Raw genomic sequence first — 56878 nt, 5'->3', positions numbered from 1 at the left:
GCGGCGGTGCGGTTCCCACTGCACTGGCCGAGGCTGTCGCCGATGCAACGGCGCTTGCTGCGGCCGAGCTTGTCGGCCTGAGCGAGCGTGCCTTCGAGATCACGCTAGACTACATCAAGACGCGGGAGCAGTTCGACAAGCCGATCGGGTCTTTTCAGGTCATCCAGCACCGTGCCGTCGACCTCAACGTGATGTGCGAGGTCGCGCAGGCCGGAGTGCGGGAGGCGCTTGCGCAGATGGACAGCGAAACCGATCCGAAGGTTCGGGCCCCGATTGCCAGCCGTGCCAAGGCGCGGGCGGTTACGGCCGCCAAAAGAATTACCCGTGATGCGATCCAGTTGCACGGGGCGGTCGGGTACACGGATGAGTTCGATATCGGGCTCTACCTGAACCGGGCGCTGGTGCTGTCGGCCTGGTTGGGCGACGATGCCTATCACAGGCGGATTTGGTTCGAGGCACGCGAAGCAGAGGGGGCAGCACAATGACCGACTGGAATGCAATGAGCGATGCGGAATTCCGCAAAGAAGTGCGCCAGTTCTTCGAAGCGGAATATCCCGAGGAGCTGCGTCACCTGCCGCACCGCCCGAAGTTCGCCGAGATCGAACATTGGCACCGCAAGCTTCACGCCAAGGGCTGGGTTGCGCCAGCTTGGCCCGCTGAATTCGGCGGTATGGGCCTAAACGCTGCTAAGCTGCTGATCTTTTATGAAGAGCAGCAGCGCTGGGGCGTCAATCGCGGTCGCGACATGGGCGTGCAGATGGTCGGTCCCCTGATCATCAAATTCGGCACCCAGGAACAAAAAGACTACTGGCTGCCGCGTATCCTGAGTTGCGAAGACATCTGGTGCCAGGGATACTCGGAACCCGGCGCCGGGTCCGATCTGGCGAACCTGCGCACACGCGCAGAGATTGACGGGGACGACTTTGTCATCAACGGACAGAAGATCTGGACCACGATGGCGCATGACGCCACGCATATTTTCATGCTGGTGCGCACCGATCCGGATGCGCCCAAGAAACAACAGGGTATCAGTTTCCTGCTCGCTCCGATGGATCAGCCCGGAGTCGATGTGCGCACTATCACGACCCTGTCGGGCGAGACCGAGTTTTGCGAGGTCTTCTTTGACAATGCACGGACGCCCCGCGAGAACCTCGTGGGCGAGCTGAACAAGGGTTGGACGATGGCCAAGGCGCTCTTGAGCTTCGAACGCATTTTCATCGGTTCGCCAAGTCTGGCCCAGAACGCTCTGGGACAGCTTGAAAGCTTTGCCCGTGGCCGTGGCGCGTTTGACGATCCGGTGTTCCGTGACCGCTTTGCCCAGGCGGCACTGGATGTGGAAGATCATGCCGCGCTTTATGCCCGTTTTGCAGATCAGCTCAAACGTGGCGAGACGCTGGGTGCGGATGTGTCCATGCTGAAGATCTGGGTGACTGAGTGCTTCCAGCGCATCACCGAGCTGATGATCGAAGCAGCCGGTCCCGATGGCGGCTCCATCGGGCCGCTTCAGGTTGGCAATGTTAGCGTCGACGTTTTGTCGAGCTTCTACAAGGCCAGACCTACCACGATCTACGGTGGATCGAACGAAATCCAAAGAAACATCCTGTCTAAGGCCGTCCTGGGACTGCCTGGCTGAACCCATACCGTGAGGAGGAAAAGACCTATGTCGGAGCGTTACGCAAAGTACGACAAACTGAAATTTGACTACCCGGCGGATCGCGTCCTGCGCATCACGTTCGACCGGCCCGAGACATTCAACTCGGTCGATGCCGAAACCCACACCCAGATGACGGACATGTGGATCGACATCGACCGCGACCCCGACATCAACGCGGTCATCGTGACCGGTGCGGGCAAGGCGTTTTCCGCCGGTGGTGATTTTAGCCTGATCGAAAACATGATTGGCAATTCGCATGAGATCATGAAGACGTGGAAAGAAGCCAAGGATCTCGTCTACAACATCATCAACTGCAACAAGCCGATCATTTCCGCGATCAATGGTCCCGCGGCGGGCGCGGGCCTTGTGGTTGCCATCCTGGCCGACATCTCGATCGCCGGAAAACGGGCCAAGATTGTCGATGGTCATCCCCGCCTTGGTGTTGCCGCCGGTGACGTCGCGGCGATTATCTGGCCGCTGCTGACCTCGATGGCCAAGGCGAAATACTATCTGATGACCTGCAAGCCGGTGTCGGGCGAAGAGGCCGAGCGGATCGGTCTGGTATCAATGTGCGTCGAGGATGACGAGCTGCAGCAGATCGCGCTGGATACAGCCGTCGAACTGGCCAACGGCTCGCAAAGCGCGATCCGCTGGACCAAGTATTCGCTGAATAACTGGCTGCGCCAGGCCGGGCCGATCTTTGATGCGTCGACTGCGCTGGAGATGCTTGGCTTCATGAGCGAGGACGTCAAGGAAGGTGTGTTGTCGCACCGGGAGAAGCGCGCGCCAAACTTCCGCAAGGACTGCCCGCTCTAACGCCTGACTGTACGAGGAGGCATGGAAATGTCTGAAGATATCTACCAAGATATAGCGCAAGCCTATGCCGCTGCGGCCAATAAGGCTCCTGGCCTGAAATCGCGATTTGCGGCTGCCGGATTTGATCCGGCAGCCGTCACATCGGTGGCGGACCTCTCGCGTCTTCCCGTGATGAAGAAGGAAGAGCTTCTGAAGATCCAGCGCGAGAACCCGCCTTTCGGCGGATTCCTTGCCTCGGATCTGAAGGATATTGGACGGATCTACGTGTCCCCTGGCCCAATTTTCGAGCCGGCCCTTTCGGGCGGGGGAGGTCATGGCCTGGACCTGCTGTTCAAGGCGGCAGGCGTGGGCCCCGGAGATATCATCCTGAACACCTGGATGTATCATCTTGTGCCGGCTGGCCTGCTGTTCGACGAAGCGGCACAGGCCGCAGGTGCCACGGTGATTCCCGGCGGCGTGGGCAATACCGAGCTTCAGGCGCAGATCATCGTCGAAACCGGCGTGACTTCGATCTGTGCTTCGACTGCGTTTTTCCTGACGCTGGCGGACAAGGTGATCGAAACCTATGGGCGCGACGCCTGGAAGGTGAAAACAGCCTTCCTCGGCGGAGAGATGGGCGACTGGATGGCCAAACGCCGCCGGATCGAGGAAGACTATGGCGTGTCGACTTGGGCTGCCTATGCCACCGCGGATCTGGGCCTTGTCGCATATGAGGATGGCGGCGAAGGCTATGTGGTTCATCCCGACCGCGTGGTGCAGATATGCGATCCGGTCAGTGGAGAACAGGTCGCTCATGGGGAACCGGGCGAGGTTGTTGTGACCGCGCGCGATGCCACTTGGCCGATGATCCGGTTCGGCACCGGCGACAGTGCCTTGGCGCTGGAGAGCAACGTGGATGGCACGGTCAGCCGGATTTCAGCGCTGCAGGGCAGGGTCGGCGCAGCGGTCAAAGTGCGCGAGATTTTCGTTTATCCGCGTGTGGTTGAAGAAGTTGTCATCGGCACGCAGGGCGCGAAGGCCGCGCAGGCTGTGGTAACGCGCGAGAACGATCGCGATATGATCCGCCTCTCGCTTGTGCTGGAAGACGGTGCCGATACTTCTGCTGCGGAAGCCGCCGCCGCTGAGACCTTCAAACTGCATGCACGAATTCGTGCCGACGAGGTGAACATTGTTTCGGAACTACCCGAAAATGCAGAACTGATCGTCAACCAAAAGGACCGCTAAGATCGGGTCTCGATCATTCGCGACAACCGCAGAAACAGATGGGCGGCCGGGCAACTGGCCGCCCTCTTTCGTCATGAACAGAGCGCATCTTTGGCGGCCTGGTATTCCCGGTCGAGACGGTCGACGTAGTCCGCCGTGGTCATCACCTCTTTCACCGCTCCGATCCCCTGACCGCTGCCCCAGATGTCACGCCAGGCCTTGGGGCGAATGTCGCCGGTGGCCAGATCGAGTTTGTTGCCGATCCCGGCCAGGTTGTCCGGATCGAGACCGACCGCCCGCACCGACGGTTTCAGATAGTTGGCATGCACGCCGCTGAAATAGTCGGTATAGACAATATCATCGGCCCCGCCTTCGACGATCATTTGCTTGTACTCCTCCGACGCGACCGCCTCGGTCATGGCAATGAAGGGGGATCCGATATACCCAAAATCCGCACCCATGGCCTGCGCCGCCAGAATTGAGCGCCCGGTCGCGATGGACCCGGAGAGGGCAAGCGGACCATCGAACCATTCCCGGATTTCCTGAACCAGCGCAAAGGGTGACAAGGCCCCGGCCCGGACACCAGAAACATGGGCGAGCAGATCACAGGCAGGCGCAAGCGGCCGAGAGGGGTGTCAGAGTACATTGTCTATTTCTTCTTTGCTGTTTCAACAGGGGTTGCCGAGGCCCGTAGCCTTGACGGGCGTGCATGGGAAGGGAAGCCGAAGCAAACGTGCCAGCAGACCGCAAGGAAATACACAGAACGGGTGAATTTTACACATGTCTGATTTTCCGCACCGGACTAGGGTGAGGACCCATTGATTTCTGGCCGGGCGCGTGATTCACGGCTCCGAAAACGGAGCGGTGACATGTCTGATCTTTTCTGGTTGAGCGATGCGCAGATGGCGCGTCTGGAACCCTATTTTCCGAAGTCCCACGGCAAACCTCGGGTCGATGACCGCAGGGTTCTGAGTGGGATTATTTTCATCAATCGCAATGGGTTACGATGGCGCGATGCGCCCAGAGAATATGGCCCGCACAAGACGCTCTACAACCGCTGGAAGCGATGGAGCGACAAGGGCGTCTTCGCCCGGATCATGGCCGGCCTCGCTGCGGAACATGTCGAAGAGAAGACTGTCATGATCGATGCAACCTATCTGAAAGCACACCGGACAGCGACCAGCCTGGCCGCGAAAAAGGGGGGCGTGGACGCCTGATTGGCCGCACCAAAGGCGGCATGAACACCAAGCTGCACGCCATCTGCGACAGCCAGGGGCGGCCTCTGAACCTGTTCGTGACTGCCGGACAGGTCAGCGATTACATCGGCGCCCGCGCTCTGCTGAGCAGCTTGCCCAAGGTCGACTGGCTGCTCGGGGATCGCGGCTATGACGCCGACTGGTTCCGGGAAGCGTTGAAAGACAAGGGGATACGCGCGTGCATCCCCGGTCGAAAACAGCGCAAGAAGACCGTCAAATACGACAAGCGGCGCTACAAACGCCGCAATCGTATCGAGATCATGTTCGGCAGGCTAAAGGATTGGCGGCGTGTGGCGACCCGATACGACAGGTGCCCAAAGGTTTTCCTCTCCGCAATCGCTCTCGCCGCAACCGTCATCTATTGGCTATGAGTCCTGACCCTAATTCAGAGGTTTGCCTGGTCTATTTACCAAGTCTCTCCGCGCAGCCTAACAGATGTTAGAAAAATTGGTCAACAACTGAATCCGCTACCAAAGGAAACCGATCAGACAGCCGCGTACTCTGCGGAAAAGCTTCGAAGACCGTTTTGATCCTGACACCAGACTGTCCCGGAGGTGCCGGTCTCTTCATTGTGCAGTTGCAATTCGCAGGGCAGGGTGAGTGGCGCGAGGCCGCGGAACGAAAACCGGTGGGGCGATGTTTTCAACGCATCCGCCGCCAGATTCAGAAGCAGCGTGGCCTGCAATGGGCCATGCACAACAAGTCCGGAATAGGCTTCGGTTTCGGTGGCGTAGAGGTAATCATAGTGAATGCGATGGGCATTGAACGTCAGCGCCGAATAGCGAAACAGAAGAACAGGATCCGGTGTCAGCGTCGATCTAAGCGTGGTGGGGTCACCCGCGTCAGCTGCGCTCTCGCCCGTGCGGGGGGTGGAAATCTCACGATAAACGATCGATTGCTGCTCCCGGATACAAAGCCGGTTGCCACTCAGATACTCATGTTCGACGGTCACAAAGACCAATGGTCCACTACGGCCCTGCTTGGCCACAACATCCCTGATCGAAGAGTGTCGGGTGATGGTTTCGCCGATTGTCAGCGGCGCGATATGCGTAACATCGCCGCCCGCCCACATGCGGGCGGGCAGCGGAACAGGGGGCAGAAATCCACCCCTCGCGGCATGGCCGTCTGCTGAAAGGGCGGCAGCTGGCACGGTATCAAGGGCAATGCACCAATGAATTCCCAGCGGGACATCGCCCGCTCCGTCCCAAAGATGCGGACCGAGCGTGGCGCGGAATTTGTCGATCAGCCCCTGCGTCAGAACATCTTCCTTAGTCTCGGTGCGTCCCATCCAGGGCGCCAGCGCGTCAAGTTCAATCTCACCCATGTTTCTGGTCTTCAGAAGGATCGCGGCATGCCGAGGATATGTTCGCCGACATAGGACAGGATCAGGTTGGTCGAGATCGGGGCCACCTGATACAGCCGGGCCTCGCGGAACTTGCGCTCGACATCGTACTCCCGTGCGAAACCGAAGCCACCATGGGTCTGGATGCAGGCATTGGCCGCTTCCCAGCTGGCCTCCGAAGCCAGCAGCTTTGCCATATTCGCCTGTGCTCCGCAATCCAGCCCAGCATCGAACCGCCTGCAGGCTTCAAAGCGCATCAGATTGGCGGCCTCGATGTTCACATAGGACCTGGCGATAGGGAATTGCACGCCCTGGTTCTGGCCGATGGGGCGGTCAAAGACCATGCGGTCGCCGGCATAGGTGCGGGCCTTGTCAACGAACCAGTATCCATCACCGATACATTCCGCCGCAATCAGGGTCCGTTCGGCATTCAGCCCGTCAAGAATATGGTAAAATCCGCGCCCCTCGGTCCCAATCAGGTTCTCGGCGGGGATTTCCAGGTTGTCGAAAAACACTTCATTGGTTTCGTGGCCGGGCATATTGGCGATGGGGCGGACCTCCATCCCGTTGCCGATGGCCTCTTTCAGATCGACCATAAAGATCGACAGGCCCTGCGACTTTTTCGTGACCTCGTTCAACGGCGTGGTGCGTGCCAGCAGGATCATCAGGTCAGAATGCTGGATACGGCTGATCCAGACCTTCTGGCCATTGATCTCATACCGGTCACCCTTCTTGACCGCGGTGGTCTTCAGTTTGGTGGTGTCGGTCCCGGTTGTCGGTTCGGTCACGGCCATGGATTGCAGGCGCAACGCGCCGCTGGCAATACCGGACAGGTATGTCTGCTTTTGCTCATCCGAACCATGTCGCAGAAGCGTGCCCATGTTATACATCTGCCCGTGGCAATGGCCCGCGTTTCCGCCGCAGCGGTTCACCTCCTCCATGATGATCGAGGCTTCCGTCAGGCCCAGACCCGAGCCGCCGTATTCCTCGGGGATCATTGCGGCAAGCCAGCCCTCGCGGGTCAGCGCATCGACGAATTCCTCGGGGTAGGTTTCGTTTTCGCCGAACTTGCGATGATATTCTGGCGGAAACTGCGCGCAAAGTGCGCGCAAGGCGTCGCGCAGATCGGTGTGAGTGTCTGGGGCTGACGTCTGCATCGGTTACTTCGCTCCCGGACCCGACGTTTCAAGAATTTCCTGCTCGGCACGCTGCCAAAGCTCATAGGAAATCGGGTTTTCGCTCTCTTCGAGGATATGACCGACCAGACCGATGGCGCGTGCCATGACGCCAAAGCCCCGCACGATCTTCCAGGGGAAGCCAAATTCACAGCAGATTGCTCCGATCGCCCCGGTGGCGTTAATCGGCAGCATCTTACCCGATTTTTCTTCGGCAACGGCCTGAACTTTCTGGATCAACTCGATGTATTCACCGGACTTGCCGTTCTCGGCAGCGATCTGGAACAGGCGAGGTGTGCGCGGATCGACCGGTTTGTGCACCGGATGCCCGAGCCCCGGCACGATCATCTTGCGGGCGCGGAATTTTTCCACCGTCTCGACGGCCAGCGCATCCAGATCGACACCGGTGCCCAACTTGTCCTGTGGCAGTGCTTCGTAAAGCATTTTCGAGGCACCTTCCATAGAACCGACAAAGACGGTGCCCAGCCCACACAAGCCAGCCGCCACAGCCGCCTGAAGCGATTCCGGCGCCCCCATATAGGTCATCCGCGCCGCCAGGGCCGACGGCGTGATGCCATGTTCGACCAGGGTAACGACGATGGCGTTGAACACCCGGCTTTCCTCGGGTGTGGCCTTGCGACCCGTCAACTGCAGAAACGCCAGATCGCCGAGGTTCATGTGGCCAAGGATCTCGTTGGGCAGATCGAGCCCGCGCACGCTGATCTTGTCAGAGGTGCTCCAGGCAATGTCGGAGCTGATTTTTTCTTTGCGTTTTCCCATTAGACCGGATCCCACGAAAAGACATCCGCCGAAACTTCGAGCGGCGTGAACTGCGATTTGAGCGCGGGAATGGCGCGATCGGCGATTTCATCGGCGGTCCAGCCATCACCGGAATGAACTGACCGCACCGGGCGGGGCTGGTTGAACAGGAAGATCTCGTTCTTGCGAACCGCAAAGATTTGTCCTGACACGTCAGCCGCGCGGTCGCTCATCAGGAAACAGGCCATCGGTGCAACCTTGGCCGGTGTCATCTCCTTGATCTTTTCGACCCGTGCCACCTGTTCCGGGGTGTCTGTCTTGATCGACGAGATCATCCGGCTCCAGGCGAAGGGCGCGATGCAGTTTGACCGCACGTTCCAGCGTTTCAGGTCGAGCGCGACCGATTTCGAGAAGGCCGCAATGCCCAGCTTTGCCGCCGCGTAATTCGCCTGCGCCAGATTGCCGATCAGCCCCGAGGTCGAGGTCATGTGCACCAGAGCACCGCCCTCTTGTCCGCGGAAATAATCGGCCGCTGCACGGCTGGTGTTGAAGGCGCCATAGAGATGGACCTTCACAACCGCGTCGAAATCCTCGTAGGTCATCTTGTGGAAGTAACCGTCGCGCAGGATGCCGGCGTTGTTCACCACCGCGTCGATGCGGCCGAATTCCTTGACACCCGCCTCGATCATCGCGCGCGCGGCGTCCGGATCGGTGACGTTGCCGCCATCGGCGATCGCATCGCCGCCCGCCGCCCTGATCTCGGCAACAACCTTCTGCGCCGCGCTTTCGGTCTGGCCTGTGCCTTTCAGCGACGCCCCCAGATCGTTAACCACAACAGCAGCGCCTTCCGCGGCTGCCATCAAGGCGATGTCGCGCCCGATCCCACCGCCGGCCCCGGTGACCAGAACCACCTTTCCGTCAAGTGCTTTTGTCATCTTCTTGCTCCCTCAGCGTGACTTGCGGTATTTGTCCAACCCGCCGGTATGCATGACCCGGCCCATCAGCGGCACGCCGATGATTTCTTCGGCCTTGAGCGCCGCCGCGATCAGCTTGTCCAGATCAATGCCGGTTTCGATGCCCAGTTCGTGACACAGGAACACTGCATCCTCGGTGCAGACGTTGCCGGCGGCGCGCGCGTGGCCGTGGCCCGCGAAAGGACAGCCGCCAAGACCGGCGACCGAGCTTTCGAACATGTCCACGCCCATCGACAGGGCGGCACAAACGTTGGCGATCCCCAGCCCACGTGTGTCATGGATGTGCATACCGATGCGCGCCTCGGGCGCCAATTCGCGCAGGGCGCCGATCATGCGTTTGACCGCCTCGGGGTTTCCCCAGCCCATTGTGTCGGCGATCACAAGGATCGGCACGGGGATGTCCTCTTCCTCGCACAGCTGAAGAATGAAGCGGAAATCGTCCAAGATGCGTTCTTGGGGGATGGGGCCTTCGAGGTTGCAGCCGAAGGCAGTCATCACATAGGCCGCGTCGACCGTATATCCTTCTTCCTTGTAAAGACGGACCCAGTCACGTTGTTTTTCCCGCATCTCCGCCGAGGAACAATTGTTGTTCGATTGGGCGAATGCCTCGGAGGGATAGAACAGCAGACGCGGGTCGATATCGACCTCATGCGCGGTCAGGGCCTTGCGAAACCCTTTGTCGTTCAGCCACAGCGATGTGTAATTCACGCCCGGTTCGCGCTTGATACGCTGGAACAACTCGCCGGTGTCGGCCATTTGCGGCACGTATTTCGGGCTGACGAAACTGCCAACCTGAATGCGCTTCAGACCGGTTTCGCTGAGCATGTCGATCAGTTCGATCCGCTCTTCGATCGGATAAATCTTCTTTTCGATCTGAAAACCCTCACGCGGGCCTTCTTCGCGAAACTCGACGAATTTGGGAAAGTCGCTCATTTCATCACTCCTCGGATGGCAGAATCTCGGCGATGACTTGGCCACGATCGACCATGTCTCCATTCGAGACGGATATATTGCTGGCGATCCCGGCCGCGGCCGCCCGGATCGAGATTTCGAGTTTCATGGATTCCATGACCGCGACCACTTCGCCTTCGGCCACGCTCTGACCATCGGAGACCTTGATTTCGACAATCATTCCGGTCAGCGGAGAGGTCACGGCGCGATCCGCCGCGGCATCGCCGCCGGCAAAAGCAAGGGGCGCGGCGGGGCGGAAGACCAGGCGACCTTCGGGCGTGTCCAGTTCGATCACGCCCGCGTGCAGGCGCGCGTCGATCAGATGGACGGTGTCGCCTTCGCCGACACGCCAACGGCCCGGGGTCAGTTCACATGCCGACAGTGTCAGCGCCTCGCCGTTTTCCGAATGGACGGTGTACTTGGCGCCCGGTTTGACAGGGCCGATGCGCAGTTCTTCGGATACCTCGTCAGAATCGGTAAGCGTCACGCGCTGCCCCGCTTCAATCGCATCACCGCCCAGGCCAAGCCGCCAGCCGGTAAAGGCATCACGGTTGGTCCAGGGATTGGCGTTTGTGTCGCTGCGCGACTGGGTCACGAAGAGAATGGCAGCGGTCGCTTTCCACAGATCGGGGCGGGTCAGTCCGGGTGCTTGTGTCAGCTCATCCAGCCTGCCGTCGATCCAGCGGGTATGCACCTGCATCCGTTCGAATTCATGGTTTCGCGCCAGCGCCGTTAGAAAGGCGCGATTGGTCTCGACACCTTCGACCGCGACATGATCAAGCGCCGTGGCCAGACGTGCCAATGCGGTTTCCCGGTCGGGCGCGTGCACGATCAGCTTGGCGATCATCGGATCGTAATAGGGCGTGACGGCATCGCCTTCCTCGACGCCGCTGTCGATGCGCAGGCCCGATGGCAGGCTGAGCGTGGAGAGCGTGCCCGTCGACGGAGCGAATTGCATCGCCGGATCTTCGGCGTAAAGCCGCGCCTCGACCGCGTGGCCGTTGATCGTCAGATCGTCCTGCACCAGTCCAAGGCCCGCGCCTTCGGCAATCCGCAGGTGAAGCGCGACAAGGTCCAGCCCGGTGATCGCTTCGGTGACGGGATGTTCCACCTGAATGCGCGGGTTCACCTCAAGGAAGAAATACTCGTCCCCCGCGACCAGAAATTCGACCGTGCCCAGACCGCGATAGTCCAGCGTTTCACCAAGGCGCACCGCGTCGCGCGCGATGTCGTCCATAAGCGTCCGGGGCAGACCCCAGGCCGGGGCTTCCTCGATGACCTTCTGGTGGCGGCGCTGAAGCGTGCAATCGCGTTCGAACAGATGCACCACATGGCCCTTGCCGTCACCTGCGATCTGCACTTCAACATGGCGCGCCTCGGGCAGGAAACGCTCCAACAGCAGCCCTTCGGAGCCGAAGGTGGATTTTGCTTCGCGCAGCGCGCCTTCGATGTCCTCGACCAGCGTGGTTTCGTCGGTGACGAGCCGTTGCCCTCGCCCACCACCGCCGCCGACAGCCTTGAGCAGCACCGGCAGGCCCATTTGGCGCACCTCCTCGGCAATCTGCTCGGGATCGGACCGCGCACCTTCGGTGCCCGAAATCACCGGGACGCTGGCCGCCACGGCGGCCTCTTTGGCGCTGGCCTTGTCGCCGAAACGTTCAAGCGTTTCCGGCGTCGGCCCCATGAAGATCATGCCGGCGGCTTCGACCGCGCGGGCAAAATCGGGGTTTTCGGCCAGAAAGCCGTAACCGGGATGGATCGCATCCGCGCCCACCGATTGCGCAGCGGCAATCACCGCGTCGATTTTCAGATAGCTCTCGGATGCAGGCCCGGCACCGATACAGACAGATTTGCCGATCTCGCGGACATGCAGGGCATTGGCATCGGCCTGCGAATGCACGCCGACAGGGGTGATACCGCTGGCCCGCGCGGTGCGCGCGATCCGGCAGGCAATTTCGCCGCGGTTGGCGATCAGAAGCGTTTTGATTTTCACGGTTCGCTCCTCACATCCTGAACACGCCGAAGTTGGTATCGACCTTGGGTCTGCGCGATGTCACATCCAGCATCAGCGCCATGACGTCACGGGTCTCACAGGGCTCGATCACGCTGTCGATCCAAAGGTTGGAAGCAAAATTATAGGCTCCCTGAAAATCTTCGTATTCCTTGCGGATCGGTGCCTTGAAGGCTTCCTCCTCCTCGGGGGTCCAGCTTTTGCCTTCGCGTTCGTTGATCTGCGCGCGGACCTGAGCCAGCACGCTGGCGGCCTGTTCCGGCCCCATGATTGCCGACCGTCCCGTCGGCCAGGCGAACATTGCGTCCGGCTGGAACGGGCGGCCCAGCATCGCCAGGTATCCGGCCCCGTAAGAGCCACCGGTGATGATTGTGAATTTCGGCACCCGGGCCGAAGACATGGCCGTGATCATCTTGGCGCCAGCCTTGGCAATGCCCATCTGCTCGACCTCGCGGCCCACCATGAAGCCGTTCACATCGGCCAGGAACAGCAGCGGAATATCACGCTGGACGCAGAGATTGATGAAATGCGTCGCCTTCAGCGCGGCTTCGACGAAAAGCACGCCTGTATTGGCGATGATCCCGACCTCGTGGCCGTGGATGCGCCCCCAGCCGGTCATGATCGTGTCGCCATAAAGCGGCTTGAATTCGTGAAAATCGCTCTCATCGACCAACCGAGCCACGATTTCGCGGTTGTCGGTCGGCACCTTGGGGTCGCGGCTGATGAGTCCATAAATCTCTTCGACCGGGTAGGCGGGCGCACGGGGCGCTTCGGGCGTCTTGCGGGGTTGGGGTTTTTCGCCAAGATGGCTGACAATTTCGCGCGTGATGGCCAGAGCGTGGGCGTCATCTTCGGCCAAATGGTCTGTCACACCGGAGACCGACGAATGCATCTTGCCGCCACCCAGTTCTTCGGCTTCGACCTTTTCGCCGGTTGCGGCAAAGGTCAATTCCGGTCCGCCCAGATACATAAAGCCCTGACCGCGCACGATCACCACTTCGTCACAGAGCGCGGGGATATAGGCACCACCCGCGGTGCAGGGCCCCATGACCACGGCGATTTGCGGCACACCATCGCCAGACATGCCGATCTGTTGGTGAAAGATGGAGCCGAACTGGCCTTCGTCGGGGAAAAGGTTGGCCTGGTCGGGCAGGAAGGCACCGCCGGAGTCCACGAGGGTGATGACGGGCAGGCGGTTTTTCCAGGCAATTTTCTGTGCCCGGACGTGTTTGCGGCAGGTGATCCCGAAATAGGTGCCGCCCTTTACGGTGGCATCATTGGCGATGATCATGCACTGACGGCCTTCGATCACGCCAATACCGGTGATGATGCCGGCGCCGGGTGGAACTCCCTTGTGCATATTCAGTCCGGCCAACTCGCCGAGTTCCAGAAATGGTGTGCCCGGGTCGATCAGCCGTTCGATCCGTTCGCGCGGCAGGATTTTGCCTTTGTCCACATGACGTTTGCGCGCCATTTCGGGGCCGCCGACGCGCTGTGAGAGCCGGAGGGCATGTAGTTCATCGACCTTTTCGCGGTAAGACACGTCGTTGGCGCGGAAGTCGTCCGATCCGCTGTCGAGAAGGGATTTCATTCTAGTCATGGCAGGTCTGGATATTTCCTGAGAACGAAGGCGACCTTAGCGGCGCCAGGTTTTTCGAAAGTGTCGGCCGCAACCAGGTGAACGTCGGCCTTGAAGACCAAGGAGTCGCGCAGCCGCTGCTCAATTTTCTTTTTGAGGGTGACGTCGTCGGCCGGATCGCGATTGGGGCCGCGTTCGACAATCACCGTCAGCGCGCCCTGCGTGGTGTGGCCCTCGAAATCGGCCACGATGCGCATGACGCCGTTGGTGTCCGGCACCATTTCGGTAATGATGCTGTTGATGGCCGACGGGAAGACATTGGCCCCGCGCACAATCAGCATGTCGTCGGTGCGGCCGGTGCAACGGATCTTGGGTCCGGTGCGGCCGCAGGAGCATTCGGTATCGATCACTTCGATATAATCGCCTGACCGGAACCGCACGAGTGGGCTCGCCTGGCGGCCGAGCGCGGTATAGACCATCTCGCCTTCTGCGCCTTTTTTCCAGGGAATGATCCTGCCGCTCTCCGGGTCGAGCAGCTCGGTCAGGACATAATCCATGTTGACCATGTGCATACCCGACTGGGCGTCGCACTCGGCCCAGTATGTCACGCCCAGATCGGTGCCGCCCAGCATCTCGGTGCATTTCGCACCCCAGGCCTTTTCGATCTTTGCCCGAATTGCGGGAATGCCGCCGCCGGGTTCGCCGCCGACGATCACGCGCTCGATACCCAGTTCGCTGGCCTTGCATCCCAGCACCTCGGGAGCCTTTTCGGCCAGGTGCAGCACAAAGTTCGGGGCGCCGACCACGCAACGCGGACGGGTGTCGGCGCAGGCGCGCAGCAGCCGTTCCGCACCGCCATCGGCGCCCACCGGCACATCGATCGTGCCCATGTACTGCAATCCCTGCATCACGGGGATGCCGCCGACAAAGCCCTTGGCGAGCGAAAACGCGTGCAGCACCATGTCGCCCGGCCGCACGCCATTGGCAAAGAAACAGCGCGCCGTCATCTCGTGCCACATTTCGGCGTCGGATTCGGTCAGGGCCACATATGAGGGGCTGCCGGTCGTGCCCGACGAGGCCTGCATCTGGATGATCTCGTACATGGGCGCGGCGCGGTGTTTGCCGAACGGCGGTTCGGCGGCCAGGCTTTCGCGGATCTCGGTCTTGTAGGTATAGGGCAGTTTCTGGAGGTCTTCGATGGTTCGGATATCGTCGAATTCCACACCGGCTTTCGCGAACTTCTCCTGATAGAAAGTCGAGTTTGCCTTGAGATAGGCCATCTGATCGCGCAGCCGCTCTTCCTGGATACGGCGCGTCTCGTCGAGCGGCGTGCCCTCGATCGCGTGCCAGAAGCGATCATTTACCTTGTCGGCGGCATCTTCCCGCCGGAAGCGCATTCCAAATTGCATGTCGTTCTCCGTTCCAAGCCGTGGCGATCAATAGGATCGTGGCAGGCCCATGACCTTTTCGCCGATAAAGCTCAGGCACAGTTCGCGGTTCACCGGCGCTGTGCGCAGCAGGCGGACCAGCGGGTACATTTCATAAAGCCCCGTATCTTCGGTAAAGCCCGATCCACCATGCGCCTGAAGCGCCGCGTCGACCGCTTCGATCCCGGCTTCGGCGGCGGCATATTTCGCCATGTTCGACGACGCACCGGCAGGCAGCTTGTTGTCGAACTCCCATGCCGCGCGACGGGTCATCAGGCTGGCCATCTCGACCGCTGTGTGCGCCTTGGCCATCGGGTGCTGCACGCCCTGGTGCGCACCGATGGGTTGGCCGAACACATTGCGCTCGGAGGCATAGGCCACGCCCTTGTTCAGGGCGAACCGGCCGATGCCGCAGCACAAGGCGGCCAGGATGATACGCTCGGGGTTGAGGCTGTCGAACAGGATCGAGAACCCTTCGTCCACCTCGCCGACCACATCCTCGGGGCCGAGATCCACATCGTCGAAGAACAGTGTCCACTGCTCCTCGGGCAGGGGGATCGAGATCTTCACCCGCTGCTTGTCGACGCCTTTTTTCTTCAGGTCCACGGCGAACAGGGTAAAGCCGTCGGTCTTGCGGCTGACCTCGGTATGCGGTTTGGTCCGCGCCACCACGAGGCAGTAGTCGGCCACTTCGGCCCCGGTGATGAAGGTCTTTTCGCCCGACAGGCTGAACCGGTTGCCTCGACGCTTGGCCAGCGTAGTCGCCTTCATCGTGTTCGACCCGGCCCCCGGTTCGGTGATCGCGAAACAGAACTGGATATCACCGCGGCAGGCAGCCGGCAGCAGTTCTTTCTTGTGGAACTCGCTCCCGTGGCTGGCGATATGGGCCAGCGACATGGTCGGCCCGACCACCATCATCAAAAGCGGAATGCCGTGATTGGCGGTGCCCTCCATGAACAGGGCCATTTCGGTCATGCCAAGGCCCGCGCCGCCATATTCCTCGGGCACCATGATGCCGAGGAAGCCGTCATCGGCGATCTGGCGGAACATTTCGTGCGGAAACTCGTGCTTGCGTGCGTGTCTCAGCCAGTAATCGTTATCGAACTTCTGCGCCAGCTGGCCGCCATAGTCGTAAATCTGGCGTTGTTCGTCGTTCAAAATGAAATCCATGGTTCGTCCTCAAGCCTTGAATTCGGGGGCGCGCCGGTTCTCGAATGCGTCGAGGCCCTCGGCCACGTCATCGCTGGGCAGTGCGCGCACGGCGGCATCGCGCTCAAGCCGCATCTGCTGGTCGATACCAAGGTCCGCGCCTTCGCGCGCCAACCGCTTCATCTCGGCGATGCCGGGACGTGAACGGGTGGCGATTTTCTCGCAGTATTCCAGCGAGATCTTGTGCAGATCCGCATCCGGCACGATGTAGTTGACCAATCCGGCCTCTTTGGCCTCGTCCGACTTGAGCCAGCGGGCCGAGAACATCAGGTCGAGCGCCCTGCGCTGCCCCATCAACCGTGTCAACCGCTGCGAGCCACCCCAACCGGGAATCAGCCCGAATTGCGCGTGCTGATCGCCAAACTGGGCGCTTTCGGCCGCAAAGCACACATCGCATGCCAGCATCAGTTCGATCCCGCCGGCCAGACACAACCCCTGCACTGCCACCACGACAGGGAGGGAGGAGGTTTCGAGCGCACGCAGGTTGTTCATGCCAAAGGCGATGAAATGGTCCAGCGCGGCGGGATCGTTCAATTTACCTTTCACTTCCACCAGATCGGCGCCGGTGCAAAAGTTCTTGCCTTGTGCCCGGATCAGGATCGCCCGAATAGCGGGGTTCGCCTCGAATTCCGACCGCGCAGCAGAAATGCGCTCATGCACCTCAAGTGATAGGCAATTGAATTTCTCGGGGCGGGCCAGTTCGATGATGCCGGTGTTGCCCTCGGAAGTGACGAGGATGGGGTCGCTCATTTCGAGGCTCCCTTCGCCTTCTTGTCATACTGCAGCGCCATGCGACCGACCTTCTCGCGGGCGATCACCAGCTTCTGGATCTGCGCGGTGCCGTCACCGATCTGCAAGCCGAGCACATCGTTGTAGCGCTGGTGGTGGGGCAGGTCGGTGGTGTAGCCGTAATGTCCGTGCAGGATCAGGCACTGGTGCAGGATCTCGCAGGCGGTTTTGGGCAGGTACCATTTGCACATGGCGGCCTGAGAGGTGTGGGGCAGGCCACGGTCGCGCAGGTCCAGCGTGTAATAGCAAAGCTGGCGCATCATGGTCAGTTGGGTCTCGGCCTCGGCCAAGGGAAAGCTGACACCCTGATACTGCACGATCGGGGCTCCGAATGCCTCGCGCTCCTGAACGTAGGCCCAGGTTTCATCCACCGACGCTTGCGCGGCCCCCAGGCACTCCAGCCCGATCAGTGCGCGGGAATAGTCGAAGCCCGCCATGATCGTGCCAAAGGCACGGTCCTGTTCCGCCATCATGTTTTCAGCCGGCACGAAAACATCGTCAAAGAAAACCGAGCCGCGCCCGACAGGCTTGGTGCCGATGTCGTCAAAATGGGTGCGCTTGATGCCTTCCTGGTTCAGATCGACGAAAAAGGCGCTGACCCCGCGTGAGCCGCCGTCAGGATCGCCGGTACGGGCAAAGACGACCGCCGCATCCGCCTGACTGGCAAAACTCATGGATGTCTTTTCACCGTTCAGCCGCCAGCCGTTGCCGGATTTCTCGGCCCTCAGAATCAGGTTCGCCGCATCCGAACCGCCGCGCGGCTCTGTCAGGCCCAGGCCAATGACCGCATCACCCGAAACAACCTTGGGCACCCATTCCGACGCGATGTCCTTGGAGGCATGTTTGGCAACCATTCCGCCCATGAGAGAGCCCAGAAGCTGCACGTAACTTGCGTTGAAATCGGCATAGGCGATCTCTTCGACGATCAGCCCTGACGTGACAGAGCTTTCGCCGAGACCCCCGAATTCCTCGGGCAGATCGGCCCCGATCAGCCCCAGTGCGCCCATCTCCTTGATCAGCGCACGGTCGAATGTATGGCCGCTGGCGCGTTCTTGATATGTGGGCGCAAGCCTTTCAGTTGCGAAGCGCTTTGCGGTCTCGCGAAACGCCTTCTGATCGTCTGTAGGCTGGAATTGCATCGGTGCTCCTCCCCGTGAGCGAAAATCTTCTTTCCAAAAATCTAACAAATGTTAGAATGTATATCAAGTGCAGTTTTGAGGAGGAGAACCAAAGTGAAAAATAGACCAGATGGAAGCTTTGAAACCATGCTCTCGCCCATCCGCGCAGGCCAGCATACATTGCGAAATCGTGTCATCATGGGGTCGATGCACACGCGGTTGGAAACCGAGCCTGACGGCATAGCCAAACAGGTCGCTTTTTACTCTGAGCGGGCGCGGGGGGAGGCGGCGATTCTGGTCACCGGCGGGTTTTCGCCCAATGCCGAGGGCATATTCGATCCAGAAGGTCCGAGAATCGATGACCCGGAAGAAGCGCTTGACCTGCGCCCGATCTGCGAGGCGGTGCAGGCCGAAGGCAGCCTGATCTGCGCGCAACTCCTCCACGCCGGGCGCTATGCCAAGATCGAAGGGTGTGTGGCCCCGTCGCCGATCCGCGCCCCGATCAACCGTTTCATCCCGCGTGAAATGACCGAAGCCGACATTCTCCGTACCATCGAGGATTTTGCCGTGGCGGCCGCCAATGCGCTGGCCGCAGGCTTTGATGGCGTCGAGATCATGGGGTCCGAGGGATACCTGATCAACGAATTCACCGTCACCCACACCAACAAGCGCCAAGACGGCTGGGGCGGCAGCGCCGCGAACCGCCACCGATTCCCGGTCGATATCGTGCGCGCGGTGCGCGAACGTTGCGGCCCCGAGTTTCTGGTCATCTACCGGATTTCGGCGGCCGATCTGGTCGAGGGCGGCGCGCCCGCCGATGAAATTGCCGCACTGGCCCGCAAGATCGAGGCTGCAGGTGCGGATATCCTGAACACCGGCATCGGCTGGCACGAGGCCCGCGTGCCGACGATCGCCTATCCGGTGCCGCGCGGTGCCTGGCGCAAGGCGGCAGCCAACGTCAAAGCGGCGGTATCGATCCCGGTAGTTGCCTCGAACCGGATCAACACACCCCAGCTTGCCGAAGACATACTTGCCTCTGGCGAGGCGGACATGATCTCGATGGCGCGACCGTTTCTTGCTGATCCGCATTTCGTGAAAAAGGCGCGCGAGGGCCGCGCAGACGAGATCAACACCTGCATTGCCTGCAACCAGGCCTGCCTGGATTTCATTTTTTCGGACCGGCCGGTCGGATGTCTGGTCAATCCAAGGGCCGGGCGCGAAACCGAATTCCAGGATACGCCAACCGACGCGCCAAAGAAAGTGGCCGTCGTCGGCGGTGGTGCCGCTGGTATGGCCACAGCCGCCGAGGCGGCGCGGCTGGGCCACGATGTCACCCTGTTCGAAACGCAGGACAAATTGGGCGGTCAGCTGAATCTGGCCCGCGCCGCACCAGGCAAGGACGAATTCGACGAAACCCTGCGGTATTATGCCGGTCAGATGCAGAAACACGGGGTCACGCAGCGTCTGGGACAGCGGGCAGAGGCGAGCGATCTTGAGGGATTTGACCATGTGGTCATCGCCACCGGGGTCACGCCGCGCATTCCCGACCTGCCGGGTATCGACCATCCCAGCGTCGCGACCTACGCCGAAATTCTGTCCGGTGACCGCGAGGCGGGCGACCGTGTCGTGGTGATGGGGGCGGGGGGCATCGGTCATGATGTGGCCGAGTTCCTAGTGACCAAACCCGCCGAGACCGCCAATTCCGACGTCTTTTGCGAAACCTGGGGTGTGGACCCCGAATTTGTCTCCTCGGGTGCCCTGGCGGGCGACCCTCTGGCACCGAAGCCGTCGCGCCGCAAGGTCGTCATGCTGCAGCGCAAGACCGCTAAACCGGGCGCGGGGCTTGGTGTATCGACAGGGTGGATCCTGCGCAACGCGCTGCGCAAACATGGGGTCGAGGCAATGGGCGGCGTGACCTATGAACATATCGACGATGCGGGGCTGCATATCGTCGCGGACGGAATGCCAAAGGTCATCGCAGCCGATACAATTGTGCTATGCACCGGTCAGGAACCGGAACGGGCCCTGGCCAAAGAGGTTGTAGCGCGCGGCGTCCCGGTTACGATGATCGGCGGGGCGAAGGAGGCCGCCGAACTGGATGCGCTGCGCGCCATTGATGAAGGCGTGCGCCTGGCGCAGGTTCTCTGAACCGAAGCCCGGGCAAGGGGTGGAAACCATGCTGACCGACGTCATCCGCGCGGGGCGCGCTGATCTGTATTCGATCTTTCGAACCCGCGCACATGACTGCGCCCGCGCCCTCGCCATCGAGGACGGCAGCAGGAAACTGACCTATGCAGAACTGCTGGAGCGGGTCGATCGTCTGGCGGCTGTCTTTCTGGCACGAGGCGTGGCGCCCGGAGACAGGATCGCGATCCTGTCGCATAACCGCTCAGAATACCTGGAGGTCGAACTTGCAGCGGCGGGAATCGGCGCGATTGTCGCTTGCCTGAACTGGCGGCTTGCCCCCGATGAACTGTGGCACTGCATCGATCTGGTCGAGCCGGTGCTCGCGGTTGTCGAACCGGAACTTTCAGAAGCGTATCGCGCCGTCGCGTCGACACCCTGTCTAACCGTCGGGCCAGACCTGGAAACGGCCATTGCCGGGGTCGAGCCGGACCCGCGCACCGGAACCATGGTCGACGAACCAGAAGCTGGTCTGACGATCCCTTTATACCTCGGGGACCACGGGCCTGCCCAAGGGGGCGCTTATCAGCCACCGCGCGCATATCACCCGATCCATGGTTTTTGCGGCCCAGCTGGCGCTGGATCCCGGCGACGGGTTCATCGCCTGGGCGCCGATGTTCCACATGGCCTCCACCGATCATGCGCTGGCGACGATCCTGCGGGGCGGGACCGTGGTGATGGTGGACGGGTTGAGGCCTGCCGTCATCAACGAGGCGCTGTCACGCCACAGGATCGGCTGGTTCGTGATGATGCCCGGGGCGCTGGAAGCTTTTATTGCCGAACGACGCGCCAACCCTTTGCCGGTAAAGGGCATCAAGGTTTGTGGGGCTATGGCCGATCTGGTGCCGCCGCATCAGATCGCGGAACTGACCGGTCTTCTGGACACGCCTTACCTGAATTCCTTCGGGGCGACCGAAACCGGCCTGCCGCCGGGAACCGCCGATCTGATCGCGCCGGGTGTGACCCCGGACCGGCTTTCCAAACGCATCAGCGCCTTTTGCGAGGTACGGCTGGTCGATCCCGACGACCGCGAAGTCCCGGAAGGAACGCCTGGCGAAATGGCTGTGCGGGGCCCGACGTTGTTTTCAGGCTACTGGAACGCCGACGACGCCAACGCCCGCGACTTTCGCAACGGCTTTTTCCACATGGGAGACTTGTTCCGGCGCAATGCGGACGGCACCGTCGACTTTGTGGATCGGGCGAAATACTTGATTAAGACGGGCGGCGAGAACGTCTATCCTGCGGAAATCGAGCGTGTGCTTCTATCTCATCCCGGCGTGGTCTATGCCGCAATAGTGCGGGCATTCGACGTGAAATGGGGGGAAAGCCCGGTGGCCTTTGTCGCCTGCAGCAAGGACGGGCCGAATGCCGAGGCGCTGATGAATTTGTGCCGCGAGAACCTGGCTGGCTATAAGCGACCACGCGAAATTCGCTTCATCGCGTTCGAGGATTTTCCCAGATCGACCAGTGGCAAGATCCAGCGGCATATCCTCGAAGCCCGGCTCGCAGATTAATTTTCGCTCCGACCCGATCGTCAGCCAGCCACGCCGGTTCGCCCCAATAGCGATAAAAGCGTTCTTGTCCTCGTTGCCACGAGCTTCTTATCCCCGCCCTTTGGAGTAACCCCCTGAAAGTGATCCACCATCTGGGATAGATTGACCCGCGATTGAAGCGCAGCCCTCTGTCGGACTACACGGCTAGGGTTTTCCGGGGGTTTGAGCTCAGGAGGATTCGTAGATCCCTGAGCCATTCATCAGTGCGATCGGTGGTTTGTTCCCGGTTGCGCTGTGGGGGCAGCAGTAACCCGGCGCATCGCACGGACGGGCATGGACTGCCGGCAATTGCCGGTTGGGGCTGCTGCGGGCCTTCAAGGGAAAGTCGGCGACTATCCGATGTGCGGGACAAAGCTGATGGGGTGGATGGCTCCTGCTTCAACCGGCGTCGCAATGCGCCATAATGCAGGTGTCTAAATCTGCTTTGAGAGGAGCCACCCCATGCAAGTTACCACAATCGGCGTTGACCTGGCCAAGAACGTTTTCCAAGTCCATGGTATCGCAGAGAACGACGTTGTGTTGTTCAACAAGCCCCTGAGACGGGCACAGTTTCTGCCGTTCTTTGCTAAGTTGGACCCCTGCCTGATCGGCATGGAGTCTTGCAGCAGCGCCCATCATTGGGCCCGCGAATTGACGGCCTTAGGCCACGAGGTGCGTTTGATCCCACCGATGTATGTGAAGCCCTATGTCAAACGTGGGAAATCTGATGCCATTGATGCGGAGGCAATCTGCGAAGCGGTGACACGCCCAACCATGCGCTTTGTGGCGATTAAAACGGTTGAGCAACAAGCCCTGCTGTCGCTGCATCGGGCGCGCGACCTTTTGGTTCGTCAAAGAACGCAGTTGATCAACGGCTTGCGAGGACTGGTTGCCGAGTTCGGCATCTACATCCCCAGAGGACTGGCCCGCGTGATTGGGTTTGCTGAGGATATCACACTGGGTGAAGTGCTCGATTTGCCAGACATCGCCAATGAGGTGATCCGCAACCTGTCAGAACAGTTGATGGCATTGCATAAACGGATCCGATGGTATGAAGAGCGCCTCAAGCAAGTGGCCAAAGAAGATGCGCGTGTCCGTTTGTTGCGCACGATTCCCGGCGTCGGCGCGGTGACGGCTTCTGCGATCATCGCCAGCATCGGCGACGGGCACCAGTTCCGCAATGGCCGGGAGTTCGCCGCCTGGCTGGGCTTGACGCCTGCAAATAAATCCAGCGGAGGCAAGGAAAAGCTGGGGCGGATCACCAAGATGGGCGACCAGTATTTACGCTCTTTGCTTGTCGTCGGCATGACATCCCTGGTCCGACAAACACGGTCCCACCCCGAACGTGCCAGCAAGTGGCTGACGTCACTGCTCGAACGCAAACCCGCCCGTGTCGCAACTGTCGCCATGGCCAATAAGACCGCCCGGATCGTCTGGGCTGTCCTAACCCGCGACGAACCCTACAGCCCCCGTGCGGCAGTCTGAGAAGAAAGGAACAACGAGTTAGCAAAACCTGCGAGATGATGGTGCATAAGTCTGCCGCCAAAACCAAGACACTCCGCCGAATGTCCCGGGCGTCATAGCCCGCTAAGCTGTAAGGAACTTGGTTTGCGGAACCCATCAGGGCCAGCGGTCAAAACCGCGCAAACAGGCCGGACACATGACTGCTTCTGACAAATGCACAAATCAAATCAAAAATGTCTTGCTATGCAGGAGCCATCCACACAGGACATTCGCCAAGCGACCTCAAACGTCCGGTTCTGTACTGCGGCCCGACAAAACGATATCAAGTGATCAGCGGTCAGCCGATCGCACCTGTGTAACTGTCTTCTTCGGCCCTCCTGTCTGCATGATCTGGGACAGGTAAGAATTGCGCCGTCTGATGAAGTCACGCAGAAGGGTCGGGTAATCTTCACTGACGGCATTCTTCACAGAAACCCGACGCTCCAGTTCATGTCGCCAGGCCCTTACACGGGCAAGCCCTGTGAAGACGCCAAACTCTCCGATGGTGTCAAAAACGTCGAAATAGCGGAAGACCGGGCCGAATACGACATCGACGAGGCTGAACCGGTGGCCATCGAACCATGGTCCCTCCCCAAGCTCCGCGTCCAGCCGAAGGAACTTTGCGCGGAGCGCCGCCACTTTTTCTTCCAACGCTTTCTCGTTCGGCGCCGAGTAGAACCCCGCAATGTCGTTCAAGACAGCAGATCCAAATTCAATCCAGGCACGGTGGCGGGCGCGATCGAGAGCGTCGTGCGGATGAAGCGCGTGGGGTTGTGTATCCTCAAGATATTCGAGGATAACCGCAGATTCGAAAATCGGCGTCCCGTCCACAACCAGGACAGGCGTCTTGCCCAGCGGAGATATGGCAAGAAACCAGTCGGGCTTGTTCGAAAGATCGATGTCAGTTCTCTCGAACGTGACACCTTTCTCAGTGAGCGAGATCGCCGCGCGCTGCACATATGGGCAGAGCGCATGGCTAATGAGGTGGAGGCTCATGTTGTCTCTCCCGCCATCTGCACGTTACCGGGCGCGAAGGAAGGGCTGAGGGCGAAACGGCCGTCGCCCAGAAGCCCTTGCACGATGGCAAGCAGCGTCAGATAGGCCGGGTATTCCCACCCGCCGTTCTCGTATCCGAACATCCAGCCGTTTCCGGAGTGAGCCCAGGTCGCACCGGCCAGGATGAGCACGGTCGCCGACGCGACCCACCGAGCCTGTACGCCGAGGACCAAAAGGGCACCGGCAATCGCCTCGACTGCAAAGACCATATAAGCAAACCAGCCGGGCAGCCCGATCGAAATGAAGAACTGCGCCGTTCCGGGAAGTGTGAAAATGAAGAGCTTGAGAAACAGGCTGTGCGCCAGGAACATGATCCCGAGTGCTATACGGAGCAGGAATATCCCAAATTCTGTGAGGTGCGATTGTGACATGATATGATCCTATATGTCGATGCAGTTGCATCTATATATAGCGCGTCACATGCGATGTCAAGGTTGATGCACTTGCATGTACATGATAGGTGCTGGATATGAACGAGATTGACCATGCTACTGAGGCCGCCTGGACAGCCCTCATGACTAAAAGCCGCGTTTTGCTTGAGGCTGTCGAAACGTCTCTGAAATCGGCAGGATACCCGCCAATTGCATGGTATGACGCGCTTCTCGAACTCGAGAAGGCAGGCCCGGACGGACTCCGGCCATTCGAACTCAAAGACCGGATTTTGTTACCCCAATACGGTACATCGCGGTTGCTGAACCGTATGGTGAAAGCAGGGCTGGTGAACCGACAGGACTGCTTGGAAGATGGGCGAGGTCAAAACATTTCTATCTCTGAAAAGGGTAAATCTGTCAGGAGGGCGATGTGGCCGATCTATGAACGGGTTCTGTCGGAAAGGATCGGCGCAAAGCTGAAACCCAAAGACGCCGCTCAATTGGCCTCGCTACTCTCAAAGCTCTGAAGTCTAGGGTGAGGACCCATTGATTTCTGGCCGGGCGCGTGATTCACGGCTCCGAAAACGGAGCGGTGACATGTCTGATCTTTTCTGGTTGAGCGATGCGCAGATGGCGCGTCTGGAACCCTATTTTCCGAAGTCCCACGGCAAACCTCGGGTCGATGACCGCAGGGTTCTGAGTGGGATTATTTTCATCAATCGCAATGGGTTACGATGGCGCGATGCGCCCAGAGAATATGGCCCGCACAAGACGCTCTACAACCGCTGGAAGCGATGGAGCGACAAGGGCGTCTTCGCCCGGATCATGGCCGGCCTCGCTGCGGAACATGTCGAAGAGAAGACTGTCATGATCGATGCAACCTATCTGAAAGCACACCGGACAGCGACCAGCCTGGCCGCGAAAAAGGGGGGCGTGGACGCCTGATTGGCCGCACCAAAGGCGGCATGAACACCAAGCTGCACGCCATCTGCGACAGCCAGGGGCGGCCTCTGAACCTGTTCGTGACTGCCGGACAGGTCAGCGATTACATCGGCGCCCGCGCTCTGCTGAGCAGCTTGCCCAAGGTCGACTGGCTGCTCGGGGATCGCGGCTATGACGCCGACTGGTTCCGGGAAGCGTTGAAAGACAAGGGGATACGCGCGTGCATCCCCGGTCGAAAACAGCGCAAGAAGACCGTCAAATACGACAAGCGGCGCTACAAACGCCGCAATCGTATCGAGATCATGTTCGGCAGGCTAAAGGATTGGCGGCGTGTGGCGACCCGATACGACAGGTGCCCAAAGGTTTTCCTCTCCGCAATCGCTCTCGCCGCAACCGTCATCTATTGGCTATGAGTCCTGACCCTAGGCGGTCTTTGGGGCGCGTATCTTGTAGCAAAAGGTCAAAACGACGCGGAATAGACAGAGCGCGCAACGCGCCGGGCGGTTTGCCGGCGAAGATCCGGCAAGCGGCGGACAAGTGAGATTGATCGTAATATCCGGCGTCCAGCGCCAGATCGCTCAGCGGCAGGGTCTTGACGCAAGCTGCCCGAGAGCCCGGCGAAAGCGTCGCAAGGTCGCTAGCCGCGACACGCCGGTTTCCGCCCGCACCTTTCGACGTTTGGTCCGGTGGCTGTAAGCTCCGGGTGGTGCGGCAAAGCGCAGGTCTCTCGCAAGGCCGTCAAGCACCGCGATGAGCGCAGGCAGGTCATCGTCCCCGGTCTGAACCCTGGCCAGTTCAGAGGCCAGCATGTCCAGCACTTTGGAGTCGGGAAATCGCTGCGGTCGTGACGACAGTCGCAGCCCGGCCACGACACCCAGGAATGGCCTTGGGCGGGGCGAACAATAGGGGCGCGGTTCTGCCAGCGATACGCGCCCGCCGCCGCTGTCGTCGCGCGTTACCGAAAGGGTAAAGAGGTCGGTTGCGAACCGCCCGCGTCCACCACCGCTCAGCACACCGGTATCGCGGAACACGAACAAATGGTCGATCTGTTTGGCCGCTTCGTCAGGCGGCGCCAGTTCCAGATAAAGCGGCGGCGCCATCAGGTTACTTGACGAAAGCATTCCGGTTTTCGGCGATGAAATCGGCAAACCGGCGGGCCGGGCGCTCCACCACCTCGCTGACCGTGGTCTCGATGCCGGCTAGGTAGCCCCTGGGCGCGATAGAGGCCAGTTCGACCATGGCCCCGGCGACCTCGTCCTGCATTCCGCCGGCCACCATGCCCGCCCTGGCATCCTCGGCCGACAGGGACACGCACGACACTGTTCGTCCCGTCACCCCGGACAGAAGGGCCGCGATGTCATCCCCTGCAAGAGCTTCGGGCCCGGTCAGGCCAAGAACCTTGCCTTCGTACCCCGGAGCGGTCAGCGCCTCGGCGGCGACATCCGCGATGTCGCGGGCGTCGATCCAGGCCACGGGGCCGCCCAGATCGTCATAGTACACGGCGTCCTTTGCAATGTTGCCGGCCTGCCACAGCAGGTTCTGCATGAAATAGGTCGGCTGGACAAAGGTCCAGTCAAGGCCGCTTTGCTTCAGCAGTTCCTGGGTTTCCGAATGCCATTTGCCAAAGGTCAGCCCCGCCTTGGGCGACGCGCCAAGCCCCGTGGCCAAAACGATATGGCGCACGCCCGCGGACTTGGCCGCCTCGATCACGTTCGCCTTCCACTGGCGCATGTTCAGATGGGCAGGCGTGACCAGGTATATCTTTTCTGCCCCGTCACAGGCCCGCGCCAGCGCGGCAGGGTCGGTGAAATCCGCGACGACCGCCTCGCATCCTTTGGCCTTTAGCGCGTCTAACTTTGAGAGGTCGCTGGTGACAGCGCGCACGGTCGCGCCTTTTGCCAGAAGCGTGTCGACGAGGGGCGCACCAGTCGTGCCCGTGGCTCCGAAAACAGTGATCATGACTTTTCCTTTTGCAGGTCTGCGATGGGCTGAATGGTTTCCGGGTTGCTGATCGACGACAGATCGCCTGGATCTTCACCGAGAAAGGCGGCGCGCACGACACGGCGCATGGTTTTCATGCTGCGGGTCTTGGGCAGCGCTTCGACAAAGTGGATCTCGCGCGGGCGGAAGGGTTTCGAGACGATCTCCCCGACACGATCCTTGAGCCGGTTCACGAGCTCCGCGTCCGGCGACACATTTGGTGCCGCCACGCAGACGCAGACGACAGCCACGCCCTTGATGTCATCAGGTGCCGCGATGGCCGCGGCGTCCACCACCTCTCCGGTTTCGGTCAGGGCCGCCTCGATCTCGGGCGGGCCGATGCGTTTGCCGGCGATGTTCAGCGTGTCGTCCGACCGGCCCAGGATATACCATGTCCCGTCCGGATCGCAGCGCACCCAGTCGCCGTGCCGCCAGAGGCCGGGGAAGGTGGACCAGTAGGTGTCAAGGTAGCGATCGCGGTCCCCCCTGATGGCCGGGGTCAGACCCAGAGGCGGCTGGGTCACGACCAGTTCCCCGACCTCCCCCGGTGCGACTTCGCGGCCGTCCTGGCGCAGAACCTTGGCCCCGACACCCAGGGCCTGGGCCGAAAATCCGCCGGGCTTGAGCTCGTGCAGCACGGTCGAGGTCAGGATCGCGCCAAAAAGCTCGGTCCCGCCCGAGATGTTCAGCGGCACGGCGCGGCGGCGGCAGATGTGATCCAGTTGCCAGAGCCAGGCGTCGTCGGTCCAGGGCTCGCCGGTCGAGGCGACGATGCGCAGGGGCGACAAGTCGTAGCCCGACAAGGGTTCAGTATCCTGCGTCATGAACTGCCGTACCAGGGTCGGGGCCACACCGAGATGCGTGACCTCCATCTCGGACGCAAGACGCAGCAGCCTGAAGGGATCGCCGGGCATTGATGGTGCGCCCTCGGCCAGCACCAGAGTCGAATCGGACAAGAGCACCGATAAAAGGGTGAGCGGTCCCATGACCCACCCCATGTCGGTCATCCAGAGGTGCCGGTCATCCCGTTTCATGTCGAGGCAAAGCAGGAAATCGGCCGTGGCCTTGGCCTGCACGCCCAAATGGGTATGCACGACACCCTTGGGCCGCCCGGTGGTGCCCGATGTATAGGCGATGAGAAAGGTGTCATCGGCACTGACGGGAACGGCGGCAAACTCCGGACTGGCGCGGCCCACTGTTTCGGTCCAGTCCAGATCGCGGGCCGGATCGGCCACCGCATCGCCGAACCGTCGCAGGCTGATCACGGTATGAACCGATGGTACGTCGGTCAAAGCCTGGGCAAGGGTCGCTTCCATCCAGACCGGCTTGCCTCGCCGGGGTGTGGCATCCGCCGTCAACACCGCCACGGCATCCGCGTCGTTCAGGCGCGATACGATGGCATGGGGCGCAAAACCGGAAAACAGCGGAACCGCAACCGCGCCCAGCCGGGCAATACCCAGAAGCGCGGCCTCGATTTCGGGGATCATCGGCATATAGATGCCCACCGCCTGACCGGGCCTTACACCGCGCGTGGCAAGGGCCGAGGCGACGCGGGAGGCTTCGGCGGTAAGGTCGGAATAGGTCCAGCGGCGGCGGCTTCCGTCTTCGCCGACCCAGTCGATTGCGACCTTGTCGCCCAAGCCATCGGCAATTCGGGCGTCAAGACAGGTTTCCGTCAGATTCAAAGTACTCCCGACGGCCCACCGGATCGATTCGGGCCCTTCGGAGATATCTCGCAACCGGCTGTAGGGCCGCGCGAACCGTATCCCGGCATGGTCAATGATCTGGCCCCAGAACCAGTCTGGGTCTTCATTCGAACGGCGGACGAGTTCCTCGTAACTGTCAATGCCGCAGCCCCTCAGAAATGCGGTCAGCGTGCTTGTCCGCTGGATGTCAGAGCCTGGCTGAAACATTCGCAACCTTTCTAGAATGAAAAAGGGCCGCACATAAGGCGCGGCCAGTCGGGGAGGTAACTCTTGGCACGGTATGGCAGCAGCGCCTTGAGTCCGGCGCTGCTGCCAGCGTTTTAACCGTGCATGGACAGGCCGCCCGAAACCGAAATCACCTGGCCGGTAATGAACCCTGCGTCGTCCGACGACAGGAAGCAGATGATGCCAGGGTAATCCGTCGGCTGCGCAAGACGCTTCATCGGAATCGCCCGCTTGAGACCTTCGGCGATCTTTTGACCGGCCTCGCCCTCGGCAACCTGAGCGAACAGCGGCGTATCGGTCGGGCCGGGGGCGACCGCATTCAATTGAATACCTTTACGCGCCAGTTCGCGCGCTACGGTTTTGGTGAACGAGATGATGCCACCCTTGCAGGCCGAATACACGGCTTCGCCGGATGATCCGACGCGTCCGGCGTCGGACGCGATGTTGACCACACGGCCGCCGCCGTTCTTGACCATGCCCGGAAGCACCGCGTGATGCATATTCAGCGGACCGTAAAGATTTATGTCGATGACCTTTTTCCATAGGTCGGGATCGGTGTCGAGGAACGGTTTGATCACGTCCCAGCCGGCATTGTTCACCAGCACATCGACCGGACCCCCGGCTTCGAACTCGGCTACAGCCTTGTCGACCTGGGCACGGTCGGTGATGTCCGCCTTGAAGGCCTGCGCCTTCCCGCCAGCCTCGGTGATCAGTCGGACAGTTTCCTCCGCCCCATCCTTGTTCAGATCGAAAACGGCAACTTCGGCGCCCTCTTCGCCGAACCGTTCGCAAACTGCGCGGCCAATGCCGCTTCCACCGCCGGTCACAATGACCCGTTTTCCACTCAACCCTCGCATGGAGGTCCTCCTCTTCCGATAAACCTTTGTCAAGAACTTGATTCGGAACGTTCCTTGGATTATTCTAACATTTGTTAGATTTAATGCAATGGACAGTCTCGTGTCCCGCAAGTATCGAAATGAAATGGTACACAAGACTGACCCCCCCAGGACACTGAGCGAAGACTTGAGCAAGTCTGAGAGGACACGTGAGGGTATCCTTTCGGCGGCTGCGCGACTTTTTCGGTATGAAGGCTATCACGCAACGACTATGCGCGACATCGCGCAGGAAGCTGGCATTGAGGCCGGCAGCATTTATTATCATTTTCAATCCAAGGACCAGATTCTGAGCGATGTTCTCGATCTTGGCGTCCGTCAACTATATCAGGCGGTCAGTGAAATCGTTCGGTCGGCACCGACAAGTTCGGAGGATTTTCGCAAGACTTTCAGACTGCTGATTGAAACACACCTTACCTACCTATTGACCGACAGCGACTTCACGTCAGCCAATATTCGGAACTATCCGATGTTGTCGGACGAAACACGCGCCCCGCATCGCGAATTGCGTGCATCATATGCAGGGGCCTGGGGCAAATTCCTGAATGACGCCAAACGCGCCGGCCACCTTCGAAGCGACATATCCACTGCTGTGATCCGCCAGTTCATCCTAAGTGCCATGAACTGGACCGTAGAATGGTACGATGTCGACAAGTATCCGGTGCGCATCCTCGCGGAACGAATGAGTAAGCTGATACTTGACGGAATGTGTCCACATCGCAAGGCGGGTACCGGAGGCTTGAAGCTGTGCCCCGCCACTCCCGCCAAAACCCCGGATCCCGACGGCAAGGCGGCTAACACCCGTGCAGAAATTCTAAAGGCCGCAGCGCGCGTTCTGAGGGACAATGGCTACAAGGCGACCACGCTGAGAAAGATCGCGGAAGAAGCGGACATGAAAGCGGGAAGCGTCTATTACCATTTCAACTCCAAAGAAGCGATCGTCGACGAAGTTCTAAACGCCGGACTGAGGGACTTGCTATCAGGTGTCGAAGCCGCCGTTCGGAAATTCGATGCCCCGTACGATCATCACGCCAAGATAGCGACTGCAATCTGGGCGCACCTGGATTTCCTCTTCAAGGCAAGTGAATTCACCTCGGCGAATATCAGAAGCTATGGAATGCTCCCCAATCATTTCAGGGAGAGGCACAGGGGTATTCGCCATGAGTATGGAAAACTCTGGGATCGGATACTCCGTGAAGCTCAGGACGACGGTGCCATACGGTCGGATATCAAGATCGTCCCCTTGCGCCAAGTGATGTTGGGTGCCTTAAACTGGACGGTGGAATGGTTCGACCCGAACAAGGCAGGAGTGGAAGGATATCTATCACTGCCTGAATTCTCCAGCATGCTCATCAATCTGCTATTGGAAGGCATTTGTAACCGGGAAGCGACCCCGTCCACAGGACAAGGTAGCCCTGAAAGCGGTTGCCCCGGTCAGACCAGAAGGAAGTGATACAGCCCTTCGGCAACCGCCTTTTCCCGATCCGTCTGCCAGCTGAGCACGCTGACGCTTGCCATCCGCTTGCCTTTGCGCGTGACGTTAGCGCGCGCAAAAAGCGGTCCCTTCACACCGGGTCTGAGGTAATCGACGGTCAGGTTGATCGGCTTGGCCGGAACGTCGGCGAAATCGGGCTGTACCGCGATGGCGGCGGTGGCCTCCATAAAACTCGCGATTATGCCGCCATGGTAGTACTCCATGATCGGGTTACCGATATGGCGGTCATCAAAGGTCATTTCCGCCTCAGCATGGAGACTGTCTAGACTTCTGACCTCAAAGTTGAGAAATCGGAAGAACGGCACCCGGGATACATTGGCATTGACAGTTTGCACGTCCATCACGAGGTTTTTCCTTTTGTCATTGCGTCAAACAGGCTGGTTTCGCCGCGCGTCAATGCAAACGAGGCGGTTCCCCTAGCTATTTCAGCATCCTCATGGCCCGCGAACCAGACGCTACCGGAATTGAAGGCGATGTGGCGGGTCTTGCGAAAACAATGCGCTTGAACGATGACATCCGCGCGCGAACGGGCCGGGCGCAGGTAATCAACTCTGAGGTCAAGAGTGGCCATGGTACTGACGCCTTCGATGGCAACAAAGTTCGCCAGTCCAAAGACACCGTCCAGAAGTGCCGTCAGGATACCACCGTGGAGCAGCGATTGTTCCGCATCGACGCAAAAGTCCGGTTTGAACGGCATCCGAACCCGAACACCTTCCGTCGAGACCTCTTCGATCTCAAGCGCCATATGCGTTATCAGACCCTTGCCGCGCGCATTCCACATCTGCGCGATTTGCTCCATCTTCATTTGGGTGATGTCTGACATGCGATCTTTCCTTTAACGCCCCGTGAAATTGGGTTTTCGTTTTTCGACGAACGCAGCAACCGCCTCGTGGTGGTCTTCGGTCTGATGCATGAGCGCCTGATAGGCCGCTGCGGAATTCAGGAAATCCGGCAGGTCCATCCGTTCGGCATTGCGCATCAGACGCTTGGCGACCCGCACCGCGCGCGGCGGTTTCGCGGCGATGACAGCGGCCCGTTCACGGGCCCGTTCCATCAATTTTTCATGAGGCACAAGTTCAAGCACCATACCAAGCTCCAGCGCTTCCTTGGCCTCGACCATGCGCCCCGAGAAGGTCAGATCGGCGGCCTTCTGGTGGCCCAGACGACGCAACAGGAACCAGCTGCCCGCATCGCCCGGAATGATTCCGAGATTCAGAAACACCTCGCCGAACCTTGCTTTTTCTGACGCGATGCGCATGTCGCACATCATGGTCAGGTCGCACCCCGCGCCCACCGCCGGGCCGTTGACTGCGGCGATCGTCGGAATATCCATGTTGTAGAGCGCAAGCGGCAGCCGCTGCACCCCATCAACATAGCTCTGCGCCGCCGCCAGCGGCTCCTTGCGGAACACGCTGTCGGGATCGTTCATCTCCTTGATGTCCCCGCCTGCACAAAAGGCCGGGTCGGCCCCGGTCAGGATCATCACGCTGACCTGAGGATCGGCCTGCACCTTGGCGAAGGTCTCCAGAAGGGCAGCGATCATGTCGTTGCCGGTGACCGGGTTGCGCCGCTCGGGGTCGTTCAGCGTAACCGTAGCGATCCTGTCGGAAATCTCCAGAAGGACGGGCTGTTTATTCATTCTTGCCATCTCCCCGTTCGCGTTTCTCGAACATCGCGGGGTTGATCATGTCCCGCGCGTCATGACCCATATGCAAGGTCTCACCGCCGTCTACATAAATGTCTTCTCCGGTGATGAAACCGCCAAGTTTCGAGGCCAGGAAAATGATCGTGCCTGCGATGTCCTCGGCCGCCCCCATCCGGTTTAGCACCGAGCGGTTCAGCTTTTTCCACTGTTCCGGCGGAATCGGATAGCGGCCAAGCGCATCGGTCTTGATCGTGCCCGGCGCGACACAGTTCAGCCGGATGCCGTACTCGCCCCATTCGGCGGCCAGCGTTTTCATCATGCCCGTCACACCGGCGCGGGCGGCGACGGTGTGTGTAAAGCCGGTAAGCGCGGTGCGCGCAGAGATGGCGGTGACAAACACAACCGATCCACCATTGTCGTACATGAAGTGATCCGCCGCTGCCCGGGTCATCTGCCAAGATCCGATCAGGTTGTTGCGGATCACGGCTTCGAAGCCCTTGTTGGTGATATCGCGGGCGGCCGCGATATACTGGCCGCCGGCATTGTTCACCAAAACATCCAACTGCCCATAGTGGTCCTTGATCCGCCCCATCGCAGCTTCGATACTGTCTTCGTCGCGGGTGTCTCCGGGCACGACAAAGGCCTCGCCCCCCGCCGCCCGGATCATTTCGGCGGTCTCTTCCAGCGGCTCTTCGCGGCGCGCGAACAGCGCAAGCCTTGCCCCGCAAGCGGCCATTTCGATCGCCGTCGCCCGGCCCATTCCAGATCCGGACCCCGTGACCAGGGCAACTTGACCCGCCATGAGATCCGACGCGTAACGCCTTGATTTCGCTTCGCTCATGTTCCGCCCCTAGTTCTTCAGCAATTCGCCAGAGATGATGAGTTTGCGAACCTCCTGGGTGCCTGCGCCGACTTCAAGCACGCGACCGGTCCGGTATAGCCGGTTCACTTCTGTATCACGCATGTAACCCGAGCCGCCGTGAATCTGGACAGCTTTGTCCAGCACGAAGGATGTCGCCTCAGCGGCCTTGTAGATCGCCGCAGCGGTGAGCTTGTGTATTTCGCCGCGCCCGCCTTCGCCCTCTTCGAGGCCTTCACACATGGCAGCGGTGCGCAAGGACAGGCTCCGCGCGGCCTCGATCTGCGTATACATGTCGGCCAGCATCGCCTGAACCATCTGAAAACTGGCGATCGGTTTGCCGAATTGCTGGCGTGTCTTGGCGTAATCGATGGAAATATCCAGCGCCCGCTGCGCAATGCCCAGAGCGTTGAAACAGACGATGGCACGTTCCAGATCAAGTCCGGACATGGTAACGGCAACCCCGCCATCCAGCTTGCCGACCATGTTTCTGGCCGGAACACGGCAATCTTCGAATACCAGTTCGCCCGTCGGCGAGCCCCGGAATCCCATCTTGTTCAGCTTCTGCGCCACCTTGAAACCGGGCGTGTCGGTTTCCACGATAAAGGCGGAAATGCCCTTGGCCCCTTTTTCGGGCGATGTCTTGGCATAGACCAGCACCAGATCGGCAATCGGCCCATTGGTGATGTAGATCTTGGCGCCGTTCAGGATGTAGTCGTCGCCATCCTTTTTGGCCGTGGTCCGCATCGAGCCAAGCGCATCAGACCCCGCGCCGGGTTCGGTCAGACCCAGGGCACCCACCAGCGTGCCGTCGCACAGACCTGGCAGGTATTTTCGGCGCAACTCGTCATTGGCGTTGCGATAGATATTATTGACGCAGAGGTTGTCGTGCGCCACATGGGTCAGTCCGATGGCCGCCGAGGCGCGCGACATTTCCTCGGTGATGATACAGGCCGAGGTAAAATCGAGCCCGGCACCGCCGAATTCCGTCGGCACGTTCAGTCCCAGGTAGCCCATTTCGCCCAGCTTGGGGAAAACCGAAGACGGCAGGTCATCAGTATCGTCCATTTCCGCATTCAGATGGTGGAATTCGGACATGAAGAACTTGCCGGCCTGATCGGCCAGGGCCTGCTGTTCGTCCGTCATGAAATGTGTTGGCAGAGCGGTGTCGTTGCGCAGTTGCTTGTTCATTGTCTCGTCCCCCTCAGGCGCGCAAAAGTTCTTCGGCAATGATGATCTTGCGGACTTCGCTTGTTCCCGCGCCGATCTCCAACAATTTGTTGGCGCGGAACAGCCGGTTGATCTCGGTGTCCTGCATGTAGCCAGAGCCACCATGAATATGACAGGCTTCGGTCACCGCCTTGTTGAATGCCTCGCCTGCGTAAAGACAGGCCGCCGCGGTCAGTTTGTGGATTTCGCCACGGCCCCCGGCCCCTTTTGGTAGGCCCGTACAGGCGGCCAGTGCCCGATAACCGAATGCGCGCGCGGTTTCGACCTCGGTGTAGATCTCGGCCAGTTTCGACTGCATCATCTGGAAACTTGCAATCGGTTTGCCGAATTGTTCGCGAATCTTGGCGTATTCCAGCCCTAGTTCCAGGGCGCGTTCGGCCATGCCAACGCAGACTGAGGCAACCATAGCACGCTCCAGATCCAACCCGCTCATTACCACCGAAACGCCGGTGTTTTCCGGTCCAACCATGGCGGATGCGGGTACGCGGCAATCCTCAAACACCAGTTCTCCGGTTGGCGAGCCGCGAAAGCCCATCTTGTCAAGCTTTTGCGCCACCTTGAAACCGGGATTGTCCGTCTCGATGATGAAAGCAGAAATGCCCTTGGCGCCCTTCGACTTGTCGGTTTTGGCATAAAGCAGGATCACATCGGCAATGGGGCCGTTGGTGATGTAAATCTTCGAGCCGTTGATGACATAATCATCACCGTCGCGGCGGGCAGTTGTGGCCATGGATCCGAGCGCATCGGATCCCGCACCCGGTTCGGTCAGGCCCAAAGCACCAACCAGCTCGCCCGAGCAAAGGCCCGGCACGTATTTCTTCACATGCTCTTCGGATCCATTGCGCAGCAGGTTATTCAGGCACAGGTTGTCATGCGCCCCGTGTGAGAGGCCCACAGCCGGATTCCACTTCGAAATCACCTCGGACACCAGCGCCTGGGTGAACTCGTTCTGTCCCGATCCGCCAAGCTCTTCGGGTGCGGTAATCCCCAGCAGGCCCAGCTCGCCCATCTGCTTGAACAGATCATCGGGCCACCATTCCTCGTCATCCATACGCGCTTGCAGTGGGTGTAGCACCTCGCGCGACACCCGATCCACGTGATCGACGATCTGCCGTTGCTCATCAGTCAAAGAATAGTTCGCCCTGATGGCTTCCAGATCAGCCGAGATGGCCTCACTTTGAGTGGTCATATCATCCTCCCGAAAAATGTCGTCCGCCGTGTTGACCAAAATCAAACATATGTTAGAAAATAGATCAAGCCAAGCTTTTGACGACCTGACGTAAGAAAGCGCGGTGTCCTGCAATACAGAGGGGGGGGAGCTTCGGAAATGACTGAGAGCGTTGTTCAATCGCAGGCGCTCGGCAAAGAAGTGCGTATCACGATTCGACGTCCTGACAATCGAAATGCCCTCAACCGTGAGGTCGCAGACGGGATCATGGCCGCCATATGTGCTGCCGAGAGGGACAGCGATTGCCGCGTGATCGTTCTGACCGGCGAGGGCGAGCGCGCCTTCTGTGCCGGGGGCGACATCAAGGCGGGGGCGGATGGCGGCCCGTTTGTTCAGGATCCGGCGGACCCGGATCATTTTGCCGGAAGGTTGTTCGAGACGATACAGGCGTGCCGAAAGCCAACGATCGCGCGCATCAATGGCGTCGCGATGGGGGCAGGAGCGGGCATCATCTGTGCCTGCGATCTGGCTGTGATGGCGGATCATGCCCGCATCGGAACGCCGGAAGTGAAGGTGGGTCTGTTTCCCATGACGATCGTGCCACCCATGATGCGCGTGCTGCCCCGGCGGAGGCTGATGGAGATGTTCATCACTGGCGTTCCTCTGACGGCCGAGGAAGCCCTGCAGTTCAATCTGGTCAACTATGTGACCGATGCCGCGGGGCTGGACGACAAGGTTGCAGAACTGGTTGCCCAGATCGCCGCGCAGTCGCCGAGCGCGATCCGGCTGGGAAAATACGCCTGTCACGCGATGGAGGACATGACCTATCCGCAGCAGATGCGGTTTGCAGAAACACTGTTACCGCGTGTGGCGCAGACCGAAGACGCGCGCGAAGGCTTTGATGCCTTTATTGAGAAGCGCAAACCCGAATGGACGGGCCGCTGATCAAACGGGGAGGAGAGGAATATGTCGGAACGAAAGCTGCGCATCGGATGCGCGTCGGGCTTCTGGGGCGATACGCCGGAAGCGATCGGTCAACTGGTCTCAAAGGGCGAGATCGACTATCTGGTGTTTGACTATCTGGCAGAGGTGACAATGTCGCTGATGGCGCGGGCCCGCGCCAAAGCGCCCGAGTCGGGCTATGCGCCGGACTTCGTCAAGGCGCTGGCACCCTGGTTGTCGGATATCAAGGCAAAAGGGATCAAGGTCGTTGCCAATGCAGGGGGCGTGAACCCGCGTGGCTGCAGCGATGCGCTTGCCAAAGCCGCCGCCCAGGCCGGGATCGATCTGTCCATCGGCGTCGTGCTAGGCGATGACCTGTTGCCCAGGGCCGATGAAATTCGCAAAAACGGTCAGACGGAAATGTTCTCGGGTGTCGCATTTCCAGATGATATCTGGAGCATGAATGCCTATCTGGGTGCCCGCCCCATCGCTGCCGCGCTGGATGCCGGGGCCGACATCGTGATCACCGGACGCTGCGCCGACAGCGCGGTCGCGCTTGGTCCCCTGATGCATGAATACGGTTGGGGCGACGATGACTGGGACAAGCTCAGCCAGGGATCGCTGGCCGGCCACCTGATCGAATGCGGCCCCCAGGGAACCGGCGGCAACTTCACCGACTGGCAGGACGTGCCGGGATGGGACAATATGGGCATGCCCATCGTCGAGGTGTCCGAAGACGGCAGTTTCATCATGACCAAGACGCCTGACACCGGCGGGCTGGTCGTGCCCGGGTCAGTCGGAGAGCAGATGCTCTATGAAATCGGGGACCCGCGCGCCTACCTGTTGCCCGACGTGATCTGCGACTGGTCCGGGGTCACCCTGGAACAGGTCGGACCCGACCGGGTGCTGGTCAAGGGCGGCAGGGGGCTTGGGCGCACCGACAGCTACAAGGTGTCGGCGACCCATGCCGATGGCTGGCGCGCGGTCTCTACCCTGACACTGGCCGCGATTGACGCACCCGCCAAGGCCGAACGTGTGGCCGAGGCGATCCTGACCCGCTGTCGCCGGATTTTCCGCGACCGCAACATGGGAGATTTCCGGCAGGTCAGCGTCGAGGTGCTGGGGGCCGAGGCGGCCTATGGCGCAAATGCGCGCGCCCGGACCCGCGAGGTGGTGCTCAAGATCGGCGCGGTCCATGACGATCGCGCCGCGCTGAACATCTTTGCCGGCGAAATCGCACCGATGGCGATTTCGACCGCGCAGGGTCTGACCGGGTTCTTCGCCGGACGGCCAAAGGTGCAGCCGGTGGTCCGTCTATTTTCCTTCCTTCAGAGCAAGGCCGAAACCCCCGTCGCGGTCGAGGTCGACGGCAAGGATGTGCCCGTGAGCGTGGCCACTACGCCAGTCCACCTTGATCCGCCTGCCGCACCGCCCGCAGATAGCCGCGAGCCCGGTCCGGACGTTGTCAAGGTCCGCCTCGTCGATTTGGCCTGGGGCCGCTCGGGCGACAAGGGGGACATCGCCAATATCGGCATCCTCGCGCGCAAGCCGGACTACCTACCATATATCCGCTCGGCTCTCAGCGAAGAGGTGGTGAAGGACTATTTCGCCCATGTCTGCGACGGCAGGGTAGAACGGTTCGACTTGCCTGGAAGCCATTCGCTGAATTTCCTGTTGCATGAATCGCTTGGCGGTGGCGGCATCGCCTCGGTCCGCATAGACCCGCAGGGCAAAGGGTTCGCGCAGATGCTGCTTGATATCGAAATTCCCGTGCCAGCCGATCTGGCCGCACGTGACGGACTGAATGCCGCGGCCCGGAACTAAGAGGACGACACCATGACCATTTCGAAACTCCTGGTCGCCAATCGGAGCGAGATCGCGGCGCGCGTGTTGCGCACCGCTAAGGCCCGCGGGCTTGCGACTGCCGTGTTGCGTCATGTCGCCGAGCAAGAGGGGCCGGCGCATCTGATCGCAGATGAGGTCGTGATGATCGACGGCCCGACGCCCGTGGCCGCCTATCTCGATATTCCTCAGATCGTCGAAGCCGCCAAAGGGATCGGCGCGGACGCGGTTCATCCCGGCTATGGCTTTCTGTCAGAGAATGCCGGTTTTGTCGCGGCGCTGGAAAAAGCCGGAGTGACCTTTGTCGGCCCGACGTCCGAGGTCATCGACCTGATGGGGGACAAGGTCCGCGCCCGCGCCTTCGTCGAGGAACGCGGGTTTCCCGTCGCCCCCTCGGCCATCGAGGATGATGATCCGGCGAGCTTTGTCGAACGCGCCCGCGCCGTTGGCTATCCGCTGCTCATCAAGCCCTCGGCCGGCGGTGGCGGCAAGGGCATGCGCGTCGTACGCGAGGACAGCACGCTGGAGACCGAAATCGAAACCGCGCGCCGCGAAGGCGAACGATATTTCGGCGACGGGCGGCTTTTCGTCGAACGCTATATCGAACGCCCGCGCCATATCGAGGTGCAGGTGGTGGGCGACGGACAGGGCAACGTGGTCCATTTCTGGGAACGTGAATGTTCGATCCAGCGCCGGTTCCAGAAGATTATCGAGGAAACGCCGTCACCGGCGCTGACCCCCGAGCAACGGGATGAGATCTGCGAGACCGCTGCCGGAATTGCCCGCGCCGTCAAATACCGCGGGGCAGGGACTGTCGAATTCATCTATGCACAGGATGGGGCCTTTTATTTCCTGGAAATGAACACCCGCCTTCAGGTCGAACATCCGGTGACCGAGATGGTAACCGGCTTTGATCTGGTTGCCGAGCAGCTGCGTGTCGCGGCGGGCGACGGGCTGAGCGCCGTGCAGGCGGATATTCCCCAAACCGGACACTCGATCGAACTGCGCATCTGTGCCGAGGATGCGACCGCCGATTTTCGCCCCGCGATCGGCAATATCCTGCTGCTGGACGAACCCCAGGGCGAGGGGATCCGCGTAGACAGCGGCATTCTGGATGGCGGCAAGGTAACGACCGACTTCGACCCGATGTTGTCCAAGCTGATCGTGCATGGCCCGGATCGCGCGCAGGCCATCGCCCGTGCCCGGAGCGCGGTGCAAAGCTATGTGATTCTCGGGGTAACGACCAACACCGGTTACCTGGATGCAATCCTTGCACATCCGGATTTCGCCTCTGGTGACGTTTCAACTGGCTTCCTGGCTGAACAATCCGAAACGCTAACCGCGCCGGGCGAAGATGTCTCTGACTTGCTGATAGCGGCGGCGGCCCTATCGGACGAGCGCCTGGTGAGTGACGTAATGCAGATACCGGAAATGTACCGCAAGATGGGTGGGTGGAGAAACTGATGCAACGGATTTTTCAGATCGACGGAGAAGAGACTGATTGCTGGCTGGGTCATGATGGCAGCCGGTTCGTGCTCAACACCCCCACTGGCGCTGTTGCCTGCCAATTGGACCCGACGGGTCTGCCGGGCGGTTACAAGCTGCGGGCCAAGGGTGTTGTGCGCGAATTGCGACTGGCCGTGGGGCCGGAAGCAACTTTTGTACACATGGACGGGCGAACCTACGAAGTCGGGCGGGTTGATCCCGCCGAACGCCTGGCCGGAAGCGACGGTGGCGCGAGCGACGACCGATTGGTGGCGCCCATGCCGGGTGTCGTGGTGTCAGTTGCGGTTAAACCCGGCGATGCGGTTGAAGAAGGCCAGCCACTTCTGGTGATCGAAAGCATGAAGTTGGAAACCACACTGACGGCGCCGCGCGACGGGGTCGTTGCCGAAATGCCATTCGCCGAAGGCGACAGTTTTGGTCTGAAAGGCATCCTGGCCCAATTGGCTCCGGAGGAGGAGTGACCATGCGCAGAATTGAAAGTCAGATCGACACCAATGCCGCCGACTACAAGGCAAATTTCGCCGCCATGTCTGAACGGCTGAAGGAATTCCACGCTCGCCAGCACGCGGCGCGTTTCGAACGTCCGCAACGCGATATCGACCGCCTCGCCCGCCAGAACAAACTGGGCGTGCGCGAGCGGTTGAAACTGCTGCTGGACCCCGGCACTCCGTTTTTGGAATTTTCAACCCTGGCGGCCTGTCGTGAATATGACGGGGTGGTGCCCGGCGCAGGCGTGGTTACGGGGATCGGCATCGTGCAAGGCCGCGAGGTCGCCATTCATGCCAATGATGCCAGCGTCAAGGGCGGTGCCTGGTATCCGCATACCGTGAAAAAGGTCGTGCGTCTTCTGGATGTCGCGCTGGAAAACCGTCTGCCGGTCATCCATATCTGCGACAGCGCGGGCGGTTTCCTGCCGCTGCAGCACGGGGTGTTTCCCGACCGGTATCTGGGCGGGCGGGTGTTCCGCAACCAGGTCAAGCTGAGCCAGGCCAATATCCCGCAGATTGCCGTGGTCGGCGGACACTGCACGGCTGGCGGTGCCTATGTGCCGACGCTGAGCGACTACAACATCATCATCGAAGGCACAGGCGCGATTTTCCTTGGCGGTCCCCCGCTGGTCAAGGCGGCTACCGGCGAAGAGGTCGGTGTTCAGGAGCTTGGCGGCGCGGTCATGCACACCTCGGTATCGGGCACCGGCGACTATCGCGCCGCGACCGAACAACACGCCTTTTCACTGGCGCGCGAGATTGTCAGCCAATGGATGCGCACCCCGAAAACGATCATCGAAACCGCCGCTTTTGAAGAGCCATACTACGACCCCAAGGAGCTTTATGGGATCATCCCCAAGGACCGGAAAACCCAGTTTGATATGCGCGAGGTTCTGGCGCGGATCGTCGATGGCTCGCGCTTTCACGAATACCAGCCCGACTATGGCACCACGATGGTTTGCGGCTTTGCCCATATCTGGGGTTACAAGGTCGGCATCCTTGCCAACAACGGGGTGCTGTTCAACGACAGTTCGCTCAAGGCAGCGCATTTCATGCAGTTGTGCAACCAGAACCGCACGCCTCTGGTCTTTTTCCAGAACATCACCGGCTATATGGTGGGCCGCGAATACGAAGAACGAGGCATCGCCAAGGATGGCGCCAAGATGCTGATGGCGCAGGGCGGCTCGGTCGTGCCGAAGTTTACCGTGATCGCCAATGCGTCTTACGGGGCCGGCAACTACGGGATGTGCGGACGGGCCTGGGACGCGCGCACGCTGTTCATGTGGCCCCAGGCCGAGATCGGCGTGATGGGGGCGGATCAGGCCGCAAATACCATGGCGGACGTCAAGATTCGGCAGCTTCAGCGCGAAGGCAAAGAGCTGACCGAAGAAGAAATCGCCGCGATCCGCGAACCGGTGCTGGAAAAATACAAGCGCGATGTCGAGGCTTATACCTCGACCTCGGAATTGTGGGACGACGGCATCCTCGATCCGGCGGACACACGCAACGCGCTTGGCATGTCGATTTCTGCCTCGCTCAATGCACCGATCGACGATCCGCACTACGGGATCTTCCGTCTGTAAAGGCTTGAGGGACGGCACACCGGGTCGGGGAGTGCCGTTCCGCGTCAAGGCGCTTCCATCTGGCGCTTTCGGAATCTGAAGTAGTCCTGACCGGTCCGGTTCCCGGACAGGTCAGGACGATGTCCGCCGCGCCTCCTGAATGGAGACGACGTCAGAGGCCGCCATGCCGGGCCGGTTTGCCTCGACCGCCTTCAGCGGCTCGACCGGCGTCAATCCGGCCAGACAGTCGCGCGCAAGTTGCTGGTATTCCGCGGTGCCGCGCGTTTTCCACGCGATTTCTTTCTCGCTGACCTCGCGGATCACCTTTGCCGGCGATCCCACCACCATCGAACACGGCGGAATCACGGTTTCGCCACGCACAAACGCCTGCGCGCCGACAATCGATTCCGCCCCAAGCTCTACACCATCCATAATGACGGAATTCATTCCGACCAGAGCGTTCCGGCCCACTGTGCAACCGTGCAGGATCGCGCCATGGCCGATGTGGCCGTCGCTTTCCACCACGGCGTCGCGGCCGGGAAAGGAATGGATGATGCAATTGTCCTGAACATTGGCTCCATCCCCGATCACGATCCTGCCGAAATCGCCCCGCAAGCTTGCTCCGGGGCCGATGTAGCATCCATGACCCAAGATGACATTTCCGATCAGAACGGCCTGGGGGTGGACATATGTATCCTCGGGCACGACGGGTATAAAACCCTTGAACTCATAACAGTATGCCATTCCGACCACCTTTCGTAAGCTGAGTGCTAAACGCTTGTCAGCGGTTGCGCCGGGACCAGAATCCCTCAATTGTGCCGCCGATCAGGGCGTGTGGCCCGAAAACAAACACAAGTTAGAAAATAGCGCAAGCTCCCTACGTCACAGCTTGGCGATATTGACACTTCCCAAGGTTGGGATTTAAAATCTAACAAATGGTAGAAAATAGGCTGGCGGACCGATTAGGGTGGCCTGACCGAACTTGGGAGAGAGAGAAATGACAGACAAAGCCTATGTTGCAGGCGTTGGGATGGTCCCGTTCCAGAAGCCGGGAAAATCCGAAAGCTACGATGTGATGGCGACCGCTGCGACCCGGTCCGCTCTGGCAGACGTGGGGTTGGATTATGATAAAGTCCAACAGGCCTATGTTGGCTATGTCTATGGCGACAGCACCTGCGGTCAGCGCGCCCTGTACCATGTCGGAATGACAGGCATCCCGGTTCTGAATGTGAACAACAACTGCTCGACCGGATCGTCCGCCCTGTTCCTGGCCAGGCAGGCAGTTGAAAGCGGCGCGGTCGAATGTGCTCTGGCACTTGGGTTCGAACAGATGCAGCCCGGCGCAATCGGTGCGATGTTCCATGACCGGGTCAGCCCGTTTGCGGCATTCGACAGTGAAACCGACGATCTGGTTGGCCGTTCCGAAATCCCGCTGGCACTGCGGTACTTTGGCGGTGCGGGCAAGGCGCATATGGACGAGTTCGGCACACCCGTCGAGACCTTCGCCAAGATCCGCGCCAAGGCCAGCCGACATGCTGCGAAGAATCCGGTTGCCCTGTTCAGGCAGGAGGTGACGGCGGAAGATGTCATGGCCGCCCAGGTCGTCTGGCCCGGCGTCATGACCAAGCTCATGGCCTGTCCGCCAACCTGTGGCGCGGCGGCGGCGATCATTTGTTCCAAGGAATTCGCCGACAAGCACGGATTGGACAGTTCCGTTCGGATCGCGGCGCAGGCCATGACAACAGACGGACCGGAAACTTTCGAAGCCCATGACATGCGCGAAGTGGTCGGCTTTTCGATGGCCAAGCGCGCCGCCGATCAGGTTTACGAGGACGCGGGCATCGGGCCCGAGGACGTGGATGTGGTCGAACTGCACGACTGTTTCGCCCACAACGAGCTTATCACCTATGAGGCGCTTGGCCTTTGCGGTCGCGGCGAAGCGGCGAAATTCGTTGATGATGGCGACAACACCTACGGCGGAAAATACGTGACCAACCCGTCGGGCGGTCTTTTGTCCAAAGGCCATCCGCTTGGGGCGACCGGCCTAGCGCAATGTACCGAGCTCGTTCAGCAGCTTCGCGGCCAGGCAGATGCGCGCCAGGTTGATGGCGCACGTCTGGCGCTTCAGCACAATCTGGGCCTCGGCGGGGCCTGCGTCACCACGCTTTATGAAAAAGCCTGATAGCGCCTTTCGGGAGGAATCAATATGACTGGACATCTCGACGGGCGCGTGGCGCTGGTCTCGGGCTCGGGCCGGGGCATTGGCCGCGAAATCGCTCTCAAACTGGCCTCGGAAGGGGCCCGGCTGGTGATCAACGATCTGGATGCGGATCCGGCCAATGAAACCGCCGAGTCGGTGCGCGCAATGGGAGCTGAGGCCGTGGTCTGTGCCGGCAGCGTCACCGAAGACGGTTTTGCCGAACGGTTCATCAAGACCGGCGTGGACAGCTTTGGCGGGTTAGACATCATCGTGAACAACGCAGGCTACACTTGGGATAGCGTCGTTCAGAAGATGTCCGACGAACAGTGGCAGGCGATCATCGACGTCCACCTGACGGCACCTTTCAAGATCCTGCGCGCTGCCCAGCCGGTGATCAGCGCCAAGGCCAAGGAAGAGGCCGCCGCCGGGCAAGAGGTGTTCCGCAAGGTGGTCAACATCTCGTCCATCGCAGGGACCGGCGGCAATGCTGGCCAGATCAACTATTCCGCCGCAAAGGCCGGTATCCTAGGGGTCACCCGGACGATGGCCAAGGAATGGGGCCGCTATAAGGTCAACGTCAACGCCGTCGCCTTCGGCCCGATTCGCACCCGCTTGACCGAAGGCAGCGCGGATGGCGACAGCACGATCAAGGTCGAAGAAAAAGAGATCAAGGTCGGCGTGAATCCCGATCTCCTGTCCCAGATGGAGCGCATGATCCCGCTGGGCCGGGTCGGCACTCCGGAAGAAGCTGCCGGTGCCGTCTATCTGTTCTGTGCGCCGGAATCGAACTTCATTTCAGGCCAGCACGTCATCTGCGGTGGCGGTTTCGTGATCTAAGGCATTTGCCCGGACCCGATGACGGGGTCCGGGCAAGCACATTAATGTCTGGGCGGCCTCTTGGCGGTCGCCAATGCGGAATTTTCCGCAAACTCTAGTCTGGCACGATCACGACGATTTACTCATTTGCGTTATTAACCTAACAGGCGTTAGTTAGGCGTTGGGGCGATACGAAAGTATATGGCACAAAACACGGCAATCAAAGTCAACGAGACATCGCGCAGCGCGGTTGGACGGGATGGGGTGCTGGACATTGCCGCGCGGCTTTTCCGCGAACAAGGCTACGGGTCCGTTTCGCTCCGAAAAATTGCCGAGGCCGCCGGGATCAAGGCGGGTAGCATATATTATCATTTCGGTTCCAAGGACGAGATCGTCGCGGCCGTTCTTGATGCAGGGATTCGAGTCGTTCACGAGAGCATGAGAGACGCCGTCACCGACCTGCGGGCCGATGCCGACGGCGAAACGGTACTGCGCGCCGCGATCCGGGCGCATCTGCGCGCGCTTATTGATGTGAGCGATTATACATCGGCGAATGTGCGTATTTTCGGGCAGGTGCCGCAATCCGTCCGGGATGCCAACTTGCCCACGCGCAGGGCCTATGAGGCAGAGTGGGACAGTCTTCTGTCCCAGCTTAAGAAAGATGGCACGCTGAAGCAAGACGTCGATATCCGTCGCCTGCGCCTGATGCTGATCGGTACATTGAACGCCACGCTCGATTGGTTCGACCCGGACCGCGGTAGCGCCGATGCGTTGTCACGCACCTATGCCGATGTGTTCCTCAACGGGATACTCCAAAGACAGGATACCTGACTTCATGGCACGTCTTGAAACAGCGGTGCTGACCGCATCAGAGACCTACACCCGCAACCACGCCGCACAAAGCGAGCGCGTCGAAACGCTGCGTGCGCGGATCGCCGAAGCAACGGCTGGCGGCCGCCCCGATATGGTCGCGCGGCATCGCAAGCGCGGCAAGCTGTTGGTCCGCGAACGGATCGACCTGCTGGTGGATCCGGGCACTGCGTTTCTTGAGCTGTCGTCGCTTGCCGCCTACGGTCAATACGGGGGCGAGGTGCCCGGTGCGGGGATCGTGACCGGTATCGGGATCGTCCACGGGCTGCCCTGCGTTGTGATCGCCAACGATGCGACAGTGAAGGGTGGGTCTTTCTATCACGAAACCGTGCAGAAACACATCCGCGCCCAGGAAATCGCAGCCGAGAACCGGCTGCCCTGCCTCTATCTGGTGGATTGCGGCGGTGCCTATCTGCCAGAGCAGGACCGGGTTTTCCCCGATGCCCGCCATTTCGGCAATTCCTTTTATCGTCAAACCAACATGTCCGCGAGCGGCCTGCCGCAGATCTCGGCGGTCTTTGGAGGCTGCACGGCCGGTGGGGCCTATATCCCGGCCCTGTCGGACGAAGTCATCATGGTACGCGGCAACGCACGCATCCATCTGGGCGGCCCCTCGATCGTCAAGGTGGCGATCAACGAAGAGGTTGATGGAGAAACATTGGGGGGGGCCGAGATGCATTCGCGCGTCTCCGGTGTGTCTGACCATCTGGCCGAGGACGAGTATCATGCGCTTGCTCTGATGCGCGACATCGTATCCGAACTGGGCCTGTCGCGCCCGATGGGTCCCGATGCAACCTGCGCGCCGCCGGCGCGCAACCCAGAGGAACTGCTTGGCGTCATCAGCGCCGATCGCAAACAGCCCTATGACATGCGCGAGGTTCTGCTGCGCATGATCGACGCCGGCGAATTCCGCGAATTCAAGCCCGGATGGGGTGAGACGCTGGTCTGCGGCACCGCGCGGATTCACGGCTATCGAGTGGGCATTCTCGCAAATAATGGGGCGCTTGTGTCCGACAGTTCGCTCAAGGGCGCGCAATTCGTGTCGATGTGCGATCAACGCAACATCCCGCTTTTGTTCCTCCACAACATCTCGGGCTTCATGGTCGGCACCGAAGCCGAGCGCGGCGGCATTGCCAAAGACAGCGCCAAGCTGGTCTATGCCATGTCGGTTGCCAAGGTGTCGCGCCTGTCGGTCCTCTTGGGCGGCTCATACGGGGCAGGCAACTACGGCATGTGCGGACGTGGTTTCGCCCCGAATTTTCTCTTTGCCTGGCCCACGGCGGAACTGGCCACCATGTCTGCCGACATCGCCACAAACGTGATGCTGGAACTGCGCCGCCAGAAAGGGGGCGACCCGGGCAAGATGGAGGCCGACATGAAGCTGATCGAGGAGCAGGTTCGGGCCCAGTACGGTGAACAGTCCGATCCCTATTATGCCACCTCGCGGCTTTGGGATGACGGGCTGATCGAACCCGCGCAAACCCGCGATATCCTTGGCCTGTGTCTGGCCATCGTGACATCGGTGCCCGAAGCCGGTCGCCATACGCCTGTATTCAGAATGTGAGGCTTCAAGTTGACCAATACCTACAACACGATCCTTATCGAAACCGATGCGCGTGGCGTCGCCACGCTGACGCTCAACCGCCCCGACAAACACAATGCGCTGAATGGCGAATTGATCGCAGAGCTATACGATGCCGCCGAAAAGCTGGCTGCAGATGACGATGTGCGTATTGTGGTCCTGACCGGCGCGGGCAAGAGCTTCTGCGCGGGCGGCGATTTCAACTGGTTCGCCTCTAATGTCGAGAAAACCCGTAGTGAAAGGGTCGCACAAAGCGCCACGCTGGCGCGGCTGTTGCGCCGTCTTGACACGCTGCCCAAACCCTTGATCGGGAGGATCAACGGCCCGGCTTACGGTGGCGGTGTCGGCATGATCTCCGTCTGCGACTACACCATCGGCGCCGAAGGCGCGCGCTTCGGTCTGACCGAGGTAAAACTGGGCCTTCTGCCCGCGAATATATCGCCTTATGTGGTGGCCCGCATCGGCAAGGTGCATTCGCGTGAAACCATGCTGTCTGGGGCGTTGTTCGACACGGCCCGCGCCGAGCGGATCGGTCTGTTGACCGAGGTTGTCGCGCCGGGCGACCTGGACGCCACGGTGAACCGGGTGGTGCATGATCACCTTCAGGCCGCGCCGGGTGCCGTGGCCGATACCAAGGCGCTGATCGCCTATGTCGCGTCCCACGATCTGGAGACCAACATGATCTACACCGCCGACCGGCTGGCCGATGCGTGGGAGACTGAGGAAGGTATCGAAGGCATCAACAGTTTCATCAACAAGGGCGTTCCGTCATGGCGGGTGAAATGAGCTTCACCCGCGTTCTGATCGCCAACCGGGGCGAGATTGCCCGGCGCATCCAGCGCGGGTGCCGCAAACTGGGGCTGGAAAACGTAGCGGTGTTTTCGGACGCGGACCGCGACGCGCCCTTCGTGGCCGAGGCCGATCATGCCGTCTGCATCGGTGGGGCCGCCCCGTCGGTCAGTTATTTGAACGTCGAGGCCATCCTTGAGGCCGCGCGGGCGACGGGCGCGTGTGCGGTGCACCCGGGCTATGGTTTTCTGTCTGAGAATGCCGGTTTCGCGGCGGCGGTCGAGGCGGCGGGCCTTGTGTTCATCGGGCCGGAACCCGACGCTATCGCGCGGATGGGCTCCAAGATCGAGGCCAAGGCTGCCGCCGAAGCCGCAGGCGTGCCCGTCCTGCCCGGCTATCGAGGCGAGGATCAGTCCGACGCGCGCCTGCTGCAAGAGGCCGAGGCGCTAGGCACCCCCTTTCTGGTCAAGGCCAGCGCCGGCGGCGGCGGACGCGGGATGCGGCTGGTCTCCGATCCGGGCGACGCACCCGAAGCGATTGCATCTGCCCGGGCCGAAGCGCAGAGCGCCTTCGACGATCCGGCGGTGTTCCTCGAACGCTATGCACCCCGTGCCCGCCACGTCGAAGTGCAGGTTCTGGGCGACACTCACGGCACCGTGCTGCATCTGGGCGACCGCGATTGTTCGCTGCAACGCAACCACCAAAAGCTGATCGAAGAAGCCCCCGCCGCCGATCTTCCCGAGGCTGTGCGCGACCGCATGCGTGCGGCAGCGGTGCGGTTGGCGCAGGCGATCGGCTATCGCTCCGCCGGGACGGTGGAATACCTCTATGACCCCGGGCGCGGTGAATACTACTTTCTGGAAATGAATACCCGGTTGCAGGTGGAACACCCCGTGACCGAGGCGATCACCGGCATCGATCTGGTCGAATGGCAGTTGCGCATCGCGCGGGGCGAGCCGCTGGCGCTGACGCAAGGCGATGTGCAGTTTGACGGGCACGCCATTGAAATCCGCATCGCCGCCGAAAACCCGGCCGAGAATTTCCGCCCCGAAACGGGCGAGATCAGCCTTTGGGCTCCGCCCGCCGGCGTGCGGCTCGATACCGGGGTCGAGGCAGGCTCGGTCGTCAGCCACCATTACGATTCGATGATTGCCAAGCTGATCGTCCACGCGCCGGATCGGGCCGGTGCGATCCGCCGGGCGGTTGTCGCAATGGATGCCTTTGCAGTCGGTGGCGTCGGTCTGAACCTGGCCTATCAGCGCGCGTTGCTGACACACCCGGATTTTGAGGCGTTCCGGCACCATACCTCAGGCCTGCCCGAGATGTTTCCAGGCGGCTGGACTGAACCGTCCGCTGATCCCCGGGACATGGCCCTTGCCGCGATGGCGCTGCATCTGCATCTCGCCCCGGCGGGCGCGTCGCCCTGGGAAAGCCTGGGGTCATGGCGGCTCACGGCCCCTGCGGGGTGGCCCGGTGCAGCATCCTATTGGGAGACGACAAAAGACGACCCGATCCGCGTAAACGGCTCCGGGTCGGTGTTGACAGCCGTACAGCCGGACGGCCAGACCATCACGGTCGAGAGTGCCGCCTTAACAGGATGCCGTCTGAGCGGACGCATCGACGGGGTTCCGTTTTCGCGCACCGCCTATGTCGCGCGCGCGCCGGGTCACTGGCGGGTGCACCTGCAAACCCCTGCCGGAATGACCGCGACAGACCTGCGCACGCTGGAAGACCAGCATCTGCAACGTGCCACCGGCGGGTCTGGCGTCGCTGACCTGTTGTCCGCACCCATGCCCGGCGCCGTTGCCGAGGTGCGTGTCGCACGCGGCGACCGCGTTAAAGCCGGTGACACGCTTGTGGTGCTTGAGGCCATGAAGCTGTTGCAAAGCCTGCCCGCGCCGGTCGCGGGCGTAGTGACGGAAATCTATTGTGCACCGGGCGACACGGTTGCCGGGCACGCCCCACTTATCAAACTCGATCCAGAGGAAAACACATGACCAGACAAGACAACATCACCGCGGCCTCCGGCCCGTTCAACGAAGACCTCAACTTGATCCGCGACCAGCTGCGCCGGTTCATCGAAACCGAGGTGACCGCCAAGGCCGAGCCCTGGGAGGAGGAGGGCATGGTGCCCCGCGACGTGCTGCGCCGGATGGGTGATCTCGGCGTTCTGGGGATGCGCTATGACGAACAGTATGGCGGCGCGGGGCTGGACGTGATGTCCAGCGTGGTTTTGGCCGAAGAGGTCGGGCGATCCACCTTCGGCGGATTCTCGGCCACGGTTCTGGTCCACACCGACATGGCCTCGCCGCATCTGGAAAACGTCGGCACGCCCGAACAGAAGGCGCGGTGGATGCCGTCGATCACCTCTGGCGAAATGATCACCGCCGTCGCCGTGACCGAGCCGGGCGCGGGCTCGGACGTGGCCGGCATGCGCACCCGCGCGGTGCGGGACGGGTCGGATTGGGTGCTGAACGGCACCAAGGTGTTCATCACCAACGGCGTGCATGGCGATCTCTACTTTGTCGGCGCCAAGACCGATCCCGATGCCAAAGGGTCGCGCGGGATCACCATGTTTGCGGTCGAAAAAGGCACGCCGGGCTTTTCGGTCGGACGGGCGTTGAACAAGACCGGCTGGCTGTGCTCGGACACTGCCGAACTGATCTTCGAAGATGTCCGCATCCCGGCCGAAAACGTCTTGGGCGAGGTCAACCGCGGTTTCTATTCGGTAATGAAGAACTTCCAGAACGAACGCATTGTGCTGGGTGCGATGGCCTGTGCCGAAGCGCAAACCGCGCTGGACATGACCGTGGATTATGTCAAGCAGCGCAGGGCCTTTGGCGGCGTTCTGTGGGACAAGCAGGCCGTGCGCCAACGGCTGGCCGACTGTCAGACGCGGATCGCTGCAGGACGTCAGCTGGTCTATCACGCCGCCGGTCTGGATGCCGCGGGCGGTGACTGCGTGAAAGAGGTCTCGATGGTCAAAGCCTATTGCGGCGAACTGGTGAACAGCGTGCTTTATGACTGCGTCCAGTTTCACGGCGGCATGGGTTATATGCGCGAAACACCGGTGGAACGCATGTCACGCGATGCCCGTGTGCAGGCCATCGGCGGCGGGGCGAGCGAAGTCATGTTGGAAGAAGTCGCCAAGCGCATGTGAGCTTACTATCCAAAAAAGTAACAATCTACAGAAACAAGGACGAAAAAGATGAATCTGGAAACCACTCAAAGCCAAACACTCGCAAAACTTACCCAAGAGATCTCGATAATACTCGTCGGCACAATTCTTCTGACACTATCCGCCAAAATCGTGGTGCCGTTCTACCCGGTTCCCATGTCTACACAAACCCTGGTTGTCTTGGGTCTGGGCCTTTTCCTGGGGCCGGTGCGCAGTAGTCTTGTTGTTGTGACATACCTTTTTGAAGGTCTGCTTGGCCTGCCGGTCTTCGCAGGCACGCCTCCGGCTCTGGCCGGACCGGCGTATATTGCGGGTCCCACAGGCGGATACTTGGTAGGCTTCGCACTTGCGGCGGCCGCCGCCGGGTGGATTGTTCAAGCACTGCAAGGACTTCGGCCTGCGTTCAGAGCATCTGTCGCGGTCTTTTTGGGTTCGATAGTCATGTATTGCGCAGGGCTGCTCTGGTTGGGTGGCTTTGTCGGCTATGGCGAAAAGTTGCTGAACGCCGGTCTTTACCCGTTCCTTCTCGGGGATCTGACGAAGGCGACAATTGCTGTAGTTCTGTATACTGCTTACCATAATCGCCGCGCTGTGTGACTGCCAGCCCAAGACTGTATCAGACTGTTTCAGTCTCATACGGGCCTGGTCCAATGTAAGTTGAAATGGTCCGATGCCGGATTTGACAGGCACCGGACGCCAGCCTGAGGTTTCCGGCGCCATGCGAGAGCAATGCGCAAAACTGTGCGAACCAAATTGTTCGCAATCAATACCTGGTCGCACACAATGAAAAGAAGCAGCATGTTTTTCTCAGAGCCGGAGCCTTGCCGCGCGAAGGGAGTCGAATTGGCCCCTGGAATTCTGAGGATCGTCGCGAACAATCCCGGAAAGATGACCTACCACGGGACAAATAGCTACATCATTGATACGCCTGATGGTCGGTTCATAATCGACCCCGGCCCAGCAGAAGACAGTACACATTTCGAGGCAATCATCAAAAATTTGGGGGCCAAACCATCCGGGATTCTGCTCACACACCACCATTCTGATCATTTTGGAGTCGTCCCAGCCCTGCGAGCACGGACAGACGCACCTGTTTATGCCTCACGGGCATTCCCTGACGATGCATTTCGACCTGACCGGTTTCTGGAGGACGGACAGGTCATTGCCGGTCTTACCGTCCTGCACACACCTGGTCACGCGAGCGACCACCTTTGTTTCGCGAGACCTGACGGAGTGCTCTTCACGGGCGACCACGTTATGAGTTGGAACAGTTCGATCGTCAGCCCCCCTGACGGAAACATGCACGACTACTGCGCGCAGCTACAGCGGCTGATTGAGCGCGACGATAGGATCTACTTTCCGGGGCACGGACCTATACTCCGGGATCCGCAACCTTACGTCAAACGGTTGCTTTCCAACCGCATGCGTCGCGAGGCGGAGATCCTCGCCCACCTCTCAAACACCCCGGATTCGGTCCAGAATATCGCCGCTTCCGTCTACCAGAAAACCGACCCACATATCGCAATGGCCGCAGAACGAAACGTTGCGGCGCATCTGGAGAAGCTGTTGTCTGAGTCGCGGGTGGTACAAGATGGCGAGGCCTGGAAATTAACATAAACTTCATTATGCGAGGTTATACTTAATGTTGCGATAGTATATTATTGTATGTATGCTGAACTCCTGTCACGAAGGCTCCTCAGCATGCGTTATTCATTCAAAAAGCTCCTCCCCTCGATCGCTGTTGCTCTGGCCCTTGCGGGCGTTTCCTTGCCGATGCCCGCCCGCGCGCAGACATACCCGATCGACTGCGCGATCCTACTCTGCCTGTCTGGCGGCTGGCCCGCGTCCGTCCCTTGCGCCCGGGCCCGTGCCGAATTCATCCGACGAATTACGCCTTGGCCGGTGGAACCGCCACTACAAATCTGGCGCTGTCCCATGGGCGCCTCCTATGAGATCGAACCTCAACCGAGCGGAACAAATCGGACCTTCGACGCGTTCTTCCGGATTGATAATGTGCGGCCACGCCAGTCATTTCCCATGACCCATCAAGCACCTGCAGTAATGGCAAAAACGGCCGTTTGGAGCGTTGACGAAACCTCAAACGAGTTCGTTCCCGTCGAACTCGCCCTGCGACTCGATCAAGATCGTGCGGACATCGACATCAGCGGACCAGAGTTCAATTTTGTCCGATCCATTCGAGTTTTTGATGTTCGCTTCGCCTCTCAGCAAGAAGCTGGAGAAAATAATCAATGCCGACGCTATGCGCTGGTCTATCTTGGCACCTACGGCACGCAGGGCAAATTTTCATGGGCCGTATCTGCGCCGACGGCCCTACCCGATGCTCATGTCGGGCTCGAAGGCTGGGGGTCGAACTGCCCACGCGTTTTTAATCGATCAGTATTCGTGGATTGGCGCGACTACGCGGGTAACTATGGGTTTGAACAGGTTGATTACTGACCCGTTCCAGGGGCCTGTCAAACGTCATTCGCCGCAGACACTCTCCGAGCCAACTCTACCCAAGGTACCGCTTTATGCACAGATACCCCCGATTGGCTTCGAGCTGTCATGACTGATCTTGTCAGCTGTCACGCCTTGGAATTTGGGTCAATCCACCGAAGTCGATTTCACGCTTTTCAGCGTAACTGAGGTCAGGCAGACACCTTGAAACCCGCTGCGGGCCATTGACATCCCACATCACCGCCAGCGCGCCCGTATTCCAGCGATACACCCACCCGACAACACTACGCTCATCCATCCCGATCAAATTCGCGATCGCGACGCCTTCGACCTCATCTTCGTTCACTGTTTACTAACTTCCTGCAATTCGGCGTTGTGGACAGCAGCCTGGATCTTAAATCGCTTGCTGCAACCGCATGCCGAGCCTGGTTATTATCGGTTACTGTTTGTCCTCGTGATAGCGATCTTCACACCGGGAGAATCCAGCACCGGTGTTTTCGATCAATCAAATGGTTCAAATCCTGTGGTCGGGCTCCGTGGCGGCTTCGACGATCGCCAGAACCTCGAATGGGTCAAAGCCGATGGCACGCGCCAAAACGACCAGCTCGACCACGTCGATCCGGCGTTCACCGCTCTCAATACGCGCCACCAGAGATTGATGGCACTTGAGCCTGTCCGCCAAGTCGTCCTGGCCCAAGCCCGCGTTTTTACGCGCGTCGACCAACGCCTGGCACAAAGCCTCTTGCCCTTTGCTTCTGATTGTATTTGCCACGCGTCACATACCTTTTGTGACGTCGCTAGCGGATGAAATCTGTTATCTAAAAAGTAGATATTTGAGAGTGTTATCGGCGTCTGGTTTCCACGGGCTGCTAGTCTGATGCTCCCGAGGTTGCCCATCAATCCCCTACCAATTGCAGAAATCGGCCATAGTCCTCGCTGACTTCCCGCGCTTCTTCGAAAGCGCGGGCGCGTTCGCTGTCGAGGCAACGGAAATAGCTCTGGATATCCTGGACGTAATTTTCAAAATCGCTGCGGATGATAGCCGCATAGTCCCGCGCGGCCTGCGAATCACTTGGCAGGAAGGGGCGGGGCGGGGCGAAGCAGGATTCCGCCAAAACCGGCCCGGGAACGCAGATCAGAAGGGCCATAGCTTGCAATGAGAGCAGGCATGTCAACCTTGGGTTTCTCAAACCTGTTATCTCCTTGATCGCGGACACTGGCCGAGACTAGTGTTTGCGCAACCAAACTACAGCCAAAGCACGATATTACATCTTGCGGTTGATAATATACTATCGTAACTCTGGGCTTCAAGTGGGAATGCCTGGGGTTGCGCCATTGGAGAAAGCGTGAGCCGGGCCATGAACTGGGACATCGAAGCACCAAATGTGGTTACGGAAGCCAGGTTCCGCGAGCTCGTGGAAAGCGGCTATAGCGCAGAAATCCTGTGCCAGGAGTCGGCACATAAGAAAGGTCCCAGCTATTACGGGGTCTGGATCATGCGTGTGGTCTCTGACGACGGCGTGGAAAAGCTCCTCGTCACCGCCCGCACGCGGACGACCTACAACGATATCAAGATCCGCGAGTTCAAGACGAT

Annotated in this window: 54 protein-coding genes and 2 pseudogenes (1 of these 56 cut by a window edge); 28 read left to right on the top strand and 28 right to left on the bottom strand. The window is 60.4% G+C overall.

Annotated features, from left to right (window positions below):
- The 4 genes in view from RBB32_RS15400 to RBB32_RS15385 are tightly spaced (at most 27 nt apart) and all read left to right on the top strand, a layout consistent with a single transcriptional unit that may run on beyond the window.
- Positions 1-485 carry the 3' portion of an acyl-CoA dehydrogenase family protein gene (locus tag RBB32_RS15400; protein ID WP_306154019.1) on the top strand. 640 nt of this gene lie to the left of the window's left edge, so the window shows 485 of its 1125 coding nt (coding positions 641-1125); its start codon lies beyond the left edge, outside the window; it ends in the stop codon at positions 483-485.
- Positions 482-1633 carry an acyl-CoA dehydrogenase family protein gene (locus tag RBB32_RS15395; protein WP_057796772.1) on the top strand — a complete coding sequence of 384 codons (1152 nt, stop codon included), beginning with the start codon at positions 482-484 and terminating at the stop codon, positions 1631-1633. The genes RBB32_RS15400 and RBB32_RS15395 overlap by 4 nt, the downstream gene beginning before the upstream one ends.
- A gap of 27 nt (positions 1634-1660) precedes the next feature.
- A complete protein-coding gene (locus tag RBB32_RS15390; RefSeq protein ID WP_017467550.1) occupies positions 1661-2470 on the top strand; it encodes an enoyl-CoA hydratase/isomerase family protein in 810 nt (269 codons plus the stop codon).
- 27 nt (positions 2471-2497) lie between these two features.
- On the top strand, positions 2498-3694 hold the full coding sequence (locus RBB32_RS15385; protein ID WP_306154016.1) for a phenylacetate--CoA ligase family protein: 1197 nt from the start codon (positions 2498-2500) through the stop codon (positions 3692-3694).
- A gap of 71 nt (positions 3695-3765) precedes the next feature.
- Here RBB32_RS15385 and RBB32_RS15380 read toward each other — a convergent pair whose 3' ends face one another.
- Positions 3766-4239 (bottom strand): NAD(P)H-dependent flavin oxidoreductase, encoded by a 474-nt coding sequence (locus RBB32_RS15380; protein WP_371931070.1) that lies wholly within the window; start codon positions 4237-4239, stop codon positions 3766-3768.
- A 303-nt stretch (positions 4240-4542) separates the two neighbouring features.
- On the opposite strand from RBB32_RS15380, the gene RBB32_RS15375 reads away from it, so the two are divergent.
- Positions 4543-5300, top strand: a protein-coding gene (locus RBB32_RS15375; protein WP_306153989.1) for an IS5 family transposase whose coding sequence is annotated in 2 segments (ribosomal slippage) — positions 4543-4867 and positions 4867-5300 — 759 coding nt in all. Because the reading frame shifts where the segments join, the coding sequence is not laid out codon by codon here.
- 113 nt (positions 5301-5413) lie between these two features.
- Here RBB32_RS15375 and RBB32_RS15370 read toward each other — a convergent pair.
- From RBB32_RS15370 to RBB32_RS15320, 11 genes are read right to left on the bottom strand one after another with little or no spacing between them, the layout of a single operon-like run.
- Positions 5414-6253, bottom strand: a complete 840-nt coding sequence (locus tag RBB32_RS15370; protein ID WP_306154014.1) for a MaoC family dehydratase N-terminal domain-containing protein — start codon at positions 6251-6253, stop codon at positions 5414-5416.
- 11 nt (positions 6254-6264) lie between these two features.
- Positions 6265-7428: an acyl-CoA dehydrogenase family protein gene (locus tag RBB32_RS15365; protein WP_306154012.1), complete on the bottom strand. Its 1164-nt coding sequence runs from the start codon at positions 7426-7428 to the stop codon at positions 6265-6267.
- Between the two features lie 3 nt (positions 7429-7431).
- Complete coding sequence (locus RBB32_RS15360; protein WP_306154011.1) at positions 7432-8226, bottom strand: citryl-CoA lyase; 795 nt, start codon at positions 8224-8226, stop codon at positions 7432-7434.
- Positions 8226-9140 carry an SDR family NAD(P)-dependent oxidoreductase gene (locus tag RBB32_RS15355; protein WP_306154010.1) on the bottom strand — a complete coding sequence of 305 codons (915 nt, stop codon included), beginning with the start codon at positions 9138-9140 and terminating at the stop codon, positions 8226-8228. Before RBB32_RS15355 ends, RBB32_RS15360 begins: the two co-directional genes overlap by 1 nt.
- 12 nt (positions 9141-9152) lie before the next feature.
- Entirely contained in the window at positions 9153-10112 is a 960-nt protein-coding gene (locus tag RBB32_RS15350) for a hydroxymethylglutaryl-CoA lyase (protein ID WP_306154007.1), read from the bottom strand.
- A gap of 4 nt (positions 10113-10116) precedes the next feature.
- The gene (locus RBB32_RS15345; RefSeq protein ID WP_306154005.1) at positions 10117-12123 is read right to left on the bottom strand and encodes a biotin carboxylase N-terminal domain-containing protein; all 2007 of its coding nucleotides are present in this window, start codon (positions 12121-12123) and stop codon (positions 10117-10119) included.
- A 10-nt stretch (positions 12124-12133) separates the two neighbouring features.
- On the bottom strand, positions 12134-13741 hold the full coding sequence (locus tag RBB32_RS15340) for an acyl-CoA carboxylase subunit beta (RefSeq protein WP_306154003.1): 1608 nt from the start codon (positions 13739-13741) through the stop codon (positions 12134-12136).
- Positions 13738-15129, bottom strand: coding sequence for a phenylacetate--CoA ligase family protein (locus RBB32_RS15335; protein WP_306154001.1), 1392 nt, complete (start codon positions 15127-15129; stop codon positions 13738-13740). The genes RBB32_RS15340 and RBB32_RS15335 overlap by 4 nt, the downstream gene beginning before the upstream one ends.
- A 27-nt stretch (positions 15130-15156) precedes the next feature.
- Complete coding sequence (locus RBB32_RS15330; RefSeq protein WP_027264402.1) at positions 15157-16317, bottom strand: acyl-CoA dehydrogenase family protein; 1161 nt, start codon at positions 16315-16317, stop codon at positions 15157-15159.
- Between the two features lie 9 nt (positions 16318-16326).
- Positions 16327-17106, bottom strand: coding sequence for an enoyl-CoA hydratase/isomerase family protein (locus RBB32_RS15325; RefSeq protein ID WP_209259009.1), 780 nt, complete (start codon positions 17104-17106; stop codon positions 16327-16329).
- On the bottom strand, positions 17103-18284 hold the full coding sequence (locus tag RBB32_RS15320; protein ID WP_209259008.1) for an acyl-CoA dehydrogenase family protein: 1182 nt from the start codon (positions 18282-18284) through the stop codon (positions 17103-17105). The genes RBB32_RS15325 and RBB32_RS15320 overlap by 4 nt, the downstream gene beginning before the upstream one ends.
- A gap of 126 nt (positions 18285-18410) precedes the next feature.
- On the opposite strand from RBB32_RS15320, the gene RBB32_RS15315 reads away from it, so the two are divergent.
- The 4 genes and pseudogenes from RBB32_RS15315 (at position 18411) to RBB32_RS15300 (ending at position 23464) form a co-directional block, all read left to right on the top strand.
- Complete coding sequence (locus RBB32_RS15315) at positions 18411-20411, top strand: NADPH-dependent 2,4-dienoyl-CoA reductase (RefSeq protein WP_306154070.1); 2001 nt, start codon at positions 18411-18413, stop codon at positions 20409-20411.
- Positions 20362-20742, top strand: a pseudogene (locus RBB32_RS15310) (AMP-binding protein); the annotation flags it as partial. The gene RBB32_RS15315 and the pseudogene RBB32_RS15310, both read left to right, overlap by 50 nt.
- Before the next feature lie 211 nt (positions 20743-20953).
- The gene (locus RBB32_RS15305; RefSeq protein ID WP_371931073.1) at positions 20954-21961 is read left to right on the top strand and encodes a class I adenylate-forming enzyme family protein; all 1008 of its coding nucleotides are present in this window, start codon (positions 20954-20956) and stop codon (positions 21959-21961) included.
- Positions 21962-22441: 480 nt separating this feature from the next.
- On the top strand, positions 22442-23464 hold the full coding sequence (locus tag RBB32_RS15300) for an IS110 family transposase (RefSeq protein ID WP_306153995.1): 1023 nt from the start codon (positions 22442-22444) through the stop codon (positions 23462-23464).
- Between the two features lie 309 nt (positions 23465-23773).
- Here RBB32_RS15300 and RBB32_RS15295 read toward each other — a convergent pair whose 3' ends face one another.
- The gene (locus tag RBB32_RS15295) at positions 23774-24478 is read right to left on the bottom strand and encodes a glutathione S-transferase family protein (RefSeq protein WP_043753650.1); all 705 of its coding nucleotides are present in this window, start codon (positions 24476-24478) and stop codon (positions 23774-23776) included.
- Positions 24475-24909 (bottom strand): DoxX family protein, encoded by a 435-nt coding sequence (locus RBB32_RS15290; RefSeq protein ID WP_306153992.1) that lies wholly within the window; start codon positions 24907-24909, stop codon positions 24475-24477. Before RBB32_RS15290 ends, RBB32_RS15295 begins: the two co-directional genes overlap by 4 nt.
- A gap of 98 nt (positions 24910-25007) precedes the next feature.
- Here RBB32_RS15290 and RBB32_RS15285 point away from each other — a divergent pair, with 98 nt between their 5' ends.
- On the top strand, positions 25008-25436 hold the full coding sequence (locus tag RBB32_RS15285) for a MarR family winged helix-turn-helix transcriptional regulator (RefSeq protein ID WP_232237122.1): 429 nt from the start codon (positions 25008-25010) through the stop codon (positions 25434-25436).
- Positions 25437-25506: 70 nt separating this feature from the next.
- A protein-coding gene (locus RBB32_RS15280) for an IS5 family transposase (protein WP_306153989.1) occupies positions 25507-26264 on the top strand; the annotation gives its coding sequence in 2 pieces (ribosomal slippage) (positions 25507-25831 and positions 25831-26264; 759 coding nt in all).
- A gap of 165 nt (positions 26265-26429) precedes the next feature.
- Here RBB32_RS15280 and RBB32_RS15275 read toward each other — a convergent pair.
- The 4 genes from RBB32_RS15275 to RBB32_RS15260 form a co-directional block, all read right to left on the bottom strand.
- Positions 26430-26972, bottom strand: a complete 543-nt coding sequence (locus tag RBB32_RS15275) for an AraC family transcriptional regulator (protein WP_306153987.1) — start codon at positions 26970-26972, stop codon at positions 26430-26432.
- Entirely contained in the window at positions 26956-27810 is an 855-nt protein-coding gene (locus tag RBB32_RS15270; protein WP_043753641.1) for an SDR family oxidoreductase, read from the bottom strand. The genes RBB32_RS15275 and RBB32_RS15270 overlap by 17 nt, the downstream gene beginning before the upstream one ends.
- Positions 27807-29744: an AMP-binding protein gene (locus tag RBB32_RS15265; RefSeq protein WP_306153985.1), complete on the bottom strand. Its 1938-nt coding sequence runs from the start codon at positions 29742-29744 to the stop codon at positions 27807-27809. The genes RBB32_RS15270 and RBB32_RS15265 overlap by 4 nt, the downstream gene beginning before the upstream one ends.
- A gap of 113 nt (positions 29745-29857) precedes the next feature.
- The gene (locus RBB32_RS15260; RefSeq protein WP_306154068.1) at positions 29858-30619 is read right to left on the bottom strand and encodes a glucose 1-dehydrogenase; all 762 of its coding nucleotides are present in this window, start codon (positions 30617-30619) and stop codon (positions 29858-29860) included.
- 88 nt (positions 30620-30707) lie between these two features.
- Here RBB32_RS15260 and RBB32_RS15255 point away from each other — a divergent pair, with 88 nt between their 5' ends.
- A complete protein-coding gene (locus RBB32_RS15255) occupies positions 30708-32108 on the top strand; it encodes a TetR/AcrR family transcriptional regulator (protein WP_306153983.1) in 1401 nt (466 codons plus the stop codon).
- Here RBB32_RS15255 and RBB32_RS15250 read toward each other — a convergent pair.
- From RBB32_RS15250 to RBB32_RS15225, 6 genes are read right to left on the bottom strand one after another with little or no spacing between them, the layout of a single operon-like run.
- Positions 32090-32491, bottom strand: coding sequence for a PaaI family thioesterase (locus RBB32_RS15250; RefSeq protein ID WP_028093915.1), 402 nt, complete (start codon positions 32489-32491; stop codon positions 32090-32092). The genes RBB32_RS15255 and RBB32_RS15250 overlap by 19 nt on opposite strands.
- Positions 32491-32973, bottom strand: coding sequence for a PaaI family thioesterase (locus RBB32_RS15245; protein WP_306153979.1), 483 nt, complete (start codon positions 32971-32973; stop codon positions 32491-32493). The genes RBB32_RS15250 and RBB32_RS15245 overlap by 1 nt, the downstream gene beginning before the upstream one ends.
- Before the next feature lie 12 nt (positions 32974-32985).
- Entirely contained in the window at positions 32986-33789 is an 804-nt protein-coding gene (locus RBB32_RS15240; RefSeq protein WP_152467137.1) for an enoyl-CoA hydratase-related protein, read from the bottom strand.
- Complete coding sequence (locus tag RBB32_RS15235) at positions 33782-34636, bottom strand: SDR family NAD(P)-dependent oxidoreductase (RefSeq protein WP_057796873.1); 855 nt, start codon at positions 34634-34636, stop codon at positions 33782-33784. The genes RBB32_RS15240 and RBB32_RS15235 overlap by 8 nt, the downstream gene beginning before the upstream one ends.
- 9 nt (positions 34637-34645) lie before the next feature.
- The gene (locus tag RBB32_RS15230; protein ID WP_152467138.1) at positions 34646-35845 is read right to left on the bottom strand and encodes an acyl-CoA dehydrogenase family protein; all 1200 of its coding nucleotides are present in this window, start codon (positions 35843-35845) and stop codon (positions 34646-34648) included.
- A gap of 13 nt (positions 35846-35858) precedes the next feature.
- Complete coding sequence (locus RBB32_RS15225) at positions 35859-37073, bottom strand: acyl-CoA dehydrogenase family protein (RefSeq protein WP_152467198.1); 1215 nt, start codon at positions 37071-37073, stop codon at positions 35859-35861.
- A gap of 138 nt (positions 37074-37211) precedes the next feature.
- Between RBB32_RS15225 and RBB32_RS15220 the strand changes: the two genes are divergently transcribed.
- Genes RBB32_RS15220 through RBB32_RS15200 form a run of 5 tightly spaced genes read left to right on the top strand, consistent with a single transcriptional unit; the run spans position 37212 to position 43413 of the window.
- Positions 37212-37997, top strand: coding sequence for an enoyl-CoA hydratase-related protein (locus RBB32_RS15220; protein WP_043753629.1), 786 nt, complete (start codon positions 37212-37214; stop codon positions 37995-37997).
- A gap of 21 nt (positions 37998-38018) precedes the next feature.
- Positions 38019-39818, top strand: a complete 1800-nt coding sequence (locus tag RBB32_RS15215; protein ID WP_306153973.1) for an acyclic terpene utilization AtuA family protein — start codon at positions 38019-38021, stop codon at positions 39816-39818.
- 12 nt (positions 39819-39830) lie between these two features.
- A complete protein-coding gene (locus RBB32_RS15210; RefSeq protein WP_306153971.1) occupies positions 39831-41300 on the top strand; it encodes an acetyl/propionyl/methylcrotonyl-CoA carboxylase subunit alpha in 1470 nt (489 codons plus the stop codon).
- A complete protein-coding gene (locus RBB32_RS15205; RefSeq protein WP_306153969.1) occupies positions 41288-41803 on the top strand; it encodes a biotin/lipoyl-containing protein in 516 nt (171 codons plus the stop codon). Before RBB32_RS15210 ends, RBB32_RS15205 begins: the two co-directional genes overlap by 13 nt.
- Positions 41804-41805: 2 nt before the next feature.
- Positions 41806-43413, top strand: coding sequence for an acyl-CoA carboxylase subunit beta (locus RBB32_RS15200; protein WP_043753618.1), 1608 nt, complete (start codon positions 41806-41808; stop codon positions 43411-43413).
- A gap of 111 nt (positions 43414-43524) precedes the next feature.
- On the opposite strand, the gene RBB32_RS15195 is transcribed toward RBB32_RS15200, so the two are convergent.
- Positions 43525-44136, bottom strand: a complete 612-nt coding sequence (locus tag RBB32_RS15195) for a transferase hexapeptide repeat family protein (RefSeq protein ID WP_306153966.1) — start codon at positions 44134-44136, stop codon at positions 43525-43527.
- A 253-nt stretch (positions 44137-44389) separates the two neighbouring features.
- Here RBB32_RS15195 and RBB32_RS15190 point away from each other — a divergent pair, with 253 nt between their 5' ends.
- From RBB32_RS15190 to RBB32_RS15145, 10 genes are all read left to right on the top strand, one after another.
- Positions 44390-45574: a lipid-transfer protein gene (locus tag RBB32_RS15190; protein ID WP_306153965.1), complete on the top strand. Its 1185-nt coding sequence runs from the start codon at positions 44390-44392 to the stop codon at positions 45572-45574.
- Between the two features lie 24 nt (positions 45575-45598).
- A complete protein-coding gene (locus RBB32_RS15185) occupies positions 45599-46429 on the top strand; it encodes an SDR family NAD(P)-dependent oxidoreductase (protein WP_306153964.1) in 831 nt (276 codons plus the stop codon).
- 180 nt (positions 46430-46609) lie between these two features.
- Positions 46610-47239, top strand: coding sequence for a TetR/AcrR family transcriptional regulator (locus RBB32_RS15180; RefSeq protein ID WP_306153963.1), 630 nt, complete (start codon positions 46610-46612; stop codon positions 47237-47239).
- A 4-nt stretch (positions 47240-47243) separates the two neighbouring features.
- On the top strand, positions 47244-48842 hold the full coding sequence (locus RBB32_RS15175; RefSeq protein WP_306153961.1) for an acyl-CoA carboxylase subunit beta: 1599 nt from the start codon (positions 47244-47246) through the stop codon (positions 48840-48842).
- Positions 48843-48851: 9 nt separating this feature from the next.
- Positions 48852-49646: a crotonase/enoyl-CoA hydratase family protein gene (locus RBB32_RS15170; protein ID WP_028288551.1), complete on the top strand. Its 795-nt coding sequence runs from the start codon at positions 48852-48854 to the stop codon at positions 49644-49646.
- Complete coding sequence (locus RBB32_RS15165) at positions 49631-51646, top strand: biotin carboxylase N-terminal domain-containing protein (protein WP_306153958.1); 2016 nt, start codon at positions 49631-49633, stop codon at positions 51644-51646. Before RBB32_RS15170 ends, RBB32_RS15165 begins: the two co-directional genes overlap by 16 nt.
- Positions 51643-52809 carry an acyl-CoA dehydrogenase family protein gene (locus tag RBB32_RS15160; RefSeq protein ID WP_306153956.1) on the top strand — a complete coding sequence of 389 codons (1167 nt, stop codon included), beginning with the start codon at positions 51643-51645 and terminating at the stop codon, positions 52807-52809. The genes RBB32_RS15165 and RBB32_RS15160 overlap by 4 nt, the downstream gene beginning before the upstream one ends.
- A gap of 48 nt (positions 52810-52857) precedes the next feature.
- Positions 52858-53424 (top strand): biotin transporter BioY, encoded by a 567-nt coding sequence (locus tag RBB32_RS15155; protein ID WP_043753595.1) that lies wholly within the window; start codon positions 52858-52860, stop codon positions 53422-53424.
- A 156-nt stretch (positions 53425-53580) separates the two neighbouring features.
- Positions 53581-54444: an MBL fold metallo-hydrolase gene (locus tag RBB32_RS15150; protein WP_306153954.1), complete on the top strand. Its 864-nt coding sequence runs from the start codon at positions 53581-53583 to the stop codon at positions 54442-54444.
- Positions 54445-54528: 84 nt separating this feature from the next.
- Positions 54529-55284, top strand: a complete 756-nt coding sequence (locus RBB32_RS15145; protein ID WP_216338379.1) for a hypothetical protein — start codon at positions 54529-54531, stop codon at positions 55282-55284.
- A gap of 121 nt (positions 55285-55405) precedes the next feature.
- Here the strand turns inward: RBB32_RS15145 and RBB32_RS15140 are convergent, their stop codons facing one another.
- The 3 genes from RBB32_RS15140 to RBB32_RS15130 all read right to left on the bottom strand — a co-directional run bounded on the left by RBB32_RS15140 (position 55406) and on the right by RBB32_RS15130 (position 56432).
- Positions 55406-55630, bottom strand: a complete 225-nt coding sequence (locus RBB32_RS15140; RefSeq protein ID WP_216338380.1) for a hypothetical protein — start codon at positions 55628-55630, stop codon at positions 55406-55408.
- A 168-nt stretch (positions 55631-55798) separates the two neighbouring features.
- Entirely contained in the window at positions 55799-56056 is a 258-nt protein-coding gene (locus RBB32_RS15135) for a helix-turn-helix transcriptional regulator (protein WP_057821663.1), read from the bottom strand.
- Positions 56057-56180: 124 nt separating this feature from the next.
- Positions 56181-56432, bottom strand: a complete 252-nt coding sequence (locus RBB32_RS15130) for a hypothetical protein (protein ID WP_065331733.1) — start codon at positions 56430-56432, stop codon at positions 56181-56183.
- Between the two features lie 210 nt (positions 56433-56642).
- Here RBB32_RS15130 and RBB32_RS15125 point away from each other — a divergent pair.
- Positions 56643-56878: pseudogene (locus RBB32_RS15125) on the top strand (hypothetical protein); the annotation flags it as partial.

The sequence above is a fragment of the Roseovarius sp. MMSF_3281 genome (assembly GCF_030733685.1).
GTDB lineage: Bacteria > Pseudomonadota > Alphaproteobacteria > Rhodobacterales > Rhodobacteraceae > Roseovarius.
Note: the sequence above shows the minus strand (reverse complement) of the source record. Positions and strands in the feature narration are given on the sequence as shown.

Bases quoted from the DNA above. Each gene is read 5' to 3' on its own strand.
- RBB32_RS15265 (WP_306153985.1), bottom strand. From the start codon at position 29,744: ATGTTTCAGCCAGGCTCTGACATCCAGCGGACAAGCACGCTGACCGCA.
- RBB32_RS15130 (WP_065331733.1), bottom strand. From the start codon at position 56,432: ATGGCCCTTCTGATCTGCGTTCCCGGGCCGGTTTTGGCGGAATCCTGC.
- RBB32_RS15315 (WP_306154070.1), top strand. From the start codon at position 18,411: ATGCTCTCGCCCATCCGCGCAGGCCAGCATACATTGCGAAATCGTGTC.
- RBB32_RS15395 (WP_057796772.1), top strand. From the start codon at position 482: ATGACCGACTGGAATGCAATGAGCGATGCGGAATTCCGCAAAGAAGTG.
- RBB32_RS15255 (WP_306153983.1), top strand. From the start codon at position 30,708: ATGGACAGTCTCGTGTCCCGCAAGTATCGAAATGAAATGGTACACAAG.
- RBB32_RS15210 (WP_306153971.1), top strand. From the start codon at position 39,831: ATGACCATTTCGAAACTCCTGGTCGCCAATCGGAGCGAGATCGCGGCG.
- RBB32_RS15340 (WP_306154003.1), bottom strand. From the start codon at position 13,741: ATGACTAGAATGAAATCCCTTCTCGACAGCGGATCGGACGACTTCCGC.
- RBB32_RS15350 (WP_306154007.1), bottom strand. From the start codon at position 10,112: ATGAGCGACTTTCCCAAATTCGTCGAGTTTCGCGAAGAAGGCCCGCGT.
- RBB32_RS15355 (WP_306154010.1), bottom strand. From the start codon at position 9,140: ATGACAAAAGCACTTGACGGAAAGGTGGTTCTGGTCACCGGGGCCGGC.
- RBB32_RS15230 (WP_152467138.1), bottom strand. From the start codon at position 35,845: ATGAACAAGCAACTGCGCAACGACACCGCTCTGCCAACACATTTCATG.
- RBB32_RS15190 (WP_306153965.1), top strand. From the start codon at position 44,390: ATGACAGACAAAGCCTATGTTGCAGGCGTTGGGATGGTCCCGTTCCAG.
- RBB32_RS15185 (WP_306153964.1), top strand. From the start codon at position 45,599: ATGACTGGACATCTCGACGGGCGCGTGGCGCTGGTCTCGGGCTCGGGC.
- RBB32_RS15295 (WP_043753650.1), bottom strand. From the start codon at position 24,478: ATGAGCCTCCACCTCATTAGCCATGCGCTCTGCCCATATGTGCAGCGC.
- RBB32_RS15220 (WP_043753629.1), top strand. From the start codon at position 37,212: ATGACTGAGAGCGTTGTTCAATCGCAGGCGCTCGGCAAAGAAGTGCGT.
- RBB32_RS15240 (WP_152467137.1), bottom strand. From the start codon at position 33,789: ATGAATAAACAGCCCGTCCTTCTGGAGATTTCCGACAGGATCGCTACG.
- RBB32_RS15290 (WP_306153992.1), bottom strand. From the start codon at position 24,909: ATGTCACAATCGCACCTCACAGAATTTGGGATATTCCTGCTCCGTATA.
- RBB32_RS15335 (WP_306154001.1), bottom strand. From the start codon at position 15,129: ATGCAATTTGGAATGCGCTTCCGGCGGGAAGATGCCGCCGACAAGGTA.
- RBB32_RS15300 (WP_306153995.1), top strand. From the start codon at position 22,442: ATGCAAGTTACCACAATCGGCGTTGACCTGGCCAAGAACGTTTTCCAA.
- RBB32_RS15330 (WP_027264402.1), bottom strand. From the start codon at position 16,317: ATGGATTTCATTTTGAACGACGAACAACGCCAGATTTACGACTATGGC.
- RBB32_RS15320 (WP_209259008.1), bottom strand. From the start codon at position 18,284: ATGCAATTCCAGCCTACAGACGATCAGAAGGCGTTTCGCGAGACCGCA.
- RBB32_RS15285 (WP_232237122.1), top strand. From the start codon at position 25,008: ATGAACGAGATTGACCATGCTACTGAGGCCGCCTGGACAGCCCTCATG.
- RBB32_RS15200 (WP_043753618.1), top strand. From the start codon at position 41,806: ATGCGCAGAATTGAAAGTCAGATCGACACCAATGCCGCCGACTACAAG.
- RBB32_RS15235 (WP_057796873.1), bottom strand. From the start codon at position 34,636: ATGAGCGAAGCGAAATCAAGGCGTTACGCGTCGGATCTCATGGCGGGT.
- RBB32_RS15165 (WP_306153958.1), top strand. From the start codon at position 49,631: ATGGCGGGTGAAATGAGCTTCACCCGCGTTCTGATCGCCAACCGGGGC.
- RBB32_RS15370 (WP_306154014.1), bottom strand. From the start codon at position 6,253: ATGGGTGAGATTGAACTTGACGCGCTGGCGCCCTGGATGGGACGCACC.
- RBB32_RS15365 (WP_306154012.1), bottom strand. From the start codon at position 7,428: ATGCAGACGTCAGCCCCAGACACTCACACCGATCTGCGCGACGCCTTG.
- RBB32_RS15390 (WP_017467550.1), top strand. From the start codon at position 1,661: ATGTCGGAGCGTTACGCAAAGTACGACAAACTGAAATTTGACTACCCG.
- RBB32_RS15195 (WP_306153966.1), bottom strand. From the start codon at position 44,136: ATGGCATACTGTTATGAGTTCAAGGGTTTTATACCCGTCGTGCCCGAG.
- RBB32_RS15385 (WP_306154016.1), top strand. From the start codon at position 2,498: ATGTCTGAAGATATCTACCAAGATATAGCGCAAGCCTATGCCGCTGCG.
- RBB32_RS15225 (WP_152467198.1), bottom strand. From the start codon at position 37,073: ATGACCACTCAAAGTGAGGCCATCTCGGCTGATCTGGAAGCCATCAGG.
- RBB32_RS15360 (WP_306154011.1), bottom strand. From the start codon at position 8,226: ATGGGAAAACGCAAAGAAAAAATCAGCTCCGACATTGCCTGGAGCACC.
- RBB32_RS15250 (WP_028093915.1), bottom strand. From the start codon at position 32,491: ATGGACGTGCAAACTGTCAATGCCAATGTATCCCGGGTGCCGTTCTTC.
- RBB32_RS15275 (WP_306153987.1), bottom strand. From the start codon at position 26,972: ATGCTTTCGTCAAGTAACCTGATGGCGCCGCCGCTTTATCTGGAACTG.
- RBB32_RS15260 (WP_306154068.1), bottom strand. From the start codon at position 30,619: ATGCGAGGGTTGAGTGGAAAACGGGTCATTGTGACCGGCGGTGGAAGC.
- RBB32_RS15155 (WP_043753595.1), top strand. From the start codon at position 52,858: ATGAATCTGGAAACCACTCAAAGCCAAACACTCGCAAAACTTACCCAA.
- RBB32_RS15215 (WP_306153973.1), top strand. From the start codon at position 38,019: ATGTCGGAACGAAAGCTGCGCATCGGATGCGCGTCGGGCTTCTGGGGC.
- RBB32_RS15245 (WP_306153979.1), bottom strand. From the start codon at position 32,973: ATGTCAGACATCACCCAAATGAAGATGGAGCAAATCGCGCAGATGTGG.
- RBB32_RS15175 (WP_306153961.1), top strand. From the start codon at position 47,244: ATGGCACGTCTTGAAACAGCGGTGCTGACCGCATCAGAGACCTACACC.
- RBB32_RS15325 (WP_209259009.1), bottom strand. From the start codon at position 17,106: ATGAGCGACCCCATCCTCGTCACTTCCGAGGGCAACACCGGCATCATC.
- RBB32_RS15160 (WP_306153956.1), top strand. From the start codon at position 51,643: ATGACCAGACAAGACAACATCACCGCGGCCTCCGGCCCGTTCAACGAA.
- RBB32_RS15270 (WP_043753641.1), bottom strand. From the start codon at position 27,810: ATGATCACTGTTTTCGGAGCCACGGGCACGACTGGTGCGCCCCTCGTC.
- RBB32_RS15180 (WP_306153963.1), top strand. From the start codon at position 46,610: ATGGCACAAAACACGGCAATCAAAGTCAACGAGACATCGCGCAGCGCG.
- RBB32_RS15145 (WP_216338379.1), top strand. From the start codon at position 54,529: ATGCGTTATTCATTCAAAAAGCTCCTCCCCTCGATCGCTGTTGCTCTG.